Source organism: Rhizobium sp. Leaf321 (assembly GCF_001423215.1).
Taxonomy (GTDB): domain Bacteria; phylum Pseudomonadota; class Alphaproteobacteria; order Rhizobiales; family Rhizobiaceae; genus Neorhizobium; species Neorhizobium soli.
The window spans coordinates 169066-223199 of the sequence record NZ_LMOF01000006.1 but is presented as its reverse complement, the minus strand read 5'-3'; the positions used below and the strand labels follow the sequence as shown (position 1 = coordinate 223199).

Sequence of the window (54134 nt, the reverse complement as noted above, 5' to 3'; positions counted from 1 at the left end):
ATGAATTACGGGCCGGACGAGGATCCGCGCGGCATTCTGGAGAAGCCCGGCAAGGCCGCGATTTCCGTCTATGCCCGCAACCGCGATTATCACGACGTGATCAAGGGTCGGCTGAAGGAGATCGCCACGCGGTTTGCCTCCCGTGCCGGCGAGGATGTCAAAGTATTCGTCGATACGGCACCGGTGATGGAAAAGCCGCTTGGCGAAGCCGCCGGTATCGGGTGGCAGGGCAAGCATACCAACCTCGTCAGCCGTACGCACGGTTCCTGGCTTTTTCTCGGCAGTCTGTTCACCACAGCGGATCTGGCCTTCGACGAGGCTGAGCGCGACTATTGCGGCTCCTGCCGCGCCTGTCTCGACGCCTGCCCGACGGCTGCCTTTCCGGCGCCCTACCGGCTGGATGCGCGGCGCTGCATCTCCTACCTGACGATTGAGCACAAGGGACCGATCGCGCCCGAATTCCGTTCGCTGATCGGCAACCGTATCTATGGCTGCGACGATTGCCTTGCGGCATGCCCATGGAACAAGTTCGCGGCCAGCGCGTCTGAAATGAAGCTGAAGGCGCGCGAGGACCTCAAGGAACCGTCGATTGCGTTTCTTCTCACCTTGGACGATCCGGCGTTTCGCACCTTCTTCAGCGGATCGCCGGTGAAAAGGATCGGCCGAGACCGTTTCGTGCGCAACGTGCTGATCGCTGCCGGCAATTCCGGCGACCGCAGTTTCGTCGATCAGTGTCGCAGGTTATCAGTGGATGCGTCCCCTACCGTGCGCGGAATGGCGATCTGGGCGCTGAAGCGGCTGATGTCGGAGGCGGAGTTCGCTATGTTTGCGGCGGCACGGGCTCCGGACGATGATGCCGAGGTCGAAAACGAATGGACGATGGCAGGAGTGGTTTGATGCGGGTGATGATCTTCGGATGCGGCTATTCCGGCCAGGCGATTGCGGAGGCCTTCATCGCCGACGGCGCTACGGTTTCCGGCACGGTTCGCAGCGAGGAGAAGGCCGTGGCTCTTCGCGCAAAGGGCATTCGGCCCTTCATCTTCGACGGCAGCGAGTTCGATGGAGCGCTGCCGGGCGAGATGGCCGAGGTGACGCATCTGGTTCAGTCCATCCCACCCGGTCATGAAGGCGATCCGCTCCTGAAGCTGATCGACGGCAAGCTCTCGGCCTTGTTTCCGAAGCTCGAATGGATCGGCTATCTCTCGACCGTCGGTGTCTATGGTGACCATGGCGGTGACTGGGTGACCGAGGAGACGCCGGGAAGCCCCATTCTTGGGCGCTCAATCGAGCGCGTCGATACGGAGGATGCCTGGAGCGAGCAGGCGACCAGTGTCGGCGTGCCATGCGCAGTGCTGCGTCTTTCGGGCATCTACGGGCCCGGCCGCAATGCGTTCGTCAATCTCTCCCGCGGCAGCGCGCGACGCATCATCAAGAAGGGTCAGGTGTTCAACCGGATACGGGTGGAGGATATCGGGGGCGCCTCGCTGTTTCTCGGGAGCCAGCGGATGGGTGGCCTCTATAATGTCACCGACGACGAGCCATGCCCGCCCCAGGACGTGATCGTCGAGGCTGCCCGGATGATGGGCGTCGAACCGCCGCCCGAACAGGATTTCGACACCGCCGACATGTCGCCGATGGCGCGGTCCTTCTATGGCGCCAACAAGCGCGTCTCGAATGAGAAGATCAGGGCCGCCGGCTTCCAATTCCGCTTTCCGAACTACCATGTTTCACTCTCGGAATTGTGGTCTTCCGACCGCTGGAGAGCGTGAAATCTCCTCTACTCATCGGTGGGAATTTTCATCCTGAGCCATTATCCCGGTCATAAATTCTTAACGCCTGGGGCGCGGCGCCCCAAAACCGGTCCAAATAAGACAACAGACCGACTTTAAGAGAAAAAAATTTTGCCTGTTTTCGTGAACACGAGTCGTCCGTGGGGAACAGTGGAATGACGTTTCGCTTGGAGACTGATTCTAAAGCTTTTCTTCCGAAAAAGCTTAGCCGGGTGTATTAACAACATCGATCGCAATGTAATCACGAATGTTACAATGCGTAACACTCCGTGATAACGAATCCCACTTTTTCGCCATTTTTGGCCCCGCTTAAGCCGGCTGCACGCAACGTGCAGGGACAAACGGACGGGGACGACCGACTTGACAACAATTCGACGCTCGACACTCGCGGTTGCCATTGCTGCTTTTGCACTACTCGGCACCGCGCAGGCCAATGCTGCGCCCGGATGCGGCCATGCATCCTGGTATGCTCTTTCTTCGAAGACCGCTTCTGGCGAGCGGATGAACGCCGCCAAGCTGACCGCCGCACATCGCTCGCTGCCCTTCGGCACCAGGGTTCTCGTGACCAACAAGCGCAACGGCAAAAGCGTCGTCGTGCGCATCAACGATCGCGGTCCGTTCATTCGCGGCCGGGTGATCGACGTTTCGAAAGCCGCAGCCAAGGATATCGGCATGGTCTCTTCGGGCACTGCGCAGGTCTGCTACCAGATCGTTGCCGACACCCGCGCTTCCAGCCAGAAGATCTCCGGCAAGGGCATCAAGGACGTCGACGGCTGAGGCACCAGAGCTTTGAACGCCTGACGTGCTGCACTTGCCCTTTCGACCGTTCGCGGTTACGACCCACCCCACACGGGTTCAACCGAGACGGAGAATGACATGCGACTGGGCGGACGAGTAGCCGGAGCAATCGACGTACTGGCGGATATCGAGGCACGCAGACGCCCCGTCGCCGACGCGCTGAAGGACTGGGGCCTCGCGCACCGCTTTGCCGGATCCGGCGACCGCGCCGCAATCGGTAACATCGTTTACGACGCATTGCGCATGCGGCTCAGCCACGCATTCATCATGGATGACGACAGTGCTGTCGCACTGGCCTATGCGGTTCTCCTTCGCCAGTGGGGATATTCTCCGGAAACCCTGGCTGCCGACTTTGCCGACGACCGTTTCGCGCCGCCGGTTTTGACCGAAGCGCATATCGCCGCCTTTTCCTCCCGCAAGCTGGAAGACGCGCCGCTTCACATCCAGGGCGACATTCCGGACTGGGTTCAGCCTTCCTTCGAAGCAAATTTTGGCGACGACTGGCTGGCCGAGGCAAAGGCACTTGCCACCCGACCGACGCTTGATCTGCGCGCCAACACGCTGAAGGCGTCGCGCGACAAGGTGGTCAAGGCGCTGGACCGCGCCGGTGCCAAGCCTGCGCGCATTGCCCGCAACGGCATCCGGATCGCTGCCGGCGAAGGTGCTTCCCGGCTTCCCAATATCACCGCCGAGCTTTCCTTCCAGAAGGGCTGGTTCGAGGTGCAGGACGAGGGCTCGCAGATCGTGGCCGAGCTCGTACAGCCTGCCGAGAACCATCAGGTGCTGGACTATTGCGCCGGTGGCGGCGGCAAGACGCTGGCGATGTCGGCTGCGATGAACAACAAGGGCCAGGTTCACGCCTACGATACCGACCGCAAGCGGCTGGCGCCGATCATCGAGCGCCTGCGTCGGGCCGGCACCCGCAATGTTCAGGTTCACGACGATGCACGCCAGCTTGAAGGTCTCCGGAACAAGCTTGACGCAGTTCTGGTCGATGCGCCCTGCACCGGCACGGGAACGTGGCGCCGTCGCCCCGACACGAAATGGCGGCTGACGCAGAAGAACCTCGACGAGCGCATTGCGCAGCAGCAGGACGCACTTTCCGAAGCATCCGCTTTCGTGAAGCCGGGCGGCGCGCTTCTCTATGTGACCTGTTCGATCCTGCCGGAAGAAAACGACCAGCAGGCTGTCCGTTTCTGTGAGGAGAACCCCGAGTTCTCGATCGTGCCGGCGGCCGACCAGTGGGCAAAAATCTTCGGCAACGACGCGGCCACGCCTCGCGCCAAGGATGCAGCGACGGTGACACTGTCTCCCGCAAGTACCGATACGGACGGATTCTTTTTCTGCCGCATGCAACGCAAGGTTTGAGCGGGACTTGTCTTGCGGATTTACCCTGAAAGCATTCTAAACTAGATCATTTGACACAAGTTTAGATTTGCGCGATGAGCCTTTGAGGCAGCCTCGTTTTCAAACGACGCCGCAATGGAGAGGGACATGATCCGCAAATTCGCTTTCAGCGCCGCACTGGCGCTTCTCGCCGCATCGACTACATTAACGGCAGCGCGCGCCGACACGAAGCCGGCCGCCGTGCTCAAGCATTATTCCGAGCTGGCGCATGCCAAGTTCGAGGATTCGCTGATATCAGCGCAAAGCCTCGAAAAGGCCATCGACGGGCTGATTGCAAGCCCAAGCGAGGAAACGCTGAAGGCGGCGAAAGCAGCCTGGATCGCGGCGCGTGTTCCCTACCAGCAGACCGAAGTCTATCGCTTCGGCAATTCTGCCGTTGACGACTGGGAAGGCAAGGTCAACGCCTGGCCGCTGGATGAAGGCCTGATCGATTACGTCGACCCCTCCTATGGCACCGAAAGCGACGAGAACGCGCTCTATACGGCCAACATCATTGCCAACCCCAAGATCAAGGTGAACGGCAAGACGCTCGACACGACCAAGATCACCACGAAGACCCTTCGCAGCCTGCATGAGGCCGGCGAGATCGAGGCGAATGTGGCGACCGGGTACCATGCGATCGAGTTTCTGCTGTGGGGCCAAGATACCAATGGCACCGGGCCTGGCGCCGGTACGCGCCCCTATACGGATTACAGCAAGACCGAATGCACCAACGGCAATTGCGACCGTCGCGCCGCCTACCTGAAAGCGGCAACCGCATTGCTGGTTGCCGATCTGAAGGACATGGTTGTGGCGTGGGGCCCCAAGGGCAAGGCTACCAGGACTGTCGAGGCCAATGGCAAGAAGGGTCTGAGCGCTATCCTGACCGGCATGGGCTCGCTTTCCTATGGCGAGCTTGCCGGCGAACGGATGAAGCTCGGCCTGCTGCTGCATGATCCGGAAGAAGAGCATGACTGCTTCTCCGACAACACCTATGCCTCGCACCTGAACGACGCGATCGGCATCAAGTCGGCCTATACGGGAGAATATACCCGCATCGACGGCACCAAGATGACCGGTGCTTCGCTTTCGGACCTCGTCTTGGCCAAGGACAAGGCGCTGGACAACGAGATGAAGGGCAAGCTGGACGCGACGCTTGCGGCCATGAACGCGATGGCCGACCGTGCCCAGAAGGTCGAGGCCTATGACCAGATGATCGGCGAGAACAATGCCGACGGGAACGCCGTCGTCCAGAAAGCGATCGATGGCCTGATCGACCAGACCAAGACGATCGAGCGCGTCGTAGCGTCGCTCGATCTCGGCAAGGTTGAGCTCGAGGGCTCCGACAGCCTCGACAATCCCGATGCGGTGTTCCAGTAAGCCGCTGAAGCGGTTGCCAAGCGATTGCGATGAAGAACGTCACCTCCCCCACCCCTCCCCAAACGCGGGAGGGGCATAACCACTCCCCGGCTTGTCCCCAGCACCCGCTGGACGACGAGCTCGCGCGTGGCTGCCTTCCCCATCGCGGGAACGGAGCCGGGAAAAGCGGCTACTGGTATCGTCTGGTTTTGCCGCTGCTTTCAGGCGCTCTGTTTCTGATCCCCATCGTCGCCACCGGTGGCGACAGCATTTTTCCGACGTCGCGCACCGATCTCAACCCGAAAGACCAGAAGCGGGTGGAGAGCGTGACGCGTGCCACGACGGACTTCTCCAAGCCTGAGCAGTTCGAGCTGATGGCCGGCGGCGGGGCAACGACCAAGGCCAGCGTCAACGGCAATATCTTCTCGCATTTTTCCGCCAATATCACGTTCGAGGAAGAGCAGGAGTTCAAGCTCGGCAATGCGCTGTTCACCAAGCTCTGGGTGTCTTCCCCCTCGTCGACCCAGGCCTCTGACGGGTTGGGGCCGCTGTTCAATGCGCGGGCCTGCCAGAGCTGCCACCTGAAGGACGGCCGCGGGCATCCGCCAGAAGGTGCCGCAGACGCGACATCGATGTTCCTGCGGCTGGCCCGCCCGGCCCGGACCGACGAAGAACGCGCGGTGATCGCCGATTATCGCAAGCTCAACTTTCCGGACGCGGTCTATGGCGAGCAGTTGCAGGATCTGGCGGTCCCCGGCCTTCAGGCCGAAGGCAGACTGCAGATCGCCTATCAGGACCTGCCGGTGACACTTGCCGATGGCGAGGTGGTCACTTTGCGCAAGCCCAGCTATTCGGTTGCTGATCTGGGGTTTGGCCCGATGGAGGGCGACGTCACGCTTTCGCCGCGCGTGGCCCCGCCGATGATCGGCATGGGTCTCATCCAGGCGATCCACGAGGCCGACCTGCTTGCCAACGCCGATCCTGACGACACCGATGGCGATGGTATCTCGGGCAAGGCCGCGCTGGTGCGCGACCACAAGAGCGGCGAGCTGAAGATCGGGCGTTTCGGCTTTAAGGCGCAGAATGCGTCCATCCGCGACCAGAGCTCATCGGCTTTCGTCGGCGATATCGGCATTTCGACACCGGACGATCCGTTCGATCACGGCGACTGCCGGAAGGCGCAAGGCGACTGTCTGGCCCTGCCGACCGGTGTGCAGCCGAGGCTGGGTCCGGTGGAAGCGCCCGATCCGGTGCTGCCACTCGTCACCTTCTACTCGGAAAATCTGGCCGTGCCTGCCCGACGCGATATCGGCAATGCGGGCGTGCTGAAAGGCAAGCACCTATTCTATCAGGCGGGCTGTGCTTCCTGCCACATGCCGAAATTCGTGACCCGCCGCGATGCGGGAAACAAGGCGCATGCGTTCCAGCTGATCTGGCCCTATTCCGACTTCCTGCTGCACGATATGGGCGAAGGCCTTGCCGATGGGCAGCAGGTGGGTGTGGCGAACGGGCAGGAATGGCGAACCCAACCGCTCTGGGGCATCGGCTTGACGCAGACCGTCAATGGGCACACCTTCTTCCTGCATGACGGGCGGGCGCGAAACCTGACCGAGGCAATCCTCTGGCATGGCGGCGAGGCGCAGAAGGCACGCGAGGCCTTTGCATCGCTTCCCAAGGACGATCGCGCTTCTCTTCTCACCTTCCTGGAGTCACTCTGATGCGCATGATCTTCGCGGCCGGCCTGGCTCTTCTGCTGTCCGCAACGGCGCAGGCACAGGATGCCGACAGCGTGCCGGCAGTCGAGCTTCCGGCTGCTACCGTCACAAAAGTGATGACCGCGGCCGTCAACGGCTTTATCCGGCCGGGCTATGACGCCTTCGAGACCTCAGCGCAGGATATGGCCGACAAGAGCAGTGCCCTCTGCAAGGCGCCTTCGGTCGCCAATCTCAACGTCGTCAAAACTGCATTCCGCGCGCTCGTCGTCAGCTGGGGTTCGATCGAGATCGTCCGAACCGGACCGATCATCGAGCAGAACCGGTTCGAGCGGGTTCTGTTTTATCCCGACCGCAAGAGCACTGGTCTGAAGCAGGTGCAGGCTGTGCTTGCCAAGAAGGACGAGACAGCGACGGACCCTGCGACGCTTGCCACGAAAAGCGTCGCGACGCAGGGGCTCGGCGCACTCGAATATCTGCTTTACGGCACCAATGCCGATCGCGATCTTCTGGAGGCCGAGAATGCGTTTCGCTGCCGCTATGCCGCCGCGGCCGCGCAGAACGTCGCCAATGTCGCAAAGGACGTCGCCGGCATCTGGGATGCGCCAGATGGCATCGCCAAGACCTGGGAGCAGCCGGGACCCGACAACCCGGCCTTTCGCACAGGCGGCGAGGCGATAACCGCGTTGCTGGGCATTCTGGTCCATGGCGCGGAGGCCGTGCGCGATCAGCGGATCGAGACATTCTACAAGGGGGCAGGCAAGGCGACGTTTCCGAAACAGGCGCTGTTCTGGCGTTCGCAGAACACTTGGGACAGCCTGCACGGCAATCTCGACGGATTGTCGAAGCTGCTTGCCACGTCGGGCATGGTCGAGCTGTTGCAGGAAAAGGATCAGCCGGTCGTCGCGGCCACGCAGGCGAGATTGCAGTCCATGATCGCCACGGCCCGCACCGTCATGCCCAATATCGAATTGGCGGTTGAAAACCCCGGTGAACAGGCAAAGCTGCAATCGCTTCTCGACGGCGGCAAGGACGTGATTGCCAAGCTGAACGACGGCTATGGCGGCGCGATCGGGCTTTCCTCCGGCTTCTCGTTTGCAGACGGCGACTAGGCCATGAGCTGGCGCGGCGAAACGATAGATCGACGCGGCTTCCTGAAGGCTGCCGGCGTCGCCTTTACCGCGGCGCTTCAACCGGGCGCGCTGATGGCGCTGGAACGGGCGGACGCAGTCTACGCCTCGGGTTTTCGTGCGCCCGATGGTTCGTTCGGCATTGCGACCGTGTCGGAGCGCGGCGAAATCATCGACCGTGTGGCCCTGCCCGCGCGGGCACATGGCATGGCGTTCAGTGAGGCGACCGGTCGAACGGTCGCTTTTGCCCGACGGCCCGGCACGTTCGCAATGGTGTTCGATGCGGCACGCAAGGCAGAGCCCGTCATGATCACCGCGCCGGAGGGGCGACACTTCTACGGGCACGGGCATTTCTCGCCTGATGGTACCAGGCTTTACGCGAGCGAGAATGATTTCGACGGCAATCGCGGCATGATCGGGGTCTATGACGGAACCGACGGCTTCCGCCGCATCGGCGAATTCGATGCCCATGGTGTCGGCACCCACGATATGACCGTCTCCGATGACGGGTCGATGCTGGTCATTGCCAATGGCGGTATCGAGACGCATCCGGATTTCGGCCGCACCAAGCTCAATCTCGATCGCATGGAGCCTTCGCTGGTGCTGTTGGACGCAAGATCCGGCGCGCTGATCCAGAAACACCGGATGCCGCCGGCGCTATCCCAGCTGTCCACCCGACATCTCGACATTGCCGAAAGTGGCCGGATCTGGTTCGCCTGCCAGTGGGAAGGTGCGCGCAATGCATTGCCGCCGCTTGCCGGCTGGTTTTCGAAAGGCGAGGACATCGCATTTCTCGACCTGCCCGAGCCGACAACGGTCCGGCTCGGCAACTATGTGGGCGCGATTGCCGTCAATCGTCGCGAGGGGCTGGTCGGCCTGACATCGCCGGTTGGCGGTGCCGCGGTGACGCTCGATGCAAGGACCGGCAAGGTGCTGAGGGAAGAGACGGTGCGGGAGGCTGCAGGCGTGGCACCGGCCGCGCACGGCATCGCGGTCTCGACCTATGACGGACGTTTCAACGAGACCAAAAGCCGGATAGCCTGGGACCAGCACATCGTTCGCATCGGATGATCTTTTCGACCGCTCCAACCGCTCTATCTGAGGGCTCATGCGCAAACCTATCGTCTACGGTCTCTTCATCATCGCCTCCGTCGCCGTCGGCGTGATCAGCGGCGTCAGCAACATTCCCGGCGAGTGGTACCAACAGCTGAACAAGCCGTTCTTCAATCCGCCGAACTGGATCTTCGGACCGGTCTGGACGGTTCTCTATGGCATGATCGGGGCAGCGCTCGCATCCACGTGGTACGACCAGAACAACACTCGAAGGCTGGTCATGTTTGCGGTGCAGGCCGTCCTGAACCTGCTCTGGTCTCCGGCCTTTTTCGGAATGCAGAACCCGGTTCTCGGCCTTACCATCATCGTGGCGATGCTGGCTTTCATCCTGCTCTTCATCGCCATGAGCTGGCAGCCCAACCGAACCGCCGCGCTCCTATTCGTGCCCTACGCGCTGTGGGTCGCGTTTGCGACGATGCTCAACCTCTCGATCGTGATGCTCAACTGACGAGCCGAGACCAAACCGGCTTGCCGATACCGGCCCGGCATGGCACCTTGCCTCGATCAAAGGGGCAGGCATGAGCATTCTCGAAACAGGCGATTTTCGCGAGCGTATTCGCCAGAGTTTTGACCGGCAGGGCGCGATGGCAATGCTTGATGCGGAGCTCACCCGGGTCGAGCAGGCGATGATCGAGATCGAGCTGCCCTACAGCGAGAAGCTGACCCAACAGCATGGGTTTTTGCATGCCGGCGTGATTTCCGCGGCCCTCGACACGGCCTGCACCTATGCCGCCTACACGACGATTGCGCCTGATGCCTCGATCCTGACGATCGAGTTCAAGGTGAACCTGTTGTCGCCGGGACGTGGAGATCGCTTTCTGTTTCGCGGCGAAATCACCAAGCCCGGCTCGACGATCATCGTTGCGGACGGGCGCGGTTATGCGATCGGTGACGGCCCGGCAAAACTCATTGCGTCCATGACCGCATCGATGATGGTCATCCGCGGCAGGCATGATATCGTCGGATGAATTTCGAGCTTAAGGCAGTTTCTGGCAGGCAGATCATGTTCGTCATGGCCGTCGATGCCGAATATGGTCCGCATCTCAAAACCCGTATCAAGCCGCTGATGACCGGTGTAGGCCCGGTGGAGGCAGCGGTCATGCTGTCGCGTGCACTGACACGGCTGGAGGTGGAAAGCCGGTTGCCGGATCTGGTCGTCTCACTCGGGTCCGCCGGCTCGCGCAGTCTCGAGCAGACGGAGGTCTACCAGGTATCCTCCGTTGCCTATCGCGACATGGACGCCTCCCCGCTCGGTTTCGAAAAGGGACGCACACCGTTTCTCGATCACCCGGCGATCGTTCCGATGCCGCTTCGCATCCCCGGCATTGCGGAAGCGTCGCTTTCGACGGGCGGCAATATCGTTTCGGGATCAGCTTATGATCTCGTGGCCGCCGACATGGTGGACATGGAGACCTTTGCCGTGCTGCGATGCTGCCAGGTTTTCGGTCTTCCACTGATCGGTCTGCGGGGCATTTCCGACGGCAAGGCGGAGCTGAAGCATGTCGACAACTGGACGGAATATCTTCATGTGATCGACGAGAAGCTTGCAGCAGTGATCGACCGGCTCGAAAACGCCCTCGAAAGCGGCGATTTGGCGCTCTGACGCAGTTGCACAAAAGCCAGTTTTTCTCTAAAGGCTCGCCATGACCCAGACAACACCCTTGGTAGCTCATCCCGACAGCATTCTCATCATCGATTTCGGCAGCCAGGTGACGCAGCTGATTGCGCGCCGCGTGCGCGAAGCGGGTGTGTATTGCGAGATCCACCCGTTTCAAAGTGCAGCGGACGCCTTCGACAGGATGGCGCCGAAGGGCGTGATCTTTTCCGGCGGCCCGGCATCGGTCACGACAGAGGGTAGCCCGCGCGCACCGCAGGCTGTGTTCGACAGCGGCGTTCCGATCCTTGGCATCTGCTACGGCCAGCAGACGCTGGCAACCCAGCTCGGCGGCGTCGTCGAGGGTGGCCATGCCGCGGAATTCGGCCGCGCCGACGTCGAGATCAAGAAATCCAGCCCGCTGTTTGATGGTTTCTGGGAACAGGGCGGCCGCTATCCCGTGTGGATGAGCCACGGCGACCGCGTCACGCAGTTACCTGATGGCTTCGAAGTGATCGCCACATCCGAAAACGCGCCGTTCGCGATCGCTGCCGACGAGAGCCGTCGCTATTACACGACGATGTTCCATCCGGAAGTGGTGCACACGCCTGATGGCGCTAAGTTGCTGTCCAATTTCGTGCACAAGATTGTCGGCCTGAAGTCCGACTGGACCATGGCGGCCTACAAGGCCGAAATGATCCGCAAGATCCAGGAACAGGTGGGCTCCGAGCGCGTCATCTGCGGCCTGTCCGGCGGCGTCGACTCATCCGTTGCAGCCATTCTCATCCATGAAGCGATCGGCGACCAGCTGACCTGCATCTATGTCGACCACGGCCTGATGCGTCAGGGCGAGACCGAACAGGTTGTCGGCATGTTCCGGGATGCCTATAACATCCCGCTCGTTGCCGTGGATGCATCCGACCTGTTCCTGACGCAGCTGGCCGGCGTTTCCGACCCTGAGGTCAAGCGCAAGACGATCGGCCGCCTGTTCATCGAGGTTTTCGAAGCGGAAGCCGCCAAGATCGCCTCCGACGGCAAGGGCGCTCCGCGCTTCCTCGCGCAGGGCACGCTCTATCCTGACGTCATCGAAAGCGTTTCGTTCTCCGGTGGCCCGTCGGTCACCATCAAGAGCCACCACAATGTGGGCGGCCTTCCCGAGCGCATGAACATGCAGCTGGTGGAGCCGCTGCGCGAACTGTTCAAGGACGAAGTGCGCGCTCTGGGCCGTGAGCTCGGCCTGCCGGAAAGCTTTATCGGCCGCCACCCGTTCCCGGGTCCAGGCCTTGCCATCCGCTGCCCCGGTGCCATTACCCGAGAAAAGCTCGATATTCTGCGCAAGGCGGATGCGATCTATCTCGACGAAATCCGCAAGGCCGGTCTCTACGACACGATCTGGCAGGCATTTGCCGTGCTTCTGCCGGTGCAGACCGTGGGCGTGATGGGCGACTACCGCACCTACGACTTCGTCTGTGCGCTGCGCGCCGTGACCTCGGTCGACGGCATGACGGCGGACTTCTACCCCTACGACATGAACTTCCTTGGCCGTGCGGCAACCCGAATCATCAACGAAGTGCGCGGCATCAACCGCGTCGTCTACGATGTGACGAGCAAGCCGCCCGGCACGATCGAGTGGGAATAGGCGTTTCGTGACCGGCGGCAGCACTCGGCTGCCTGTCACACCCCAATCCCTTCCTGGATATCGCGATGCTCCGCAGCCTCTATGACTGGACGATGGCGCTCAGCGCCCGCAAGTCCGCAAGCGTGTGGCTTGCGGTCATCGCTTTCGTCGAAAGCTCGGTCTTTCTGGTGCCGGCGGATGTGCTGTTTCTGCCCATGGCGCTCGCAAGGCCTGAGCGCGCCTGGCGCTACGCCCTGATCGCCACGACGTTTTCGGTGCTGGGTGGCATTGCGGGCTGGTGGATCGGGTTTTTCGCTTTCGATGCGATCGCCGTGCCGATCCTCGAATTCTGGGGCAAACTCGATACGTTCAACGAGCTGAAATCCGGCATCACCTACGAGACGATCCTGCTGATGCTGGTCACCTCAGGCTTTGCGCATCTGCCGCCGATCAAAGTGGTCACGATCCTGTCCGGTGCCGTGCATGTCAATATCTGGCTGTTCATCGCGGCGGCCGTGGTGACCCGCGGTGCCCGCTTCTTTCTCCTCGCATGGCTCCTGCGTCGCCATGGCGAGAGCATCCGGCACTTCATCGAGAAGCGGCTCGGGAAGATCGCACTGATCGGCGCCGTCGTGCTGATCGCCGTCTATTGCGCCTACAAGATGCTGATGAGCTGAGTTGGCGCGACGCCAGCTGCGGCTACGCTATCAGGCTGCTTGCGCACGCCTGGCCTAGTACCAATATTTCTGCGGGGAAGTTTGTGTCCTGAACGCCTATCGACTTGCGAAACAAGCCATGCGTTAAGCGGGATGGTGACCTGCTCTCGCTGAAGGTCTCAGCCGGGTCATATCATCAGCGCTCGTGGTGTGGCGAAGTGTTACGCCACACGTGTCCGGCAGGAGCTTTCCCGCCGGGCGGTCTTTGGAAGTATGATTAGCGAACCTTGCGGAAAGCCTGAGGATCGATGCCGAGGATCTCGAGGTCACGGGCGTGCGGACGACGGTTGTTCTCGACAGCAGCGGATGCGGAGACGGCAGCGCCGAACAGTGCAAATGCACGACCGAATGCGCCAACGCGGTTCTTGATAGATGCAGACATTTGATCTCTCCTTGTGATGTTCCTAAAATAGGCTGCACATTGTGCCCATACAATCGACAAGCTCACAGAGGAGGCATGCGCCAATCACATGGCACGGACCTCACGGCATCCATGTCTTGCCTAAACCGAGGTGCGGTTGCTATCGATCGTCATCAACGGAAGAGGTTTTCATGGCGATCATCATCTATGGCATCAAGAACTGCGACACCATGAAGAAGGCCCGCGCCTGGCTGGATGAGAAGGGCGTTGCCTACACCTTCCACGACTACAAGGCGCTCGGCATCGACCACGATCATCTTGACGACTGGACGGCGCGCGCCGGGTGGGAACAGGTGCTGAACCGCGCAGGCACCACATTCAAGAAACTTCCCGAGACGGACAAGCTGGATCTCGACCGGGAAAAGGCGATTGCGCTGATGGCGGCTCAGCCATCGATGATCAAGCGGCCCATACTGGAAGCGGATGGAAAACTGGTCGTCGGCTTCAAACCGGAAAGCTACGCCGCGACATTCACAGAGACCTGAATTCATGTCCAAGGTGACCCGCGCAACCGAAGTGCTCGAGAAGGCCGGCGTGAGCTTCACGACGGTTACCTATGACTATGATCCGAACGCCGAACGCATCGGGCTTCAGGCAGCCGAGGCGATCGGCGAAGAGCCATGCCGTGTCCTGAAGACGTTGATGGCGGAGGTGGACGGCAAGGCGGTCTGCGTTGTCATCCCGTCCGACCGGGAGGTCTCGATGAAGAAGCTTGCGGCGGCCTTCGGCGGCAAGTCTGCGGCCATGATGAAGCCGGCCGATGCGGAACGGATAACCGGTTATCGTGTCGGCGGCATCAGCCCGTTCGGACAGAGGAAGCTCGTCCCGACGGCGATCGAGGCGACGTCTCTAGAGGAGGACCACGTCTTCATCAATGGTGGCCAACGAGGGCTTCAGGTGCGCCTGGCTCCGAAAGATGCGCAGTCCGTGCTGAAAGCAATGGCGGCGGGCCTTGTTGCGTGAAGCGACGGGACTATGATCGTTGTCGATCGACTTCACATTCACCTCCGCCACCCTAAGTCGTGGCAACAGATATTCCAAGAACAGAGGCCACCATGACAATCGTGCCGAATTTCCAGACTGCCATCGATCCCCAGAAACTCGAAAAGCTTGCCGAAGTGGCGGTCAAGGTTGGGCTTGGGCTGGAGAAGGGCCAGGATCTCGTCATCACGGCGCCGATTGCGGCCTTGCCGCTGGTGCGGTTCCTGACCCGCCACGCCTACAAGGCCGGTGCGGGTCTCGTCACCACCTTCTATTCCGACGAGGAGGCGACGCTTGCACGCTACGAGTTCGCACCCGATGCGAGCTTCGACAAGGCCTCGGACTGGCTCTACGAAGGCATGGCGAAGGCTTATGCCAATGGCGCGGCGCGGCTGGCGATCTCCGGCGACAACCCGATGATGCTCTCCGAACAAGATCCCACCAAAGTGGCACGGGCGAACAAGGCCAATTCGATGGCCTACAAGCCGGCGCTCGAGAAGATCGCCAATTTCGACATCAACTGGAACATCATTTCCTACCCAAACCCGGCATGGGCGCGGCAGGTGTTTCCGGACGTGCCGGAAGACGTGGCGGTGCGCAAGCTGGCCGACGCGATCTTTGCCGCCTCCCGCGTTGATCTGGCCGACCCGGTCGCCTCCTGGGCATCGCACAACGCAAACCTCAAGAAACGCTCCACATGGCTGAACGGCGAACGTTTTTCGGCGCTTCACTTCACCGGCCCCGGCACGGATCTCACGGTTGGCCTGGCTGATGGCCATGAATGGCATGGCGGGGCGTCTGTGGCGAAGAACGGCATCACCTGCAATCCGAATATCCCGACCGAAGAAGTGTTCACCACGCCCCATGCTCTGAAGGTGGAAGGTTATGTTTCCAGCACCAAGCCGCTGTCGCATCAGGGCACGTTGATCGACGACATCAGGGTGAAGTTCGAGAGCGGCCGCATCGTCGAGGCAAGTGCCGCCAAGGGCGCGGAAGTGCTGAGCCGGGTTCTGGATACGGATGCAGGAGCCCGCCGGCTGGGCGAAGTGGCACTGGTGCCGCATTCCTCGCCGATTTCGGCAAGCGGCATCCTGTTCTACAACACGCTGTTTGACGAAAACGCGTCCTGCCACATCGCGCTTGGCCAGTGCTATTCGAAATGCTTCCTCGACGGAGCGTCGCTGACGCCGGAGCAGATCAGGACGCAGGGCGGCAATTCGAGCCTCATCCACATCGACTGGATGATCGGATCCGACAAGGTGGATATCGACGGCATCAGGGCCGACGGTTCCAAAGTGCCTGTGATGCGCGCCGGCGAGTGGGCCTGACGCACGAGACGCGAGGCCCGGATTTGCCGGGCCTTTGCCACTATCAACGGTAATAGACGACCTTGCCGCCATTGGCAGCGGTTTCCACCGACAGGACGTTGTGGATGGCAATGCCGCGGGCTTCGAGCGAGCGCATCAGGCTGCCGTCGGCACTGACTTCCGCCTGGGCACGGCGCATGATCAGTTCGTTGCCGGAACCCGACCACTCGGAATACCCGTCCTTGCGGCTGGTGAGCGAGCCGGACTGGATCGCGATGACGTTATCGTCATAAGCCTTGCCGAAGATGATCTCCGATGCCCTCGTCTGTCCGGCCAGTGCCGGAGTGCCGAAAGCTGCCGCCGAGAGGATCAGCAACGAGGTCGCGAATGCTTTTTTCATGGCCATGGTCTCCGTTTGCAACTGCCGAGGAAACGCGGCTTGCAACGCCGTGTTCCAGAGAGGTCTCTTCGTGGAGAAGATAGGAAGTCTTGGCGGGGATTTGAATGGGCTGCCGCCCAAGGGTTAGAACAGCGTGCCCTGCTTGGCAGGCTGGTCGGCACCTTCCGGTTTCGGCAGCTTCTTTTTCGGCTGAGATGGCCGTGCGGAGGGCGACGGATCGTCAACGGGTGCCTCGCCGCCCGTGACGGCCGAGATACGACCGTCAGCGAATTCCACGGAAATCACCCGGCCCTCGCCGATGCCAGCGGCCCGTGTCAGGGGGTGGTTGTTCTCATCTCGAATGACCGCAAAACCGCGTTGCAGGACGTTCTTGTAGGAGAGCGACTGCAGGACGCGATCCTGCGCCGAGATGGCCGAACGGCTGCGCGCGAGCGTGTGCGACATAGCGGTATCGGCATGGCGCCCGAACGATACGAGATGTTGACGCTCGCGCTGGATCTGGCCGAGCAGCCGCGCGGGCAGAGATTTCAGCGACGCTTCGAAACGCGACAGACGCCCGCGTTCGCTCAACGCTCTTCTCTCCAGGCAACGATCGGCCCGTAGCAGCCGGTCGTTCAAAGCCTGGCGTTGTTGCTGGAGCCTGCCCGTCAGGAGATCGAGGCGCAGACCGGACGAGACACGCTCGAACGCGCGGCGCTTGACGACCGTCGTGCGCTCCAGCCCGCGGCCGAGGCCAGCCGCGGCTTCATCGAACCGTCGGCGCGGAAGTGCCAGCAGCTGGTCGAGCGACGGAAGCGCGCGGACGAGCGCCCGCAGCGACTGTTTGCGGTGGTCCATCTGGCGCGCTGCGCAGCCCCGCAGCCGGGCGGCCAGGCTGGCGAGCTGAGCTTCGAGATCCGCCTTCACGGGAACAGCCATTTCGGCGGCGCCTGTCGGCGTCGGTGCGCGAACATCGGCGGCGTGATCGAGGAGCGTCCAGTCGGTCTCGTGGCCCACGGCCGAGATCAGCGGTATCCGGCTTTCGGCTGCAGCGCGCACGACGATCTCGTCGTTGAAGCTCCAGAGATCTTCCAGACTGCCGCCACCGCGGCCGACGATCAGCACATCTGGTCTTCGGATGGCGTCACCTGGCCCGAGCGCGTTGAACCCGCGGATGGCAGCGGCGACTTCCTCGCCGGACCCCTCGCCCTGAACCTTGACGGGCCATAGGACCACATGGACGGGAAAGCGATCGGAAATGCGGTGCAGGATATCGCGGATGACGGCGCCGGTTGGCGAGGTCACCACGCCGATGACACGCGGCAGATAAGGCAGGGGCTGCTTGCGGTCCTGATCGAACAGGCCTTCGGCACCGAGCTTGCGGCGGCGCTCCTCAAGCAGCGCCATGAGCGCGCCGGCGCCTGCCGGCTCGAGGTTTTCGATGACGATCTGATATTTCGACGAGCCTGGAAATGTGGTGATCTTGCCGGTCGCGATCACTTCCATGCCTTCTTCCGGCCGGAACCGCAGGCGCGAGAAGGTGCCCTTCCAGATGACCGCATCAATGCGCGAGCGGTCGTCCTTCAGCGAGAAATAGGCATGACCGGAAGAGTGCGGACCGCGATAACCGGAAATTTCTCCCCTCACCCGCACATGATCGAACGCATTTTCCATCGTGCGCTTGATTGAGCCGGAAAGCTCCGACACGGAAAATTCGGTGAGGTTCGTCGGCGATTCTTGGGCGATAGGGCTCGTCATGCCCTTTGTTCTAACCGAAGGCTGCGCCGATTTCATCCGTCTTTCCGGATCATCCGACGCTTAATCTCGCGCTAGTCTCTCACAACCCGGTAGATCATGAACCCATCCAGCGGCCCTGTGGCAACGGGCTGCAGGTATGGCGGGATGTCACCCCGGGCGAGTGCGGCATAGAGGCCGTCAGGTTTCGTCGCGATCAGCCGCTCGGTCTGCGGATCGCTCTTGCAGAAGGTGAGAGCAGTCACTCCGGCACCATCGATAAAGGCCTTGGCTTCATCAGGTTGCGCCAAGCCGATATGCAGTTCGGTCAGCATGCCGCCCTGATTGCGGTGATAGGGCGCGGACAATGCGCGATGTCGCGTGAAGCGAATGATCTCCGCGCCGCTGTTGGAGGGAGAAGCGATAACGCCGACCGGAAGGGCATTCAGCGCGGACCATGTCTGCGGCCCGCCGCATTCTCCTTCTTCACCTGCGTTATCGGTGGAGAGGATATTGAGGTCGACGGAGCCGACGCCCTCTTTCACGAGAATGCCCACGACGCCCCAGACGACCGGGACGGAAGCAAGGACCGTGACGATATAGGCCGCGGCAAGACCTGGATTGTTGCGGTCCGCATTGGCACGGACGCGGATATCGGCAATCAGCAGAGACAGCGGCAGGATGCTGAGGAGGTTGGAGAAGATCGTTCCGCGCACCTGAATGGCCGCGACAGCGAAGGAAACGAGGAGCAGAACGAGAAGCACGACGTGGGTTTCGAGCTTGCTGCGGCACGCGATGCGGGCAAGGCAGACGAGGATGGCGAAAAGGCCCACGGCATAGAAGCCGCCGACGAGTTCGGGCGTGTCGCGCATTTCAGCCACGATCGAGCGTGCCTCGGATACGCCGTTCAGCCAGAGTTCGACAAGCAGCGGATCAAGGTTTGCCAGCGGATTGCCGAGGCATTCCGGCGCAATTGCGCGGGCTGCGGCAAGAAGGGCGACGCCGGCGACCGCCAGCATGCCGAAACGCAGCAACCGTTTATCGGGCAAGGGCAGGCTTGCCAGAATGAACAGGCCGGCGCCACCGATTGCCGTCAGCGAATAAAAGCCGAAGGAAAGATTATCGCAGGTGACGACCGCATAGCGATAGGGTGGCACGGTCGCGAAAAAGGCGGCGGAGATCGCAAGCGTGAGGCAGAGGCCGAAGGCCCTGGCGGCCCCGGCGAACGACCTGCCGTGCCAGGCCCATTGCAGCACGACGCAGATGCAGGCGGCCGCGACGAAAGGGACCGTTTCGGCACCGACGGCGATCGCCAGCGCCGCCGCAATGCCGGCGACGGCATAGCTTGACCGGCGATACTGCGGATCGACCAGCATGGCAGTGACCCACATGGCAAGCGCCAGCTGGACGTTATGATGATCGAGCGCGCCCGGCTGGAACTTGATGTTGGTGAAAACGAAGATCGCGCCGATGCCGAGCGCCAGATGCAGGGTGACCACGCCGCCGATCCGGCGGCCGGCAAGGCCGAGCGGGACGAACAGGAGGAAGGAGACGAAAATCGGCCAGACTGTTGCCGCGACACCTTCGGCCAGCGGCATTGCCATGAACAGCGAGAAGAACTTGATCAGTGCCGCGATCGGCAGGTCGACCAGCCGCGACCAGTGCATGAGCGTGCCGTCGGCAAGGCCGAGCCGGTACTGCGTCATGTCGAACCAGCCCTGGCCGCCGAGGAGATCGCGGACTTCAACCAGCCGCATGATGTCGTCGTTGTCGGCACCGATCAGATCGGTCGCGGTGGGCAGCTTGATGACAAGGGCCATGATCGAGACTGCGAGCCAGTAGATCATCACCACGGGCGCAAGCCTCAACGATATCGCACCGCGCCCGCTAACGACCTGCATGTCTTCCCCACCTCCGACCATGATTTCCGGGGCTTTCGCATTTTCGCCCCGAAATATTCCAGCCCGAAACCTAGCCTTAACCTTCCCAAGAAATAGTAAAGCGGTGAAGCGGCGTGTGCCGTCTGCGGTCTTCTTTGTATCGAGTGAAAACCATGACCGATGCCCTGACGGGTGATCTGAAGATCGCCGTTCTTCTGCCCTGCTACAACGAAGCATCGACGATCGAAGCGGTGGTAAATGGCTTCCGGCAGGCCCTGCCGGATGCCCACATCTACGTCTACGACAACAATTCGACCGACGGCACCGCGCTGAAAGCAATGCTGGCCGGCGCCGAGGTGATGCGCGAACGGCGCCAGGGCAAAGGCCATGTGGTGCGCCGCATGTTTGCCGATATCGACGCCGACATCTATCTGATGGCGGATGGTGACGGCACCTATTCTCCAAAAGACGCGGAAGAGCTGATCCGCACGCTCCTGACCGAGCGCGCCGACATGGTTGTCGGCACCCGCCGCGGCGTTCATGCGGATGCCGGACGCCAGGGCCATGCGACCGGCAATCGGCTGTTCAACATTCTCTACCGGACGATCTTCGGACGCGACTTCACCGATATCTTTTCCGGTTACCGCGCCTTCTCGCGTCGCTTCGTCAAAAGCTTTCCGGCCGTATCAGGCGGGTTCGAGATCGAGACGGAAATGTCGGTGCATGCATCGCGTCTGAAACTGCCGATCTGCGAGATTGAGCTGGATTACGGACGGCGTCCGGAAGGATCGCATTCCAAGCTTTCGACCTTCCGCGATGGCGCGAAGATACTCTGGATGTTTGCAATGCTGATGAAAGAAACACGGCCCTTCGCCTTCTTCGGCACGATCAGCGCTGCCTTCATGGCGGCAAGCCTCGCCTTCATGGCGCCGGTGCTGGTCGAGTATTTCGAGACGGGCCTGGTCGAGCGGATGCCGACCTGGGTCTTCTCGCTGGTGCTGATGCTGATCTCGTTCCTGGTCTTTACGGCCGGGCTCATCCTCGATTCCGTATCACGGGCGCGGTCAGAGCAGTTGCGCATCCACTATATGAGCATGCCGCAACGCGTCCATGCTCCGGTCTCCCTGCAGAAGCCTGCGGGCGGCCGCCGCAAGACTGCCAAGGACGCCAAGAGCGCCGCATGAAGCGACTTTTCTGGTTCCTGGCGGCCGGAGGCTGCGGCTTCGTTATCGATGCTGGACTGACGTATTTTCTCATCGCGGTTGCCGGGTTCGGTCCGTTTGCGGCCCGTATTCCTGCGATCATGGCCGCGATGAGCTTTACCTGGCTCATCAACCGCAACCGGACGTTCGAGCCATCGCCGCACTCGCTTGCGCAAGAGGGCTTTCGATACTGGGCCGTGGGCATCACCTCGGCCTGTATCAATTACGCCGTCTATTCGCTGCTGATGTGGCGGGCGCCGTTCCTGCAGCCGATTGCGGCGATCGTATTCGCCTCGGCTGCAGCAACGGCCTACAGCTATTTCGGGTATTCCCGCTTCGTCTTCCGCCACAAGAACTAGGTCAGACCGTCTCCCAGCCGTCGGTTTCACCGGCGCGGTAGATCGCGTCGATAAAGCGCTGGTTGAGAAGCGAGTTCTCGAGCGTCACAATCTCTGCCGCCTCACCCTTTGCTGCCTTCGCGAAGGCTTCTGCCTGGCGGCGATACTGGCGGCTGTCGGGGAAGCGAAAGATCTGCGAGACATTGTGCTTCTGGTTGGTGAGTTCGATCTCTTCGGCGCCCCAGCGGTCGGCATTGAAGGGAGACTTGACCTCGATCGTGCCCTCTGTGCCGTGGAACACCATGAGCTGGCGACCCGCCATCTGGGTCGAGATGTAGAAGCTCATTTCGAATGTCTCAAACGCTGCCTTGACGCTTGCATAAATATCCGTGCCGAAGTCCGGATCGCGCGCTACAGTGGCATGGACGCGCACCGGTTCTTTACCGGTGACAAAGCGGGTCGCGATCGTTGGGTAGACGCCGATATCCGGCAGCGCGCCGCCGCCGAGTTCCGGAATGTTGCGCATGTTATCAGGATCGCGGTTGAAATAGCTGAAGGCGCCCTGGACATGCTTGAGGTCGCCGATCGCGCCCTCCTTCAGAAGGTCGCGCACTTTGTGCCAGACGGGCGCGTAGGTGACCATGAAGGCTTCGGAAATCAGGACGCCGTTGTCATCCCTCGCCGCAATCAGTCGCTCGATCTCGCTTGCCTTCAGCGCGATCGGCTTTTCGCAGAGAACATGCTTGCCGGCCTCGGCCGCCTTGATCGACCATTCCACATGCTGGCTGGTCGGCAGCGGGATATAGACGGCATCGATCATGTCGGAGGCCAGCATCTCGTCATAGGAGCCGAACGCATGTGGCACGCCGAACCGGTCCGCAAATGCGCGCGCCTTGGCAATGTCACGGCTGGCAACGGCGCTGACCACGCAGTTTTCGGCGTCTAGCAGTGCGGGAACGACAGCGTCCCGTCCGATTTTCGCCGTCGACAGGATTCCAAAACGCAACATAGCAGTGCCTCCACACATTCACAGACAGTCATTGGGAGGCTAACCTAGGGCCGCTTGGGCGGGCGGGCAACTGTCGTTGTCGGCAGTGCTGAAACCTTGTGCCCGCTTGTCGGTTTGACAGTCGATCCAATCAGCCTAGTTTCATCCTTCAGCACTCATCGCTTCCCCACGTCATCTATCTGGAGACCATCATGGACATGCGCTTGCTCGGCCGTACCGGACTTTCCATCTCGCCCGTCGTTTTCGGCGGCAACGTGTTCGGCTGGACCGCGGACGAAAAGACTTCTTTCGAGATGCTGGACGCGTTCTTCGAGGCCGGGTTCAACACGATCGACACCGCCGATGTCTATTCCGCATGGGCGCCCGGCCATCAGGGTGGTGAAAGCGAGACCGTGATCGGCAACTGGCTGAAGCGCGGCACGGTGGCCCGCGACAAGGCGGTCATCGTCACGAAGTTCGGTTACCCCACCATGGGCGACGACAAGAAGCTGAAGGCGAAGTGGGTGGTGGAAGCCGTCGAGAAATCCCTGCAGCGGTTGCGGACCGACTATATCGACCTCTACCTTTCGCATTTTCCCGATGACGACACGCCGCACGAGGAGACGCTTGGCGCGCTTGCGAAGCTGAAGGATGCGGGCAAAGTGCGTTCGATCGGCTGCTCTAACTTCAGTGCCGAACAGTTGCAGGCTTCGCTCGACGCTGCGGACAAAAACGGCCTACCCCGTTACGACGTGCTGCAGCCGGAATACAATCTCTACACCCGCAACAAATTCGAAGGCCCGCTTGCGGACCTCTGCATCGCCGAAGACATCGGCGTCATCAGCTACTACGCGCTGGCGGCTGGCTTCCTGACGGGCAAGTATCGCAAGGCTGAAGATGCCGAAGGCAAGACGCGCGGCAACCGCATGCCCGACTATATCAACGACCGGGGCCTGAAGGTGCTTGCAGCACTCGACCAGGTGGCTGCGGAAACCGGCGAAAGCCTAGCCGCGATTTCGATCGCCTGGGTTGCCGCACGGCCGGGCATTACTGCGCCGATCGCCAGCGCCACCAGCCTGAAGCAGCTTGAGGCGATCCTTGCGGCCGGCAGGCTCACGCTTACCGACGCTCAGATGACGCTGCTCAACGAGGCCGGCGCCTGATCGATCCTTCCGTAAAGCCCAACCTGGAGAATTCCCGTGCAGACACGCAAACTTGGAACTGAACTGACGGTCTCGGCGATTGGCCTTGGCTGCATGGGCATGAGCCATGCCTATGGCGGGCAGGATGAGGCGACGTCGATCAGGACATTGCACCGCGCCGTCGAGATCGGCGTCAATTTCTTCGACACGGCCGAAGTCTATGGTCCCTACGTGAATGAGGAGCTGGTCGGCAAGGCGTTGAAACCGTTCCGCGATAAAGTGGTGATCGCCACCAAGTTCGGGTTCAGGATCGATCCCGCTAAAAAGGACTCGAGCGCGATGTCCGGTCTCGACAGCCGGCCGGAGCAGGTGCGCGCAGTTGCCGAAGCCTCGCTGAAACGCCTCGGCATCGACGTGATCGACCTCTTCTACCAGCACCGCGTCGATCCTGACGTGCCGATCGAGGAGACGGTCGGAGCGATGGCCGAGCTGGTGAAACAAGGCAAGGTGCGCGCGCTTGGCCTGTCGGAGGCAAGCCCTGATATCATCCGGCGCGCCCATGCCGTGCACCCGATTGCGGCGCTGCAGAGCGAATACTCTCTGTGGACCCGCGACCCTGAGGGCGACGTGCTCGATACCTGCCGCGAACTTGGGATCGGCTTCGTGCCGTTCAGCCCGCTCGGCCGCGGCTTCCTGACCGGCAAGATCCAGAACACGTCGGAATTCGGCGAGGGTGACCTTCGCCGCACCATGCCGCGCTTCGAGGCGGAGAACATGGAAGCGAACCTCGCACTGGTCCGGCTTGTCGAACAGATGGCGGCGGAAAAGGGCATCACGGCGGCGCAGCTTGCTCTTGCCTGGGTGCTCGCCAAGGGCGATTTCATCGTGCCTATTCCCGGCGCGCGCAAAATCCCCAATCTGGAGCAGAATGCCGCGGCTGCCGATGTCGTGCTGACCGCCGACGATGTGAAGCGCCTCGACGACATGCTGTCTCCCGACAAGATCGCCGGCGCCCGTTACGGCGGACAGGCGGCATGGACGCCACGCCGTTGATGGAACTTCGTTTCACCGAGAACGTTTAAAGAACATCCAAACGGTGAGGAAACTATGAGCGACATACATAACCCGAAGACTGACCCGGATCCCGCATCGAACACCGAGAAGGACCCGGATGACTGGGTCACCGGTGATGAGCCGATGACCGGCGCCCAGGGCTCCTATCTCAAGACCCTCAGTGAGCAGGCGAAGGATCCCGACGCTTTCGCCGAAGATCTGTCCAAGGCCGAAGCCTCCAAGCGCATCGATGCGCTGCGCGAGAAGATGAAAATGTGAGTGTTGAGCCTTCCCCGGGTTCTGCTATCGTAGAGCCTGGGGAGGGCCTCGTCATGTCTGAAGAGCAGGCAGTGCAGTCGGTCGTGCATCTTTACGTGGACGGGATGACGTTTGCGCACGAAGGCGCGCTCCGCAAAGCGTTTCACCCAAAAGCTTCGATCATCGGAAACTACGACAATGCGGTCGAGTGGCTGTCCGTGGCCGAATTTGTCGCAGCGGTCGCCTCAGAAGGCCCAGCGCCGGCGGGAACGCAGCCTCTGATCGAGATCCTTGCCCTGGATATCACCGGCGACGCAGCGAGCGTCAAACTTATCGATGAATTTGCCGGCCTCCGATTTACCGACTACCTCTCTCTTTTGAAGGTGAATGGTCGCTGGGTCATTGTTAGCAAGCTTTACCACCTGCATTCCTGACACCGCTGGCTATCGCCTCACATTCGGAAAGCCCTGGTACCATTCCGAATGGTCGCCGCCATGGTTGGCCATTCCGGCCTTGGTCAGGAGCCCTCGGGGCTGGGCATAGCTCGTGATCCGGCGCACCGGCCGCTCGTGCCACTGGATGTTGAAAGCCCAGAGTTTCGGGAAGAAGCAGAGCGAGGCATAGGGAAGGTGATCGTGGATCCACCAGGCCAGCTTTCGCCAGTCGCCCTCCTCGCTGACATTGTCGATCAGCCATGGGACCACGATACAGGCCGTTGCCCCCATGCAGCCATCGGCATCGCGAAGATCCCAGATATGGTCTGCAGACGAGGCGGCATTGGTGGCGCAGTTTAATCCCCGGGCATTGCCGAAGGCGTTGACTTCAGCTGCGCGGTAACCTGAGCGCACATGCAGCCGGCCGAATGTCGCCTGCAGCGGTTCCAGCAGCTCCTGACAGAGACACCGTCCTGCCTCGATCGCGAGATCAGGATCATCAGGGACATTGGCCATGCCATAGACTGCGGCAATCTCGGAAAACAGGAAATCGCGGAAGAAGAAGTTTTCCGACAGCCTGACCCGGCCTAGCTCCTCCAGCCCCTTCATGGAATTTGGCTTGCGCACCGGCCCTTCCTTCACGATTCTTGTGAAGTTACCACGCCCGTTTGAAACCCACAAAACCAATACCAAAAGCGAAAAGGCCGCCTCTATCCAGGCGGCCTTTGAGGGATTTGCGGCTCTCCTCGGCGATCTGCATGAGGAGAGTTACATCTATGTTCAGGACGTCCGCGCCGCATCCTATGGATATGGCGGCAGGACACAGGAATGGCGGTACCAGCGCGCCGGTTAGGCGCGCAGCACGCCGCCGGTGACCTTGACGACATTGGCGACGATCTTGGCAGTAAGTGCCTCGAAATCCTCGTCCGTCAGTGTCTTGTCGACCGGCTGGATCAGGATCTCGATCGCGACCGACTTCTTGCCCTCGCCCACTGACGCGCCTTCGAAGACGTCGAACACATTGACGCCCGAGATCAGCTTGCGGTCGGCACTGGTTGCGGCCTTGACGATGGCACCGGCTTCGACAGTCGATTCCACCACGAAGGCGAAGTCGCGCTTGACGGCCTGGAAGGGCGATAGCTCCAGCGGCGGCTTGGTACGGGTCGCCTTCTTCTTCGGCTCGGCCATGGCATCGAGATAGACCTCGAAGCCGCAGAGAGCGCCTGAGACATCGAGTGCCGACAGCGTCTTCGGATGGAATTCGCCGAACGTGCCGAGCACGATCTTCGGACCCATCTTGATCGTGCCGCAGCGGCCCGGGTGATACCAGGCGGGACCACCCTGTTCGATCTGCACGTTCGACATCGGCAAGCCGCAGGCTTCGATCACCGCCAGCGCATCGGCCTTGGCATCATAGACATCCACCGGCTTGCCACCGCCCTTGGCACCGTTCGACCAGAGGCGGCCTGCGCCATTGATCGAGGCCGTGCCGCGGCGGATACCGCCGGCAACGCGACGCTGGCCTTCCGGCGTGTCGTTCTCGTAGGTGCCGGAGACTTCGAAGATCGCCACGTCGCCCAAGCCCTTGTCGGCATTTCGCTGGGCAGCGGTCAACAGACCCGGCAGCAGCGACGGACGCATGTCGGACATATCGGCGGCGATCGGGTTGGCGAGCTTCAGCGACGGTGCGCCGCCGCCGAACAGCTTCGCCTGTCCTTCCGGAATGAACGACCAGGTGACCGCTTCCAGCATGCCGCGGGCAGCGAGTGCACGCTTGGCCGTGCGGGTGCGGATCTGCAACGTCGTCAGGATCTTGCCATTGACGCTGCCGATGCTTTCGAGCGGCTCCGGCTTGATGTGATCGACACCGTGGATGCGCATGACCTCTTCGACGAGATCGGCCTTGCCATCGACATCCGGACGCCAGGATGGGACCTTCACCGATACGCGCTCGCCTGAACCTTCGACCGTGAAGCCGAGGCGATCGAGGATCTGGCGGCTTTCTTCTGAGGAGATCTCTAGGCCGGTCAGGCGCTTGACCTCGGCGAAGGGGAAATCGACGACCTTCGGCTCATATGCCTTGTAACCGACGACCTTTGCTTCGGCAGCGGTGCCGCCGCAGAGTTCCAGCACCAGTTGCGTGGTGCGGTCGAGACCGGGCAGCATGTAGTCTGGATCGACGCCGCGTTCGAACCGGTAGCGGGCATCGGTGATGATGCCGAGCGCGCGGCCGGACTTGGCGATGTTGATCGGGTCCCACAGAGCGGATTCGATGAGGACATCGACGGTGTTCTCGTCGCAACCGGAATGTTCGCCGCCCATGATGCCGCCGATCGATTCGACGCCGTTGTCATCGGCGATGACGACGTTGCTAGGCGAAAGCTTGTACTCGCGGGTATCGAGCGCCAGGATCGTTTCGCCTTCGCTGGCGCGGCGAACGACCAGATTGCCCTTCACCTTGGCGGCATCGAAGACGTGCATCGGCCGGCCCTGGTCGAAGGTCATGTAGTTGGTGATGTCGACGAGGGCGTTGATCGGACGCAGGCCGATCGCCTTCAGGCGCGTCTGCATCCAGGCCGGGCTTGCGCCGTTCTTCACGCCGCGCACGAGGCGCAGGCCGAAGCCGGGGCACAGGTTTTCATCATCGAGATCGATCGACAGGCCGACCGAGGTCTCGCCTTCGAGCTTGAGCTGAGGCTCCGCGCGCGGCTTCAGCGTGCCAAGGCCGGAGGCGGCCAGATCACGGGCGATGCCATAGATCGAAGTGCAATCGGGACGGTTCGGCGTCAGGTTGATCTCGATCATCGGATCGTCGAGGCCGGCATAGGCGGCGAACGAGGTGCCGACCGGGGCATCCTTGGGAAGATCGATGATGCCGTTATGGTCTTCCGACATGTTCAGCTCCTTTTCGGAGCACATCATGCCGTGGCTTTCGACGCCGCGGATCTTGCCGATGGCAAGCGTCACATCGATGCCCGGCACATAATCGCCCGGACGCGCGAGCGCACCGACCAGACCGGCGCGGGCATTCGGCGCGCCGCAGACGATCTGCAGCGGCTTGCCGCCGTTGACATCCGGACCGGCATCGACGGAGAGAACCTTCAGGCGGTCCGCCTCCGGATGTTTTTCCGCCGACAGGACCTTTGCGATGACGAAAGGCTTGTAGGCTGCCTTGTCATCGACATCCTCGACTTCCAGCCCGATCGCCGTCAGGCGCTCGCAGATCTGCTCGAGATTGGCATCGGTTTCAAGGTGATCCTTGAGCCAGGAAAGCGTGAATTTCATTACTGCACCCTTATAAAATCGAGCGGGCTTTCCGGCAGACCCCGGGCCACATCAAATAGTTTCGAAAGAAGTGACGCATAACCGCGTGCGTCATCGATAGCGCTGTGGGTATGTTGGCAGGTCGCTCACACTCTACGCTGCCTTTTCCGGAGCCGTCGCACCGGGGGCCGTCCAGCCCGCCAGCATTCCGCGGATAGACAGATCCTTATCGTTATCCGGCCAGTGGATACCAGCCAGCATCAGCTCAATGTTGTTTCGCTCTGCCGGCGTTGCCGCATACAGGCTCGGATACCACCAGAGTGGGGTGATGACCTCACGCCCATCCGCCAGCCGGACATGAACGCTATGGAGATCGCACCAAGCCTCGATAGGCTGTTCGTCCTCAGGATACAGACTTGGCGAATTCATCCCATGCCTCCACAAACTGCCCGTGATGGTCTTTGACGACCTCCATGATACGCCTTAGATCGACCGCCTTGAACCCCTTGGCCTCGGGATGGCCTTAGGCGCTCAACCCACCAAACAATGTCGGCATGTCGAGCGGGCGGAAACCGTAGTGGTTCATCCAGCGCACGTCGGCATTGAAGAAATCGCGAAGGTCCGGCATGCCGTATTTCAGCATGGCGATGCGATCGAGGCCCATGCCCCAGGCAAAGCCCTGATATTCATCCGGATCGAGCCCACCGGCGCGCAGCACGTTGGGATGCACCATGCCGCAGCCGAGGATTTCCATCCAGTCGGTGCCTTCGCCGAACTTCACGATCGGTCCTGAACGGTCGCACTGGATATCGACTTCGAAGGACGGTTCGGTGAACGGGAAGAAGGACGGACGAAACCGCATCGTCACAGACGGCACTTCGAAGAAGGTCTTGCAGAACTCTTCCAGCACATAGCGCAGATTGCCCACATGCGCCTTCTTGTCGACCACGAGGCCTTCGACCTGGTGGAACATCGGCGAATGCGTCGCGTCGGAATCCTGGCGATAGGTCTTGCCGGGAATGATGATGCGGATCGGCGGGTCCTGCGCTTCCATCGTGCGAACCTGGACCGGCGAAGTGTGGGTGCGCAGCACCTTGCGCTCACCCTTTTCATCCGGCTGGAAGAAGAACGTGTCGTGCATTTCGCGGGCCGGGTGGCCTTCCGGGAAATTCAGCGCGGTGAAGTTATAGTAATCGGTCTCGACATCAGAGCCCTCGGCGATCGAGAAGCCCATGTCTGCAAAGATCGCGGTGATTTCGTCGGTGATCTGGCTGATGGGATGGATACGGCCGCGCTCGGCAGGAGAAGAGCGCACCGGCAGCGACACATCGAGCGTCTCGGCCTTCAGACGCGCGTCGATCGCTGCGTCCTTCAGCATCGTCTTGCGGCTGGTGATCGCCTCGGTGACCTCGGTTTTCAGCGCGTTGATCGCCGCGCCGCGGGTCTGGCGTTCTTCCGCAGACATGCCGCCGAGCGTCTTCAGGAGCTCGGAGACGGAGCCTTTCTTGCCTAGCGCGTTGACGCGCACGGCTTCGATCGACGCCTCATCGCTGGCACCTTCGATTTCAGCCAGAAGCGAGGTTTTCAGATTTTCCAGATCGGACATGATGTGTTCCGTTGATGCTCGGACAATGAAGCGAATGCGGGCGGACAAAATATGGAAGCCGACAAAAGAAAAACCCGCGCCAGCTCACTGCCAGCGCGGGTTCCCCAAAATCTATCAGCTACAAGCTTGGGAAGCGCTGGTTACTTGACCGCGCTTTCAAACTCGTTCTTCGTGCCGGCGTCCTTGAGGTAGGCCAGAGCCGTCTTGGAAGCTTCGACGAGAGCGCCGAATGCTGCAGGTTCATGGATTGCCAGGTCAGACAGGACCTTGCGGTCGACTTCGATGCCAGCCTTGTTGAGGCCGTCGATGAAGCGGCCGTAGGTCAGGCCGGATTCGCGCACAGCGGCGTTGATACGCTGGATCCAGAGAGCGCGGAAGTTGCGCTTCTTGACGCGACGGTCGCGCGTTGCGAACTGACGCGAACGATCGACTGCTGCCTTTGCGGCGCGGATGGTATTCTTGCGGCGGCCGTAGAAGCCCTTGGCTGCCTTGAGTGTCTTGGTGTGCTTGGCGCGGGAAGTTACGCCACGTTTTACGCGTGCCATGTCATGATCTCCTTAAAACTGTTCCAAATCGTCGAATGAGTCTTAGAGACCGTTCGGCAGGTAGTTCTTGATAACCTTCTTGCCGTCAGGCTCAGCGAGGATCATCGTGCCGCGTGCATCGCGGATGAACTTGTTGGAACGCTTGATCATGCCGTGGCGCTTGCCAGCAGCGGCGGCAACGACCTTACCGGTCGCGGTTACCTTGAATCGCTTCTTGGCAGCCGATTTCGTCTTCATCTTGGGCATTTTGCTACTCCATAATTGTATCGGAACCACAGACGATGCGAATTCCAAGCATTTTGAACTGCCACGGCATGCCCTGCCGGACCGTTCGGACGCGCGCTTATAACCGCAGAGGATTAAAAGCGCAATGGGATAAGAAGAATGGCGTGACAACGCCGATACCCTGACCTTCTAAAGGCACGGGGCGATTGGCGTGGCGCTTACTTCGGCGCCAGCACCATCATCATCTGGCGGCCTTCGAGCTTGGGCTCGGCTTCCACCTTGGCAATCTCGACAGTGTCTTCCTTGACCTGCAGCAGAAGCTTCATGCCGAGTTCCTGGTGGGCCATTTCGCGGCCACGGAACTTCAGCGTCACCTTTACCTTGTCGCCTTCTTCAAAGAACCGGTTCATCGCCTTCATCTTCACCTCATAGTCATGGGTGTCGATGTTCGGGCGCATCTTGATTTCTTTGATTTCGACGATCTTCTGCTTCTTGCGCGCTTCGGACGCCTTCTTCTGGTTCGCGTATTTCAGCTTACCGAGATCGAGGATCTTGCATACCGGCGGGTCGTTGTTCGGCGAGATCTCGACGAGATCGAGTCCGGCGTCCTCGGCCATCTTGAGGGCCTGGTCGGTCGGTATCGCACCGAGATTCAGGCCTTCGGCATCGATAAGCTGGACCTTGGGAACGCGGATTTCCCGGTTTGAGCGCGGGCCTTCCTTGACGGGGGCATCGGCTTTGAATGGTCTGCGAATGGTCGTGTTCTCCTAGATAATTTCAGCACGCAGCAACGACAATTCCTCGCTTGGCTGCAGCCGAAAGCGGAATGTCGTCATCACTGGATAGATGTCAATACCATATACGCGGGGAAAAATCACCTGCTGCAATCGTCTGACAATGTGATTTATAGATGCCCACCTTTCAGGATGCCTCTGTTTGACGCAATCGGAGGCTGCGACGTCAAGGAGACCCACATGTCAGCGACCGCCCCATCAGACCTTATCCGCATTCCGGTTGGCACCGCAGAGACAATGCGCGAGATCGCAATTCTCGTCAGGCCGGCATCCGCTTCCAACGACAACGCGGCTTTCGTCTGGCTCGGCGGCTACCGATCGGACATGACGGGCACCAAAGCCGTCGAACTCGACGCGCTGGCCGAGACGCTCGGCACCGAGTGCATCCGCTTCGACTATTCCGGCCACGGCGTCTCCGGCGGCGCGTTTCGCGACGGCACGATTTCCCGCTGGCTGGAGGAGGCTCTTGCCGTGCTCGACCACACGAAACCCAAGAGCGTAGTGCTGGTCGGCTCGTCGATGGGCGGCTGGATCGCGCTTCGTGTGGCACAGGAACTGAAGAAGCGCGTCGGTTCGCCCAAAGTCGAGGGAATGGTGCTGATTGCACCTGCCCCCGATTTCACGGGGGAGCTGATCGAGCCGCACCTGACGGATGAGCAGCGGAAGTCGCTTGCAGTCAACGGCTATGCCGAGGAACCCTCCGAATATAGCAGCGAACCTGATATCTACACCCGCGACCTGCTTGAGGATGGAGCACGCAACCGAGTACTGACCGGCATTATCGAAACCGGTTGCCCCGTGCATATCCTTCAGGGAATGAACGACCGCGACGTGCCTTATGAACACGCGCTGAAACTCATGGAATTCCTGCCTGCCGACGACGTGACGCTGACGCTTGTACGTGACGGTGATCACCGCCTATCCAGACCTCAGGATATCGAAAAAATGAGGGGCGCAATCATGGGCCTAATAAATAAATGAGTAAATTTTGGGCTGATGCGAGAATGCAGCATTGTTAACCATAAAGCAGTTTTAATGAAGATTAACAAAACCTGAACGATTGACTTGACCCCCATTCGGCCCTTAACTTTTCGTTAGGACTTTAAGGGACGGGTCATGATGAAAGCCTTGCTGGTACGGCGCTTTGCGGTGATCCTTTTGTGCGCGCTGGTGCCTGCGGGCGCCGCAATGCCGGCTCCGCGGTCGATTGCATCGATGGTGACCGGTGACGTGACGTCGCAACCGATCGGCCATTTTGAGTTCTGCCAGCGCCTCCCCGCGGAATGTTCTCTGAAGAGCCGGTCGGCGCCCGCTCCCAAACTCAACGAAGACAGCTGGCAAACGGTTCGCCGGATCAACCTGGAAGTCAACGAGCGCTATATCGCCAAGACCGACATGGATGCTTACGGTCGGGAAGAGTTCTGGACCTATCCGACCATCTTCGCCGACTGCGAGGATTTCGCGTTGCAGAAGCGCAAGGAACTGGCCGAAGCAGGCTTCAGTTATTCCGACCTTCTGATGACGGTCGTGCGCAAGCCGGATGGAGAAGGTCACGCCGTTCTGACGCTTCGCACTGCGGATGGAGATTTCATTCTCGACAATCTTGATAACGATGTCCTGCCCTGGACAGCCACGCATTACACGTTCCTGAAGCGCCAGGCTTCGTTCAACGCAGGGCGTTGGGTCACCATCGAAAATGGCCGCGACCTTCTCGTCGGCGCTCTCCGGTAGAGCCGGCTTGCAGACGACGGGCCGTATCAACCGGTCGAAATGACAAGACCCGCCCTGCTTTTGCAGCGGCGGGTCTTCTTTTTTGCTGTCGATGCGCCGGCTGCGGCGAACCGATAACCTGCGCCTTATCCATTGCCGATCAGGATACCGGCGGCCAGGACCAGCGAGCCGCCGAACACGACCTGGAAGACAGCCTTGAAGAACGGTGTCTCCATGTAACGGTTCTGGATGAAGGCAATCGCCCAGAGTTCGAAGAAGACGATGATCGCCGCAACGATGGTGGCCGTCCAGAAATGCGGAATGAGATAGGGTAGTGTATGGCCGAGGCCGCCGATCGCGGTCATGATGCCTGAGGCAAATCCGCGCTTGATGGGGGAGCCGCGACCGGAAATCTTGCCATCGTCGTGTGCCGCTTCGGTAAAGCCCATCGAGATACCCGCACCGACCGATGCGGACAGACCGATCAGGAAGGTCGACCAGGTATCGCCCGTGGCGAATGCTGCCGCAAAGATCGGCGCCAGTGTCGAAACCGAACCGTCCATAAGGCCGGCAAGCCCTGGCTGGACATAGGTCAGGATAAACTGACGCCGGGCAGACAGGTCTTCTTCCGAACGCGTTTCCTCGGTTACGTGCTTTTCGCCGAGCATCCGGGCGATGTCTTCATGCCCGTCCTCTGCCAAGGCCAGATCGCCCAGGAGCTGCCGCGTCGAGGCATCCGATACCCTTTTGGCGGCCTCGCGATAGAACCGTGCCGCCTGGCGCTCCATCGCTTCCGTCTGTTCGCGGATCTTGTCGAGCGGCAGATTGCGCATGAGCCAGTCTGGCTTGCGGGCGTAAAATCCCTGCACATGCTCTCTGCGGATCAGCGGAATGTTCTCGCCGAAGCGGGAGCGAAACATCTGGATCAGCATGTTCTTGTGGGTCTGCTCGACCTCGGCCATGTCCTCGAACACCTTTGCGGAGCTCGGATATGCCTCTTTCAGGTTCTTCGCGTAGGAGAGATAGATGCGCGCGTCCTCCTCTTCCGACGAGATGGCAAGAGCGAGGATTTCCTCTTCGCTCAGCGACAAAAACGCCCGGCGGGACCCGGGCACCAAACGAGTGAACATCGAAGCTCCTTATTAGAATAATTCTAACCTAACTTTTTTGTGTGAAAGTTCAAGTCACTCCAAACCGTGCCCTTTGATCCGTTTGAGAAAAAAAATCGCGCGCAATATTCGCAAACCAATGCTGCAGCGCAACGCAACTTCCTGCACTTTTTACTTGCCGGTGACGAAATGATCGGATTAAGAGCAGACGCCGGTGAGGACCGGTGAAATGAAGTTACCGGCCGTCAAGGGCCAGTCAGAAAGGCATGACCCGTATGAACCGCAGACATTTCTTTCGGCAGGCAGGGACCGCCGGAATCGGCGCAGTTGCAGCCGGGGCTTTGGCCGCTCCCGCGATCGCGCAGGAAAGCCCCAAGCTCACCTGGAGGATGACATCCTCCTTTACCAAGAACACCGACATCCTCTGGGCCGCATCCACCGATATCGCGCAAAGCGTCAAGGAAGCGACGGACGGCAACTTCACCATCCACACATTCGCGGCCGGCGAAATTGTGCCCGGCCTTCAGGCGGCAGACGCTGTTTCCAACGGCACCGTCGAAATGGCGCATACCTGCTCCTACTATTACATTGGCAAGGATCCGACATTCGCGCTCGGGACGTCGGTGCCCTTCGGTCTTAATGCCCGCCAGACGAACTCCTGGTTCTCGATCGGCGGCGGCAACGACCTGCTCAACGAATTCCTCGGCAACTACAATCTCTATGCGCTGCCGGCCGGCAATACGGGTGCCCAGATGGGTGGCTGGTTCCGCAAGGAGATCAACACGATCGACGACCTGAAGGGTCTGAAGATGCGCATCGCCGGTCTTGCCGGCCAGGTGATGACCAAGCTCGGCGTCACGCCGCAGCAGATCGCCGGCGGCGACGTCTATGCGGCGCTGGAAAAGGGCACGATCGACGCGACCGAATTCGTCGGTCCCTATGACGATCAGAAGCTCGGCTTCGTGAAGGTCGCGAAATACTACTACTATCCGGCATGGTGGGAAGGCGGCCCGGCCGTCCACGCGTTCTTCAACCGCGACAAGTTCAACAGCCTGCCGAAGAGCTACCAGCGCATTTTGAAAGATGCCTGCGCCAACGCCAACATGAACATGCTGGCGCGCTACGATGCGAGCAACGCCAAGGCGCTGCGTCAGCTGGTGTCGGAAGGCGCCGTGCTGAAGGCATTCAACCAGCAGATCCTCGATGCCAGCTATGCGGCGGCACAGGAAACCTATGCAGAGCTCACGGCCAAGAACGCTGCCTTCAAGAAGATCTACGACAGCCAGCAGGCCTTCAAGAAGGATGCCTATCTCTGGGCGCAGATCGCCGATTACACCTACGACACATTCATGATGATCCAGCAGCGCAACGGCAAGCTTTGATCATCAAGCGCACCTGCTCAATCGAGAACCCCGGCCCAGCCCGGGGTTTTCCTTTTGCGGCAAGGCAAACACTGTCGATTCCTCTTGTCGGAGCCGGGAGAAGAGCTTTAAGACCAAGACGGCTTGAACGAGATTTTTCAGACATCTCAGGAGGATATTTCATGGATCGCAGACGTTTCCTGCACAATGCTACCACTGCCGGCATCGGCGCCGCGGCTGCCGCTTTGGCCACGCCGGCGATCGCCCAGGAGCGTCCGAAGATCACCTGGCGGTTGACATCGTCCTTTCCAAAGAGCCTGAACATCATCTTCGATGCGGCGACCCAGATCGCCAACAGCGTCAAGAATTCGACGGACGGCAATTTCACCATTCAGACCTATGGCGCCGGTGAACTGGTGCCGCCGCTGCAGGCCGCCGACGCGGTTGCCAATGGCACCGTCGAGATGGCGCATACCTGTTCCTACTATTATATCGGCCAGGATCCCGCCTTTGCGCTCGGCACCGCCATTCCGTTCGGCCTCAACGCCCGCATGACGAATGCCTGGTTCCTCAACGGCGGCAATGATCTGATCAACGAATTCCTTGCGCCGCGTGGCCTTTACGCACTGCCCGCCGGCAATAGCGGCACCCAGATGGGCGGCTGGTTCCGCAAGGAGATCAACACGATCGACGACCTGAAGGGCCTGAAGATGCGTATTGCTGGCCTTGCCGGCCAGGTGATGCAGAAGGTCGGCGTGACGCCCCAGCAGATTGCCGGCGGCGATGTCTATGCAGCGCTCGAAAAGGGCACGATCGATGCGACCGAATTCGTCGGTCCGTATGACGATCAGAAGCTCGGCTTCGTCAAGGTCGCCAAATACTACTACTACCCGGCATGGTGGGAAGGCGGCCCGGCCATGCATGCCTTCTTCAACCTGGAAAAATTCAACAGCCTGCCGAAGAGCTACCAGCAGATCCTGACCGATGCCTGCGCGGCAGCCAACATGAGCATGCTTGCCAATTACGACGCCCATAACGCTGTCGCTTTGAAGAAATTGGTTGGCGAAGGCGCGATCCTGAAAGCGTTCAACCGCGACATTCTGGATGTGTGTTTCAAGGCCGCGATGGAAACCTATGCCGAGCTTTCCCAGAAGAGCCCGGCCTTCAAGAAGATCTACGATCACCAGCAGGCGTTCAAGAAGGATTCCTATCTCTGGGCGCAGGTTGCTGAATACAGCTACGACACGTTCATGATGATGCAGCAGCGGGCAGGCACGCTCTGAGCATCGAGTAAAACGACGAAAGCCCCGCACGCGACGGGGCTTTCAAAACTGCTGAGAGCTTCGGCCTATCTCTTCAGACGGGCCTCAATGACCTTAGCTACCGGTATTCGGTCGATTGCTGCCGACATTGGTATTTGTCGACGCGGTCTTCCCGTCGGCGGTCTGGCCGTAATAGGTACCACCGAGGTGGCCGCCGGAACTGGTGTTTTCCACCTGGCGTTCTGCGCGCTTTACGGTCTGTTCTACGTCACTCTTGCTCATAATGTCCTCCAGCTTTGGGGTTGGTGACAATCTTCCAACTCGCCTTTCGGCGATGTGTTCCTCAGAAAACCGACATCCCTCTTGACGCAAACATGATGCGCGCCTATTTGGGAACGATCGTTTCCTAATTAGGCATTTCACTATGACGATCGAAACCCTCACCGATACTGCTCGAACGGCAGGCCGGCCGCGCGAGTTCGAAATCGAAGCGGCGCTGGACAAGGCGATCGTCGTGTTTTCCGAGCAGGGTTATCACGCGACGTCGATTGCGGACCTCAAGGACGCGATGGGGCTGACGGCCGGAAGCCTCTACAAGGCGTTCAAGGACAAGAAGGCGATCTTTCTCGCCTCCTTCGATCGCTACAAGCAGGTGCGCAACGCAGCCCTTGCAGACGCGATAGCCGTTGGCGGCAACGGCCGCGACCGCATGCGTCTTGCGCTGCATCACTATGCAAACTCGGCGTATGGCGAACTTGGCCGACGCGGATGCCTCGTCGTCGGCGCTGCCGTCGAACTTGCGCTTTTCGATCTCGAAACGGATCAGCGCGTGAAACTATCGCAAGCCCGGATTGAAGGTCTGTTCGAAAACCTGGTTCGGGAGGGCCAGGCGGACGGATCGATTTCGGATCGGAGCGATCCCGAAGTGACGGCGCAGTTCTTCTATGCCGTGATTCAGGGTCTGCGGATCGCGGGTAAGGCCGGACAGGGCCAGGAACGTGCCATCGCCACCGTGGAAACCGCGCTCAGAATTCTCGACTGACAACACGTCTGTTTTCTCCCTCCCCTTTTCTTCTCCCAAGAGCCAGCCATGACATCTCCAGTTCCTTCTCCCGCTCGTCGGGCTTCGCCGGACGCCGAAACGGCGGCCACATCGCCAAGCGCAGCGCCCACCCTCTCCCCGGTAATGGCCTTCACCATGGCCGCCGCGGCCGGTCTGATCGCCGCCAACCTTTATTATGCGCAGCCGCTTGCGGGCCCGATTGCGGCATCGATCGGCCTTTCCGAAAGCGCCACCGGCCTGATCGTGACGCTGACGCAGATCGGCTATGGTCTCGGCCTGCTGTTCATGGTGCCACTCGGCGATCTCGTCGAGAACCGCCGGCTGATCATCCTGATGATTGCCGCCACGAGCGTTGCCCTGATCGCGGCCGGGCTTTCGACGACACCGCTTCCGTTTCTCGCGGCATCGCTGGCGATCGGCATCACCTCCACTGCGGTGCAGATGATCGTGCCGTTTGCGGCAAACCTTGCACCGGAGGAGAGCCGCGGCCGGGTCGTTGGAAATGTCATGAGCGGGCTGATGATCGGCATCATGATGGCGCGACCCGTCGCGAGCTTCATTGCAGGATTATCGTCGTGGCATACCGTGTTCTTCCTGTCGGCTGCGGTGATGGTTGCCGTCGGTCTGGTGCTGTCCTTCCGCCTGCCCAGGCGCATGCCGAAGACGACGCTTAGCTATCCCGGCCTGATCGCGTCCATGGGAAGGATCTACACGACGCAACCGCTCCTGCGCCGGCGGTCCTTCTACCAGTTCGCCCAGTTCTTCGCGTTCAGCCTGTTCTGGACTGTGACGCCGCTTCTCTTGGCAGGGCCGGCCTTCCAGCTGGGCCAGGGCGCCATCGCAATCTTCGCGCTTGTCGGTGTCGCCGGTGCGGTTGCTTCTCCGATCGCCGGGCGGTTGGCCGACCGCGGCCTCGGCAAGGCGGCAACCGCATTCGGCATCCTCGCTGTCGTTGCCGCCTTCCTGATCACCCATGTCGCGCCTGAAGGTTCGACCTTTGCGCTGGTGATGCTGGGTTTGGCCGCCATCGCGCTCGATTTCGGCGTGTCGATGACGCTGGTGATCGGCCAGCGGTCGATCTACGGCCTTGATGCTGAGCTGCGCAGCCGCCTGAACGGCCTCTTCATGGCCACCTTCTTTGTCGGCGGAGCACTGGGTTCGGCAATCGGCGCCTGGGCCTTTGCCCAAGGCGGCTGGCTCGCCGCATCGGCGATCGGTCTCGCCCTGCCGGCCGCAGCCTTTGTTTATTTCCTCACGGAAAAACGATGACGAGATATGGCCCGCTTGTTTTGCGGGCCACTTACGGCGCTTACCCGATGCGCTTGTAAAACAGCGTTGTGCCGCAAAGGCCGCCTTGCGGCCACAGGGCGTAGTCGGGAATGACGCCGACGCGTTCCCAGCCGAACCGGGGATAGATGCGTTCCGCGTCGCTGCCGGTTGCGGTGTCCAGCACCAGAAGCGTGCGTCCCTGCCGTGCTGCTTCCGCTTCGACGGCCTCCATCAGCTTGCGCGAAAGGCCAAGGCCGCGGGCATCGTGATGGACGAGGAGTTTCATCAGGTCGCCCCGATGCGGCTGGTTCGGCTTCGACGCAAGACCGATCTGGACGGTGCCGACCGCCCGCCCCTCGACCTCTGCGACAGCCAGAATGATGGCACCCTTTTCCACCTCGTCTGCGATACCATTCCAGTATCCGGTGGCATCCTCAGGCGCGAATGGCAGCATGAAGCCCAGCGATGCGCCGCCATTGATGCAGTCGGACAGGATGTCACTGAGATCGGGGATCGCCTCGCGGGTGGCGTCGGCATCGAGAATACGGATGGTCGGGGTCATTGTTTGCTCCTGTGGCGGTCAGCGGCCGCGGTTGAGGATCACCGCGTAGCGGGCGGGGCGATCACTCGGATTGTGGAATTCGAAGGCGTCGCCGATATCCATGAACAGGCAGTCGCCGGGCATGAGACGGTGGGTCACGTCCGGAAGCACCATGTTCAGTTCCCCCTCGAACAGCCAGACATGCTGGGTCATGATCCGGCTTTCCTCCCGCGGCGGAAAACTCACACGTGCGCCGGCCGGAAATTCCACCTCGACGATATCGACCGGTGTCGGCATGCCTGGCGGCGAGACGGAGCGACGCAGATATCCGGTCGTCGGGTCGCGCCACAGCCTTTGCTCGGTCTTCTTCGACAGAGGTGATGATGACGGCTCGTCTGGCGCAAAGAAGGTGGAGAGGCTTTGACCCAAGCCTTCGCAGAGCCGTGCCAGAAGCGCCGCCGTCGGGCTCGCCTCCGCCCGTTCTATGCGCGAGATCATCGCTCGGCTGACACCGGAACGCAGCGACAGTTCGTCCAACGTCAGTCCTGCGGAAGCCCGCAGCGCCTTCAGCCTTTCGCCAATTGCCAGTTCGATTTCGCCGTCTAAATTTTCCATCATCAAAGATATAAATTCTCTTTTAATGGAATCAAGCGAATTGCGAAGGCCGGATGAATTTTACAGGTGATGGCGTTTCCGCGATAGCGAATGTCCTATTCGATACGCTATGGATCGTCGACCAAGGCAGCCGCGACGGAAGCGCCGAGGGTCCACTAAAATCAGGGATTTCGCAATGAACGGACAAGCGGCTGTCTCGCCCTTTTCAATCGCCAGCATCGTCGTCTCGATGACGATCGCCGCGATCGGAAGCGGCATCATGTTCGCCTATGTGCCGTTCATGCTGACAAGGTCGGAAACGCCCTGGGCGGCAGGTGCTGCGGTGACGGCCGTCGCATTCGGCGGGCTCGTCGGTTGCGTGCTCGGCGGACCGCTGATCAAGCGCGTTGGACATGCGCGGCTGTTTGCCTGCTCGATGGCAATGGTCATCATTGCAGCCGTGCTGATTGCCGCCGACCTTCCGGCCTATATCTGGATTTTTGCACGCGGCATTTATGGCGCCGCTGCCAACGTCAACTTCATCATCGCCCAGAGCTGGCTCAATCACGCTGCCTCCAACGAGTGGCGCGGTAAGGCGATGTCGTTCTTCTACATGGCCTATGTTCTGGGCCTCGGCTGCGGCAACTGGATCTTCGGCCAGATCCCGACCGACGGCAATCTTGCGCCGTTGGCGGTGGTTTTCTTTACCGCGCTTGCGATCCTGCCAATCGGGCTGACCCGCCTGCCGAACCCGCCGGCCCCGGCGCGCGTCAATGTCGATATCAAGATGGCCTGGAAGATCTCGCCGGTCGGGCTGGTCGGCGTGCTTGCCTCGGGCGGTCTTTCGATGGTGGTGCAGGGCTTCCTGCCGATCTATGCCTCGACCAACAACGTGTCGCAGACCGATGTCGCGATGCTGATGTTCGTGATGCAGACCGGGCTTTTGTTCGTGCAGTATCCGCTCGGCATCCTGTCGGACCGGATGGACCGACGCTATGTGCTTCTAATCACCTGCGTGCTCATCGTGTTTGCCGGTTTCGGAGCGTTTTTCTCCTCCTTCTCGCATCTCTATCTCCTGATGATCATGTTCCTGATCTTCGGGGGTTCTGTCGAGACGGTGTATTCGGTGGCAAACGCCCACGCCAACGACCGCGCCGACCCCGGCGATTTCGTGCCGCTCTCCTCGACCCTTCTCGTTGCATGGTCGACGGCCGCGACGATCGTGCCGCTCGCGGTCACGATGCTGACACCTATTCTCGGCGGAAAAACCTTCATCGTCGCGGCGATGGCGGTGGCTGTCGTCTATGGCCTGTTCGTGCTGCAGCGCCTGAAAGAACGCGGTCCGGCACCCGAGGCGGAGCGTGAGAGCCATGAAGTGCGCAGCGCCCAGCTTCCCAATGCAGCGGCGCTGACCGAACCCGGGGCTGTAAATCCCGGAAATTAACGCCTTTCATCCTCAACGAAAGGTTATCTTCCCTCTTTGCGGCAGACACGGGCGCTGCTATATGCGCGAGCCATGAGCACCAATTCCCGCACGCCGCTTGACCATATCCGCAATTTCTCGATCGTGGCGCATATCGACCACGGCAAATCGACGCTCGCCGATCGTCTAATCCAGACGACCGGCGGCCTTGCCGAACGCGACATGTCCGAGCAGGTTCTCGATTCGATGGATATCGAGCGCGAGCGCGGCATCACCATCAAGGCACAGACCGTGCGCCTGCACTACAAGGCGAATAACGGCGAGACCTACGTTCTCAACCTGATCGACACGCCCGGCCACGTCGACTTCGCCTACGAAGTGTCGCGTTCGCTGTCGGCCTGCGAAGGTTCGCTGCTGGTCGTCGATGCGTCACAGGGCGTCGAAGCGCAGACGCTTGCCAACGTCTATCAGGCGATCGACAACAATCACGAGATCGTCACGGTCCTCAACAAGATCGACCTGCCGGCCGCCGAGCCCGACCGCATCCGCGACCAGATCGAGGAAGTGATCGGCATCGACGCCAGCCAGGCCGTGCTGATCTCGGCAAAGACCGGCCTCGGCATTCCCGACGTTCTGGAAGCCATCGTCCACCAGCTGCCCCCGCCGAAGAGCGAGATGGGCGACAAGGGTCCGCTGAAGGCGCTGCTGGTCGACAGCTGGTACGACACCTATCTCGGCGTCATGGTTCTCGTTCGCATCCTTGATGGCGTGCTGACCAAGGGCCAGACCATCCGCATGATGGGCACCGATGCCAAGTATCAGGTGGAACGCGTCGGCGTTCTGACGCCGAAGATGCTGGCCGTCGATAGTCTCGGCCCGGGCGAGATCGGTTTCTTCACCGGCTCGATCAAGGAAGTGGCCGATACGCGCGTCGGCGATACCATTACCGAAGACAAGAAGCCGACCGCCAAGGCACTTCCGGGCTTCAAGCCTGCGCAGCCGGTCGTGTTCTGCGGCCTGTTCCCGGTCGATGCGGCCGATTTCGAAGACCTGCGTGCCGCGATGGGCAAGCTGCGCCTCAACGACGCTTCGTTCTCGTTCGAGATGGAATCGTCTGCGGCTCTGGGCTTCGGTTTCCGTTGCGGCTTCCTCGGACTGCTGCATCTCGAAATCATCCAGGAGCGTCTGGAACGCGAGTTCAACCTCGATCTGATCGCAACCGCGCCTTCGGTGGTCTATCAGCTGACCATGACCGACGGTTCCGAGCGCGAGCTGCACAACCCGGCCGACATGCCTGATGTCGTCAAGATCTCGGAAATCCGCGAACCTTGGATCAAGGCGACGATCCTGACCCCGGACGACTATCTCGGCGGCATCCTGAAGCTTTGTCAGGACCGCCGCGGCATCCAGACCGAGCTTACCTATGTGGGCAAGCGCGCGATGCTGACCTATGAACTGCCGCTCAACGAAGTGGTGTTCGATTTCTACGACCGTTTGAAGTCGATCTCCAAGGGCTATGCCTCGTTCGACTACCACCTGCACGGCTATCAGGAGGGCAACCTCGTGAAGATGTCGATCATGGTGAATGGCGAGCCTGTCGACGCGCTGTCGATGCTGGTGCACCGGACTGCTGCCGAAAAGCGAGGCCGCGACATGTGCGAGAAGCTGAAGGATCTGATCCCCAGGCACATGTTCAAGATCCCGATCCAGGCAGCCATCGGCGGCAACGTGATTGCCCGCGAGACGATTTCTGCGATGCGCAAGGACGTGACGGCGAAGTGCTACGGCGGCGACGCCACCCGCAAGCGCAAGCTGCTCGACAAGCAGAAGGAAGGCAAGAAGCGCATGCGGCAGTTCGGCAAAGTCGACATTCCGCAGGAAGCATTCATTGCAGCGCTGAAGATGAAAGACGATTGATTTGCACAGGGGCTGGTTCGAAAGAACCGGCCCTTTTTCCTCGCCGAATGCTCGGTCAGCCGGATCATTTCGGGACAGGAATCAAAAGATCTGGGCCGGACCGCGATAAACGAACATATCGCGCCGTCCAAAGTTTGATAATCTGCAAAAATTGCTTTGAAAACCGCCGATTGACGGCATATTACCGGCGCCTATTCCATCACACGCATTTGGTGACGTCATGAACTATCAGGTCGTATCCGCGCATTGGCCTATTGGCGGAGGCGAGACCGGCGAGCTCATACGCCAGTTCGACTGGACGAAGACGTCTCTCGGGATGATCAAAGACTGGCCTTCGCATCTGCGGATCAAGGTCAACTCGATGGTCAATTCGCCGATCCCGCAGGTTTTGATGTGGGGCGACGATCATGTGATGATCTACAATGACGGCTACAAGGAGATTGCCGGGGATTATCATCCACGCGCGCTCGGCGACAAAGTTTCCGCTGTCTGGCCGGAAATCTGGGAGTGGAACAAGACAATCCTTGAAGCCGGCTTTCGGGGAGAGGTCCAGTCCTTCCGCGACCAGGTCATGGTGCTGAACCGTCATGGATCGCCTGAGGATGTCGTCTTCGACCTGTTCTACACGCCGATCTACGACGAAACCGGCAAGGTAGACGGTGTCCTGTGCACGGTGCTCGAAAACACCGAGAAGGTGCACGCGCTGAACGCCTTGGCTCAGAGCCAGGAAGAGCTCAGCCGCCTTACCAACGCGCTCCCCATCCTCGTCGGGTTCCTCGACCGCGACCATGTCTATCGCTTCGCCAATGACGGTTATCAGGAGTGGTTCGGACTTGCCGCCAGCGACGTGATTGGCAAGCATGCCGCGGAGGTGATCGGCAACGCCTATTACGCCGCCCGCATACCATTGCTTCAAAAAGCGCTCTCCGGCGAACGGGTGATCACGGACACGGTGATCAAACGTCCTGACGGAGAAGAACGGACAGCCGAAATCCGCTACGTTCCGCGCTTCACCTCCAAGGGTGAGATCGACGGCATCTATGTGCTGATCATCGATATCGAGGACCGCAAACAATCCGAGAACGCACTTCGTCGCAGCAATGAACGGTTCCGGGCCGCGGTCGCGGCCATCCATGGCGTGCTGTGGACCAACACCGCCGACGGCCGGATGCTGGGCGAACAGACGGCCTGGGCCACGCTGACCGGCCAGCGTTTCGAGGAATACCAGGACTACGGCTGGGCAGATGCCGTGCATCCCGACGATCGGGAAGGTTCGGTCGCCAGCTGGCAGGCTGCCGTCGCGTCCAAATCCACCTATGTCTGGGAACATCGCGTCCGCCGCCATGACGGCCTCTACCGTACCTTTGCCATCCGCGGCGTGCCGATCATCGGCTCCTCGGGCGACATCGAGGAATGGGTCGGTGTCCATACCGATATCACCGAGCAGCGGGAAGCCGAATCGAACCTGCAGGACCATGCCAGCAACCTGGAACGGCAGGTCCGCCACCGCCTGCGGGCAGAGGAACAGCTGAGACAGCTGAACGAAAGCCTGGAAGCCCGCGTCGAATCGGAGATCGCCGAGAGGCGCCAGGCCGAACGGGCATTGCAGCAGGCGCAGAAGATGGAATCGATCGGTCAGCTGACCGGGGGCGTTGCGCATGACTTCAACAACCTGTTGCAGGTCGTTGCCGGCAATCTTCAGCTCCTGGCCAAGGACATTGTCGGCAATGCACAGGCGGAACGGCGTGTCGGCAATGCGCTTGCCGGCGTCAGCCGCGGTGCAAAGCTTGCCAGCCAGTTGCTGGCTTTCGGCCGCCGGCAGGCGCTGGAGCCACGCGTCATCAACATCAGCCGCTTTATTGCCGGAATGGACGATCTGCTGCGCCGGTCGCTCGGTGAGGCGGTTGAGGTCGAGGTAATTGCCAGCGGCGGGCTGTGGAACACCTATGCCGACCCGACGCAGGTCGAAAACGCGCTTCTGAACCTCGCAATCAACGCACGTGATGCGATGGAGGGGTCCGGCAAGTTGACGATTGAGGTGGGTAACGCCTTTCTCGACCAGGATTACGCCCGCACCCACGTGGAAGTCACGCCCGGTCAATACGTGATGCTGGCCGTGACGGACACGGGCGCCGGCATGGCGCCAGATATTCTCGATAAAGTGTTCGAGCCGTTCTTTTCCACCAAGCCAGAGGGCAAGGGAACCGGATTGGGACTGTCCATGGTCTACGGCTTCGTCAAGCAGTCCGGCGGGCATGTGAAGATCTACAGCGAGGTGAACGAGGGCACGACGGTGAAGGTCTACCTGCCGCGGTCCGTCGCCGATGAGGACCGCGAAGTGGTCGTCCAGGCCGGCCCGGTCGTCGGCGGCTCGGAAACCGTGCTGGTCGTGGAAGACGACGAGGCGGTACGCAACACCGTTTTCGAGACGCTGACCGATCTCGGCTACCGCGTCCTGACGGCAAAGGATGCACAGGCCGGCCTCAACGTGGTCGAGAGCGGCATTCCAATCGACGTCATCTTTACCGACGTCGTGATGCCGGGCCCTCTGAAGAGCCGCGAAATGGCGCGTCGCGCAAAGGAGCGCCTGCCGCATCTCGCGGTGCTATTCACCTCCGGCTACACTGAAAATTCCATCGTCCACGGCGGCATTCTGGATGCCGGTGTCGAGCTCTTGTCCAAACCCTATACCCGCGAGGCTTTGGCGCGCCGTATTCGCCATGTCATCGCCAACCAGAAGCAGGTGGACCAGGCGACCGCGCCCAGGGCGGAAACAGTCAAGCCCGTTGCCGAAGTTGCCGCCGCGACGCCGAAAACGCTGACGATCCTGCTGGTCGAAGACGACTTTCTGATCCGGGGAAACACGGCCGAGATGCTTGCCGAACTCGGCCATCAGGTAATCGAGGCTGGGACAGGAAAAGAAGCGCTGGTCGAGCTCGAAAGCAATTCGATCGATGTCCTGATCACCGATATCGGCCTGCCGGATACATTCGGCGGTGATCTGGCGGTGCGTGCCGTGGCGGAAAAGCCCGACCTGACCGTCGTGTTCGCAACGGGAGAGAGCCACAAGCCGGACAACGCGCCACCCGGCTCCCGCCTTCTGCAGAAGCCTTACAACGAGATGGACCTCGCGGCGGTTCTGGCAGGCGTCAACGCGGGTTCGTAGTCCGGATCCCCGCATGGCCGGGGCCTGTTGCCTGCATCACGCCCCGGCGGCTTCAATGTTTCGCCGGGAGAAAGGGATGCGGAAGGTCCGCCGGTGTGATCCAGACGCAGCCGTCAAATGCCACTTCCCCATGGTCCAGTTTGCGGCTGGCGATCGTCTCCATCAGGGAGAGCTTTGATCGCACGCTGCCGATTCCGTCATCGTTGAGGACCCGGACCGCCTGGCAGGTGGGGCCATCCCGCATCACGATCAACGTATGATGGCTGTTCTCGACGATTTTGTTTTCGATGGTAACGAGCTTCATGCTCTCTCCTTCGACAGACGGATAGGGTTGAGGCGTCATCGAAGGGTCGGCAAATTTGGTTAACAAAAGGTTAACGACACGGCGGCATTCCCCGCAAACGAAAAACCGCCCGTCCTTGCGGACGAGCGGTTCGATCGATGGTCTTTCCCTGCCTGTTACGGCTGGGTCGTACCGCCTGTTGCCGGTGCAGCAGGAGCCGGTGCGGCCGGAGCAGGTGCTGCTGGCGTTGCCGGAGCAGGTGCAGCCGGTTCCGTGACAGCAGGCGGCGTTGCGGTCGAGGATGTCGTGGCAGGATCGGTGGTTGAGCCACCCATCTGCGACCAGACAAACGCGCCGACGACGATAACTGCCAGAATGGCTACCCAGCCCATCCAGGAAGAGCTTTTGCGCGTCTCCGGGGTGGTGCGAAGGTCAGGGCGGGTGTTATTCGAGTTTGGATCGTAAGCCATGTTTGTTTCCTCCGTTTCAGCAGAGACAATGCGACCACAGGGAATTTGTTCCAAAGATCTGCGGATCGGACATTGTGTCTGCGCTAAAACCTTACGTTGGAATGCGGCAGACGAACGTTCAAACCGTCAAACGGTGGCGGTTGTACCGTCTTCGGTTGTGGCACCAGGCGCATTCTTCTTGATCGATTCGATCGCGTTGATTGCCGACGCCTTCTGCTTGTATCCTTCAGAGATAAACATCGTTTCGCCGTTCGACGCTTTGAAGCGAAAACGGAACTCGCCAGTCTTGTCCTTGTAGACCTGAAACTTGTACAATTTAGCCTCCCTCAGCTGACCCTAAACAAGAAGATGCCACTGGATAAGGGATGGAACAAGAGGGATATGCGCCTGCCATGAAGGAAACGGATTTGAACAAAGAGCGTGTCGGTATCGTCGGTCTTGGACGGATGGGAAGCGCCATGGCGACGCGCCTTGCACAACAGGGCTTCACTGTCACCGGATGGAGCCGAAGCGACGCTTTTGGTGCGCGGCAGAGGGCTCTCGGCATTGATGCCGTTGAAGACCTTTCCTCCCTAGCAGAGCGTTCCGACGTCATCATTCTTGCCCTGATCGACGATCAGGCGGTGCATGATGTGCTTAACACACTCGCGGCTACGGACCTTACGGGCAAGCTGATCGTCGATACCAGCACGGTCAACCCTATGACTCTGCGGAGCCACCAGGAGGCCATCGGTCGATCGGGTGCCGGCCTCCTCGACGCGCCGATCGCCGGCGGCCCGGAGATGCTGCTTCAGGGAAAGGTCGGGCTTTATATCGGCGGCTCGCCTGAAGACCACGAGCGCTTTCGGCCCGTTGCGGAAACGCTTTCCGACCGTGCGCTGCATGTGGGAAAACTCGGAGATGGCGCATCGGCCAAGCTCGTCAACAACATGATGCTGATGGGACTGTGGCAGAATCTCAAGGAGGCACTGCTGCTAGGCAAGAGCGCCGGCCTCTCTTCAGCGAAGATCCTCGAAATCCTTGCGGGAAGCCCGGCTGCGAGCCCGGCGATGAAGAGCAGGCTTCCTGTCATTTCAGGTGAGACGGACACGGTCGGGTTTCCTGTGTCGGGTGCGGTGAAGGATGCGCGGCTGGTGCGAGATTTCGCAGAGGAGCTCGGGATCTCCATCCCTGCGATCTCGGCGTCGCTTGCAAGCTTCGAGGCGGCATTGGACGCCGGCTATGGCGACGCAGACTTGGCGACCATGGTCAAACTGGTTGCCGACGCGGACTGAAACAGGAGTTCAGTTGCATGACCGACAAACCGCATATCACCATTTTATACTGCACCCAGTGCAACTGGCTGCTACGGGCGGGCTGGATGGCGCAGGAACTGCTGCAGACATTCGGTGATTCGCTGGGCGAGGTCGGGCTTATCCCAGGCACCGGCGGTGCATTCGAAATCCGCATCGACGGCGCGTTGATCTGGGAGCGCAAACGCGATGGCGGTTTTCCTGGTCCCAAGGAATTGAAGCAGCGGGTTCGCGATATCCTCGACCCCGACCGGGACCTTGGCCATATCGACCGACACCAAGCCAAAACCGAAGTCGACACCGCGGGTTAGGACGGTTTTTGAAAGTTTTTCGGGGCCTGACATGAAAACTTCAAAAACCCTGTTGACTTGACCCGGTGTCCCTCGTACATCGCTCTCCGTCGCCCAGATGGCGGAATTGGTAGACGCGCCAGCTTCAGGTGCTGGTACCCGAAAGGGTGTGGAGGTTCGAGTCCTCTTCTGGGCACCATTCCAATTTAGAAATATGCAGTTAGCTCGTGTGTGAGATCCTCACACGCGGATTTTCTGCTGTTGAAATTTTCGGATCTCAAGTAGTTCCTGCGGGTGGAATGAACGCGTAAACACCTCCGCTCTACTTCGGAAGATGCCGCGGGTTGATGCCTGGGACCCAGTGCGTATTCGGCATCTGCGTGCCCGTATAGCGAATGCCGTTGTTCGTTTCGCAGTGATACAGCCGCCGCGGCACGTCGTCCCAGAAGCGGGCGCCCGGCCCTGACCTCAATTCCGAGACGTAGCCGATATCACTGGTGCACGAATAGGAATCAGGATCCGACTTGACGAGGCTTTCCGTCGGTTTCACGCCGGGCAGGTTCTTGAAGAAGGTCTGGGGCGACTGGGTGAACACGTCGCCTTCCGCAGCCATCGTGTCATCAGGAACAAGGGCCGTTACGACTACCCCCATCAGCATCGCGGCTGGTAAAATCCATGCACCCTTCAGCATTTTTCTGTCCCTGTCGGTACTCTATCGCTTTCACGAAATAAGAGGTGCATCGCCAAGGTGCCAGCGGATGCGATCCCACATTTGCGTGATCGTTGCGCCCGGATCATGGAAAGCGGCGGTAATCTGTCGGCTGTCCATAGAGCCAGCCTATCCGCTCCACAGCGGCTTTGAAATTTTCGCGCGCCACAGTCATCGTGTGGCCGTTGGCGTGGAGCAGGGTTTCCGGGTCTTCCATGATACCGACATGGCCCTTCCAGAAGACGAGATCGCCGCGGCGGAGATCCTCGGCGTCGATTCTCTCACCGAAGGCTGCCTGCATGTCGCTGTCACGCGGTACCGGTTTGCCGATCATCGCCATCGACAGCTGGACGAGGCCGGAGCAGTCGATGCCGAAGCCTGTGCGGCCGCCCCAGAGATAGGGCGTTTCGAGGAACCTCAGAGCAACGGCGACATAGTCGTCGCCGGCGACTTCCGAGATCGGCAGGCAGTGGCTGGCGATCACGGCGCCGCCGCCGGCGAGCGTGAAATAGAGCGTGCCGCGGGTTTCGCTTTTCCCGACGACCGTCACGCGGCTGCCCATCGACAGTGCGCGAAGCGGCGGCTTGCGCAATTCCGGGCCCGGATAGACGAAGGTGCGCTGCGTGGCGATACGGTGCGTCGCCTGTTCGACGACATCGAGCATCACGTCCGGGAGGTAACCGACATAGCCATCCTGATCGGCCTGGACCCAGACGAAGCCGTCCTTGCGGTCGAAGACGCGCACGGTTTCCCCAAACAGCAGTTGCGTGTCGATCCCGCTTTCCACATCCGGTTTCGGGCGGAGCGGGGCAACGGGGACGGCGATTTGCGCTGCGACGCCCTGCACGAAACGAGCGGCATCGACGCGACCTTCGAGCGCCACATCGGCAAGATCGGCACGGAAGGCATGGAGGCGTCTGTCGAGATCGGTCATCTTTTTGTGTTCCAGGGTCAGATCGGAGTTATCAGCAGGTTCGTCGCACTATGCGGCAGCCGTGCGGCGGCTTTCACGGATGATGAGGTCGCCGAGATTTTCGAGGTAGAGGGCGCCGGCCACGGTCCGCTTTATCACGACATTGCGGCGATCGCGCTCGTCCCTCACCCGATCGACCAGACCGAGCGCACCCATCGTATCGAGTGCGCGGGTGATCACCGGCTTGGTGACGTCGAGGGTGGCGGCCAAGCCACGTACCGTGTGGGGCGGCGGCACGAGATAGATATGCAAGAGGATCGACAACTGGCGCAGGGTAAGATCCCGCTCGTCGCGCTTCACCTGTTCCAGCGAAACGCGATGCCAGAGGCCGAGTGCCTGCGTTGCGGTTAAGTCTGCGGCCATCCCGCCTCCAAGATTGCGTGTCGCGTCCATCTTAGGTGCGAGATCTTACCGCTTCGTTTGATGCCCCGCGATCTTACCTCGCCGCCATATCCTTGATGACCTTGTAGAGCGCCCGGATCGCGAATGCTTCGCCGCCGACGGAAGCATGCGGCTTGTCCGCTGCAACCCAGGCATAGATATCAAAATGCACCCAGCTCTTTGCGGCCGTGACGAAGCGTTTGAGAAACAGCGCCGCGGTAATCGCACCGGCCATGCCGCCGGAGGGCGCGTTCGTGATGTCGGCGGCGCGGGACCGGATGTCCTTGTCGTAGCCCATCCACAAAGGCAGTCGCCACATCGGATCCGCCTGCGATCCTGCTGCTGCCGTAAGTCTGGTGGAAAGATCCTCGTCGTCGGTGAAATAGGGGGCGAGTTCGGTGCCGAGCGCGACGCGTGCGGCACCCGTCAGCGTCGCCATGTCGATCAGCAGGTCCGGCGGGGTCTCATCCGCATAGGCAAGCGCATCGGCCAGCACGAGCCGGCCTTCCGCATCGGTATTGTCGATCTGGACCGTGATGCCCTTGCGGCTCTTGTAGATATCACCGGGACGGAAGGCATTGGCCGAGATCGAGTTTTCGACGGCGGGCACAAGAACCTGAAGATCGATCGCGAGGCCTGCGTCCATGATCATCAGCGCAAGACCCATGACATTGGCAGCACCGCCCATGTCCTTCTTCATCAGCGCCATGTTGGCAGCGCCCTTGATGTCGAGACCGCCGGTATCGAAGCACACGCCTTTGCCGACCAGCGTGACCCGCGGGTCGCCCTTTTTGCCCCAGCGCATCTCGAGGAGACGCGGCTGCGAGGCGCTGGCGCGACCGACCGTGTGGATGAGCGGGAAGTTCTGTGTCAGCAGGTCATCACCGACGATCGTCGTGACGGTTGCGCCGTAATGCGCGCCGAGCGCCCGGAAGGCTGCGTCGAGTTCGCCCGGTCCCATCTCGTTGGTGGGTATGTTGACGAGATCGCGGGCCAGGAACACACCGGCGAGTTGGCGTTCTATATCGGACGGATCGGCGGAGGACTCGACGCCGAGGCGGACATCCTTCGGTTTTTCACTCTTGTAGCGGCTGAAACAATAGCTGCCGAGACCAAATCCGAGCGCGAACTGCTCGGGCGAGACGCCCTCGCCTTCCAGATGCCAATCACCTGGCGGAAGCAGCTTTGACAGCTTTCCCGCGACGAACGGTTGCTCCGACGCGTTCTTGCCCAGTCCGAACAGCGCGCCGGCGACGCCGCCGTTCTTGCCCGGCAGCAAGGTGAATGCGCCGGCTTCGGCCTTGAAGCCTGCAGCCTTCGCCCAGTCGGTGACCGCCGCGTCGAGACGACCGTTCTCCAGATCCGCGGGCGTGACGGCGTGGACGGGCCGGGTCGTAGCGCCCTTCTGGCTGAACAATGCTGGACGGACCGTATGCTGGTATGGGGTCATGGCAACCTTCGCAAGGATCTGGAAACGTTCATTTTAACGGATCGTTAGGGTTAACAGTTTATTCCTGACTTTGAAATGTGTTCGCAAAGCGCCGACCACAATCGGCCGCTGGACCGGACGAGGACTGAACGCCGCCCCCAACGAGATCGCCATCGATGACCGCATCTGTCGCCACTCCGTTTCGCACGTCCCGGCTGGTCGCCCTTGCGCCGCTTGCGCAGGCGACCGCGATCGTTCTTCTGGCACTGTCGGTGACCGGGTGTACCACGAGCAAGCGCGACACGCTGACAACGGGCTCCATTCCCCAGACGATTTCAACGGCCCCGCTCGACGGCATGAATGCCAGCCAGCTTGCCGAGGCGGAACGCTCCATCGGCGCGGCCTATGTGAAGAACCCGAACAACAAGGATATCGGCCTGCGCTACGCCAACGTTCTCGGCATGACCGGCAAGAACACCCAGGCGCTGGCCGTGATGCAGCAGGTGGCGATTTCGCACCCCGCTGACCGCGATGTGCTTTCCGCCTACGGCAAGGCACAGGCAGGCGCCGGCCAGCTCGAGCAGGCACTCACCACGATCAACCGCGCGCAGACGCCGGACCATCCCGACTGGCGCCTCTATTCGGCGGAAGGTGCTGTTCTCGATCAGCTCGGCCGCTCGCAGGAAGCCCGCGCCAAATATCGCCAGGCCCTGAACACACGGCCGAACGAGCCGACGGTCATGTCCAACCTCGGCATGTCCTACGTTCTCTCCGGCGATCTGAAGACTGCCGAAAGCTACATGAAGAACGCCTCGCAGCAGCCGGGTGCCGACAGCCGCGTTCGCCAGAACCTGGCGCTCGTCGTCGGTCTGCAGGGTCGCTTCGCAGAGGCTGAAGGCATTGCCCGCCGCGAACTCTCCCAGCAGCAGGCCGATGCCAACGTGACCTACCTGCGCTCCATGCTCTCCCAGCAGAACTCCTGGCGCAAACTCGCCGACAGCGACAAGGGCACGACGGCGGTCAATTGAGCCGCGAAACCCAAAATAACGCTACAAATCCAATCTGGTATTGCGTGTTCAGAAACGTTTGCAGCCCGAGATGGAAGTCCAATTTAAGATTGTGTCC

At 60.8% G+C, this 54134-nt stretch carries 58 protein-coding genes and 1 tRNA gene (1 of these 59 running past the window's edge); 36 read left to right on the top strand and 23 right to left on the bottom strand.

Translation table 11 applies throughout. The features are described 5' to 3' along the window. The 13 genes from queG to ASF70_RS07440 all read left to right on the top strand — a co-directional run. Positions 1 to 897 carry the 3' portion of a tRNA epoxyqueuosine(34) reductase QueG gene (queG, locus tag ASF70_RS07500; protein WP_062580116.1) on the top strand. It extends 282 nt beyond the left edge of the window, so only the last 897 of its 1179 coding nucleotides appear in the window; its start codon lies beyond the left edge, outside the window; the stop codon is at positions 895 to 897. After that, complete coding sequence (locus tag ASF70_RS07495) at positions 897 to 1769, top strand: SDR family oxidoreductase (RefSeq protein WP_062578773.1); 873 nt, start codon at positions 897 to 899, stop codon at positions 1767 to 1769. Before queG ends, ASF70_RS07495 begins: the two co-directional genes overlap by 1 nt. 381 nt (positions 1770 to 2150) lie before the next feature. Beyond that, positions 2151 to 2567: a septal ring lytic transglycosylase RlpA family protein gene (locus ASF70_RS07490; protein WP_062454067.1), complete on the top strand. Its 417-nt coding sequence runs from the start codon at positions 2151 to 2153 to the stop codon at positions 2565 to 2567. 99 nt (positions 2568 to 2666) lie between these two features. Continuing rightward, on the top strand, positions 2667 to 3956 hold the full coding sequence (locus ASF70_RS07485; RefSeq protein ID WP_062578772.1) for an RsmB/NOP family class I SAM-dependent RNA methyltransferase: 1290 nt from the start codon (positions 2667 to 2669) through the stop codon (positions 3954 to 3956). Between the two features lie 126 nt (positions 3957 to 4082). Next, the gene (locus ASF70_RS07480; RefSeq protein WP_062578769.1) at positions 4083 to 5354 is read left to right on the top strand and encodes an imelysin family protein; all 1272 of its coding nucleotides are present in this window, start codon (positions 4083 to 4085) and stop codon (positions 5352 to 5354) included. 29 nt (positions 5355 to 5383) lie between these two features. Beyond that, complete coding sequence (locus ASF70_RS07475) at positions 5384 to 7051, top strand: di-heme oxidoredictase family protein (RefSeq protein WP_082471814.1); 1668 nt, start codon at positions 5384 to 5386, stop codon at positions 7049 to 7051. Next, positions 7051 to 8157: an imelysin family protein gene (locus ASF70_RS07470; RefSeq protein ID WP_062578767.1), complete on the top strand. Its 1107-nt coding sequence runs from the start codon at positions 7051 to 7053 to the stop codon at positions 8155 to 8157. Before ASF70_RS07475 ends, ASF70_RS07470 begins: the two co-directional genes overlap by 1 nt. 3 nt (positions 8158 to 8160) lie before the next feature. After that, on the top strand, positions 8161 to 9246 hold the full coding sequence (locus ASF70_RS07465) for a DUF1513 domain-containing protein (RefSeq protein WP_062578765.1): 1086 nt from the start codon (positions 8161 to 8163) through the stop codon (positions 9244 to 9246). Between the two features lie 37 nt (positions 9247 to 9283). Further along, positions 9284 to 9736, top strand: a complete 453-nt coding sequence (locus tag ASF70_RS07460) for a TspO/MBR family protein (RefSeq protein ID WP_062578763.1) — start codon at positions 9284 to 9286, stop codon at positions 9734 to 9736. 70 nt (positions 9737 to 9806) lie between these two features. Next, positions 9807 to 10256, top strand: a complete 450-nt coding sequence (locus ASF70_RS07455; protein ID WP_062578761.1) for a PaaI family thioesterase — start codon at positions 9807 to 9809, stop codon at positions 10254 to 10256. Then, positions 10253 to 10891, top strand: a complete 639-nt coding sequence (locus ASF70_RS07450; protein WP_062578759.1) for a 5'-methylthioadenosine/S-adenosylhomocysteine nucleosidase — start codon at positions 10253 to 10255, stop codon at positions 10889 to 10891. Before ASF70_RS07455 ends, ASF70_RS07450 begins: the two co-directional genes overlap by 4 nt. A 40-nt stretch (positions 10892 to 10931) precedes the next feature. Next, entirely contained in the window at positions 10932 to 12521 is a 1590-nt protein-coding gene (guaA, locus tag ASF70_RS07445; protein ID WP_062578757.1) for a glutamine-hydrolyzing GMP synthase, read from the top strand. Between the two features lie 65 nt (positions 12522 to 12586). Then, entirely contained in the window at positions 12587 to 13177 is a 591-nt protein-coding gene (locus tag ASF70_RS07440; RefSeq protein WP_062578755.1) for a YqaA family protein, read from the top strand. 256 nt (positions 13178 to 13433) lie between these two features. Here ASF70_RS07440 and ASF70_RS24315 read toward each other — a convergent pair whose 3' ends face one another. Then, the gene (locus ASF70_RS24315) at positions 13434 to 13598 is read right to left on the bottom strand and encodes a hypothetical protein (RefSeq protein ID WP_092663836.1); all 165 of its coding nucleotides are present in this window, start codon (positions 13596 to 13598) and stop codon (positions 13434 to 13436) included. 170 nt (positions 13599 to 13768) lie between these two features. Between ASF70_RS24315 and ASF70_RS07435 the strand changes: the two genes are divergently transcribed. The 3 genes from ASF70_RS07435 to ASF70_RS07425 all read left to right on the top strand — a co-directional run bounded on the left by ASF70_RS07435 (position 13769) and on the right by ASF70_RS07425 (position 15946). Next, on the top strand, positions 13769 to 14122 hold the full coding sequence (locus tag ASF70_RS07435; protein WP_062578754.1) for an ArsC family reductase: 354 nt from the start codon (positions 13769 to 13771) through the stop codon (positions 14120 to 14122). Positions 14123 to 14126: 4 nt separating this feature from the next. Then, entirely contained in the window at positions 14127 to 14600 is a 474-nt protein-coding gene (gene ybaK / locus ASF70_RS07430; RefSeq protein ID WP_062578752.1) for a Cys-tRNA(Pro) deacylase, read from the top strand. A 92-nt stretch (positions 14601 to 14692) separates the two neighbouring features. After that, complete coding sequence (locus ASF70_RS07425; RefSeq protein ID WP_062578750.1) at positions 14693 to 15946, top strand: aminopeptidase; 1254 nt, start codon at positions 14693 to 14695, stop codon at positions 15944 to 15946. Between the two features lie 43 nt (positions 15947 to 15989). Here the strand turns inward: ASF70_RS07425 and ASF70_RS07420 are convergent, their stop codons facing one another. The 3 genes from ASF70_RS07420 to ASF70_RS07410 all read right to left on the bottom strand — a co-directional run bounded on the left by ASF70_RS07420 (position 15990) and on the right by ASF70_RS07410 (position 19939). Beyond that, positions 15990 to 16325 carry a hypothetical protein gene (locus ASF70_RS07420; protein WP_062578748.1) on the bottom strand — a complete coding sequence of 112 codons (336 nt, stop codon included), beginning with the start codon at positions 16323 to 16325 and terminating at the stop codon, positions 15990 to 15992. A 123-nt stretch (positions 16326 to 16448) separates the two neighbouring features. Further along, complete coding sequence (gene xseA, locus ASF70_RS07415; RefSeq protein WP_062580112.1) at positions 16449 to 18062, bottom strand: exodeoxyribonuclease VII large subunit; 1614 nt, start codon at positions 18060 to 18062, stop codon at positions 16449 to 16451. A gap of 71 nt (positions 18063 to 18133) precedes the next feature. Beyond that, the gene (locus ASF70_RS07410; protein WP_244473989.1) at positions 18134 to 19939 is read right to left on the bottom strand and encodes a hypothetical protein; all 1806 of its coding nucleotides are present in this window, start codon (positions 19937 to 19939) and stop codon (positions 18134 to 18136) included. Positions 19940 to 20091: 152 nt separating this feature from the next. Here ASF70_RS07410 and ASF70_RS07405 point away from each other — a divergent pair, with 152 nt between their 5' ends. Continuing rightward, positions 20092 to 21102 (top strand): glycosyltransferase, encoded by a 1011-nt coding sequence (locus tag ASF70_RS07405; RefSeq protein ID WP_062578743.1) that lies wholly within the window; start codon positions 20092 to 20094, stop codon positions 21100 to 21102. After that, positions 21099 to 21479 carry a GtrA family protein gene (locus tag ASF70_RS07400; protein ID WP_062454083.1) on the top strand — a complete coding sequence of 127 codons (381 nt, stop codon included), beginning with the start codon at positions 21099 to 21101 and terminating at the stop codon, positions 21477 to 21479. Before ASF70_RS07405 ends, ASF70_RS07400 begins: the two co-directional genes overlap by 4 nt. Position 21480: 1 nt before the next feature. On the opposite strand, the gene ASF70_RS07395 is transcribed toward ASF70_RS07400, so the two are convergent. Beyond that, positions 21481 to 22467: a Gfo/Idh/MocA family oxidoreductase gene (locus ASF70_RS07395; RefSeq protein ID WP_062578741.1), complete on the bottom strand. Its 987-nt coding sequence runs from the start codon at positions 22465 to 22467 to the stop codon at positions 21481 to 21483. 191 nt (positions 22468 to 22658) lie between these two features. Here ASF70_RS07395 and ASF70_RS07390 point away from each other — a divergent pair, with 191 nt between their 5' ends. The 4 genes from ASF70_RS07390 to ASF70_RS07375 are packed head-to-tail and all read left to right on the top strand — an operon-like array spanning position 22659 to position 25333. Further along, positions 22659 to 23609: an aldo/keto reductase gene (locus ASF70_RS07390; protein WP_062578739.1), complete on the top strand. Its 951-nt coding sequence runs from the start codon at positions 22659 to 22661 to the stop codon at positions 23607 to 23609. Positions 23610 to 23645: 36 nt separating this feature from the next. After that, positions 23646 to 24641 (top strand): aldo/keto reductase, encoded by a 996-nt coding sequence (locus ASF70_RS07385; RefSeq protein WP_062578737.1) that lies wholly within the window; start codon positions 23646 to 23648, stop codon positions 24639 to 24641. A gap of 54 nt (positions 24642 to 24695) precedes the next feature. After that, positions 24696 to 24920: a DUF3072 domain-containing protein gene (locus ASF70_RS07380; protein ID WP_062578736.1), complete on the top strand. Its 225-nt coding sequence runs from the start codon at positions 24696 to 24698 to the stop codon at positions 24918 to 24920. A gap of 53 nt (positions 24921 to 24973) precedes the next feature. Beyond that, positions 24974 to 25333 carry a nuclear transport factor 2 family protein gene (locus tag ASF70_RS07375; RefSeq protein ID WP_062578734.1) on the top strand — a complete coding sequence of 120 codons (360 nt, stop codon included), beginning with the start codon at positions 24974 to 24976 and terminating at the stop codon, positions 25331 to 25333. A gap of 9 nt (positions 25334 to 25342) precedes the next feature. Here ASF70_RS07375 and ASF70_RS07370 read toward each other — a convergent pair whose 3' ends face one another. Further along, positions 25343 to 25960, bottom strand: coding sequence for a hypothetical protein (locus ASF70_RS07370; RefSeq protein ID WP_062578732.1), 618 nt, complete (start codon positions 25958 to 25960; stop codon positions 25343 to 25345). On the opposite strand from ASF70_RS07370, the gene ASF70_RS07365 reads away from it, so the two are divergent. Further along, positions 25953 to 26186, top strand: a complete 234-nt coding sequence (locus ASF70_RS07365; protein ID WP_200943532.1) for a hypothetical protein — start codon at positions 25953 to 25955, stop codon at positions 26184 to 26186. The genes ASF70_RS07370 and ASF70_RS07365 overlap by 8 nt on opposite strands. Here the strand turns inward: ASF70_RS07365 and pheT are convergent. From pheT to infC, 6 genes are all read right to left on the bottom strand, one after another. After that, positions 26183 to 28618, bottom strand: a complete 2436-nt coding sequence (pheT, locus tag ASF70_RS07360; protein WP_062578730.1) for a phenylalanine--tRNA ligase subunit beta — start codon at positions 28616 to 28618, stop codon at positions 26183 to 26185. The two genes, ASF70_RS07365 and pheT, sit on opposite strands and share 4 nt — an antisense overlap. A gap of 132 nt (positions 28619 to 28750) precedes the next feature. After that, a complete protein-coding gene (locus ASF70_RS07355) occupies positions 28751 to 29026 on the bottom strand; it encodes a DUF2442 domain-containing protein (RefSeq protein ID WP_062578728.1) in 276 nt (91 codons plus the stop codon). Between the two features lie 94 nt (positions 29027 to 29120). After that, the gene (gene pheS / locus ASF70_RS07350) at positions 29121 to 30203 is read right to left on the bottom strand and encodes a phenylalanine--tRNA ligase subunit alpha (protein WP_062578726.1); all 1083 of its coding nucleotides are present in this window, start codon (positions 30201 to 30203) and stop codon (positions 29121 to 29123) included. 140 nt (positions 30204 to 30343) lie between these two features. Continuing rightward, complete coding sequence (rplT, locus tag ASF70_RS07345; protein ID WP_062454093.1) at positions 30344 to 30748, bottom strand: 50S ribosomal protein L20; 405 nt, start codon at positions 30746 to 30748, stop codon at positions 30344 to 30346. Between the two features lie 42 nt (positions 30749 to 30790). Next, positions 30791 to 30994: a 50S ribosomal protein L35 gene (gene rpmI / locus ASF70_RS07340; protein ID WP_046793986.1), complete on the bottom strand. Its 204-nt coding sequence runs from the start codon at positions 30992 to 30994 to the stop codon at positions 30791 to 30793. A 197-nt stretch (positions 30995 to 31191) separates the two neighbouring features. After that, positions 31192 to 31728 (bottom strand): translation initiation factor IF-3, encoded by a 537-nt coding sequence (infC, locus tag ASF70_RS07335; protein ID WP_062454094.1) that lies wholly within the window; start codon positions 31726 to 31728, stop codon positions 31192 to 31194. 219 nt (positions 31729 to 31947) lie between these two features. Here infC and ASF70_RS07330 point away from each other — a divergent pair, with 219 nt between their 5' ends. Together ASF70_RS07330 and ASF70_RS07325 are read left to right on the top strand one after the other, a co-directional pair. After that, positions 31948 to 32748: an alpha/beta hydrolase gene (locus tag ASF70_RS07330; RefSeq protein WP_062580110.1), complete on the top strand. Its 801-nt coding sequence runs from the start codon at positions 31948 to 31950 to the stop codon at positions 32746 to 32748. Between the two features lie 207 nt (positions 32749 to 32955). Further along, on the top strand, positions 32956 to 33498 hold the full coding sequence (locus ASF70_RS07325) for a transglutaminase-like cysteine peptidase (protein ID WP_244474020.1): 543 nt from the start codon (positions 32956 to 32958) through the stop codon (positions 33496 to 33498). A gap of 125 nt (positions 33499 to 33623) precedes the next feature. Here ASF70_RS07325 and mbfA read toward each other — a convergent pair whose 3' ends face one another. Beyond that, positions 33624 to 34607 (bottom strand): iron exporter MbfA, encoded by a 984-nt coding sequence (mbfA, locus tag ASF70_RS07320; protein WP_062578723.1) that lies wholly within the window; start codon positions 34605 to 34607, stop codon positions 33624 to 33626. Between the two features lie 254 nt (positions 34608 to 34861). On the opposite strand from mbfA, the gene ASF70_RS07315 reads away from it, so the two are divergent. After that, the gene (locus ASF70_RS07315) at positions 34862 to 35968 is read left to right on the top strand and encodes a TRAP transporter substrate-binding protein (protein WP_062580107.1); all 1107 of its coding nucleotides are present in this window, start codon (positions 34862 to 34864) and stop codon (positions 35966 to 35968) included. Between the two features lie 161 nt (positions 35969 to 36129). Further along, entirely contained in the window at positions 36130 to 37230 is a 1101-nt protein-coding gene (locus ASF70_RS07310; protein WP_062578721.1) for a TRAP transporter substrate-binding protein, read from the top strand. Between the two features lie 93 nt (positions 37231 to 37323). Here ASF70_RS07310 and ASF70_RS24310 read toward each other — a convergent pair whose 3' ends face one another. Then, positions 37324 to 37491 (bottom strand): hypothetical protein, encoded by a 168-nt coding sequence (locus tag ASF70_RS24310; protein WP_165699867.1) that lies wholly within the window; start codon positions 37489 to 37491, stop codon positions 37324 to 37326. Between the two features lie 142 nt (positions 37492 to 37633). Between ASF70_RS24310 and ASF70_RS07305 the strand changes: the two genes are divergently transcribed. Both ASF70_RS07305 and ASF70_RS07300 read left to right on the top strand, forming a co-directional pair. Continuing rightward, positions 37634 to 38251 (top strand): TetR/AcrR family transcriptional regulator, encoded by a 618-nt coding sequence (locus ASF70_RS07305; RefSeq protein WP_062578719.1) that lies wholly within the window; start codon positions 37634 to 37636, stop codon positions 38249 to 38251. Between the two features lie 144 nt (positions 38252 to 38395). Further along, positions 38396 to 39541 (top strand): MFS transporter, encoded by a 1146-nt coding sequence (locus tag ASF70_RS07300; RefSeq protein WP_062578717.1) that lies wholly within the window; start codon positions 38396 to 38398, stop codon positions 39539 to 39541. Positions 39542 to 39581: 40 nt separating this feature from the next. Here the strand turns inward: ASF70_RS07300 and ASF70_RS07295 are convergent, their stop codons facing one another. Then, on the bottom strand, positions 39582 to 40103 hold the full coding sequence (locus ASF70_RS07295) for a GNAT family N-acetyltransferase (protein ID WP_062578715.1): 522 nt from the start codon (positions 40101 to 40103) through the stop codon (positions 39582 to 39584). Positions 40104 to 40121: 18 nt separating this feature from the next. Next, a complete protein-coding gene (locus ASF70_RS07290) occupies positions 40122 to 40700 on the bottom strand; it encodes a helix-turn-helix transcriptional regulator (RefSeq protein WP_062578713.1) in 579 nt (192 codons plus the stop codon). Between the two features lie 172 nt (positions 40701 to 40872). On the opposite strand from ASF70_RS07290, the gene ASF70_RS07285 reads away from it, so the two are divergent. From ASF70_RS07285 to ASF70_RS07275, 3 genes are all read left to right on the top strand, one after another. Further along, positions 40873 to 42120, top strand: a complete 1248-nt coding sequence (locus ASF70_RS07285) for an MFS transporter (protein ID WP_062578711.1) — start codon at positions 40873 to 40875, stop codon at positions 42118 to 42120. A 72-nt stretch (positions 42121 to 42192) separates the two neighbouring features. Next, entirely contained in the window at positions 42193 to 44016 is a 1824-nt protein-coding gene (gene lepA / locus ASF70_RS07280) for a translation elongation factor 4 (RefSeq protein WP_062454104.1), read from the top strand. A gap of 220 nt (positions 44017 to 44236) precedes the next feature. Beyond that, complete coding sequence (locus tag ASF70_RS07275; protein ID WP_062578710.1) at positions 44237 to 47182, top strand: PAS domain-containing protein; 2946 nt, start codon at positions 44237 to 44239, stop codon at positions 47180 to 47182. 52 nt (positions 47183 to 47234) lie between these two features. Here ASF70_RS07275 and ASF70_RS07270 read toward each other — a convergent pair whose 3' ends face one another. The 3 genes from ASF70_RS07270 to ASF70_RS07260 all read right to left on the bottom strand — a co-directional run bounded on the left by ASF70_RS07270 (position 47235) and on the right by ASF70_RS07260 (position 48250). Continuing rightward, positions 47235 to 47486, bottom strand: coding sequence for a hypothetical protein (locus ASF70_RS07270; RefSeq protein ID WP_062454106.1), 252 nt, complete (start codon positions 47484 to 47486; stop codon positions 47235 to 47237). 155 nt (positions 47487 to 47641) lie between these two features. Next, positions 47642 to 47935, bottom strand: coding sequence for a hypothetical protein (locus ASF70_RS07265; protein WP_062454107.1), 294 nt, complete (start codon positions 47933 to 47935; stop codon positions 47642 to 47644). 126 nt (positions 47936 to 48061) lie between these two features. Continuing rightward, positions 48062 to 48250, bottom strand: a complete 189-nt coding sequence (locus ASF70_RS07260; RefSeq protein WP_062454108.1) for a YegP family protein — start codon at positions 48248 to 48250, stop codon at positions 48062 to 48064. A gap of 50 nt (positions 48251 to 48300) precedes the next feature. Here ASF70_RS07260 and ASF70_RS07255 point away from each other — a divergent pair, with 50 nt between their 5' ends. From ASF70_RS07255 to ASF70_RS07245, 3 genes are all read left to right on the top strand, one after another. Beyond that, positions 48301 to 49209, top strand: a complete 909-nt coding sequence (locus ASF70_RS07255; protein ID WP_062578708.1) for an NAD(P)-dependent oxidoreductase — start codon at positions 48301 to 48303, stop codon at positions 49207 to 49209. A gap of 17 nt (positions 49210 to 49226) precedes the next feature. Then, positions 49227 to 49538 carry a SelT/SelW/SelH family protein gene (locus tag ASF70_RS07250; protein WP_062578706.1) on the top strand — a complete coding sequence of 104 codons (312 nt, stop codon included), beginning with the start codon at positions 49227 to 49229 and terminating at the stop codon, positions 49536 to 49538. A 91-nt stretch (positions 49539 to 49629) separates the two neighbouring features. Further along, a tRNA-Leu gene (locus tag ASF70_RS07245) sits at positions 49630 to 49716 on the top strand. A 123-nt stretch (positions 49717 to 49839) separates the two neighbouring features. Here the strand turns inward: ASF70_RS07245 and ASF70_RS07240 are convergent. The 4 genes from ASF70_RS07240 to ASF70_RS07225 form a co-directional block, all read right to left on the bottom strand. Further along, positions 49840 to 50208, bottom strand: a complete 369-nt coding sequence (locus tag ASF70_RS07240; protein WP_062454111.1) for a hypothetical protein — start codon at positions 50206 to 50208, stop codon at positions 49840 to 49842. A gap of 103 nt (positions 50209 to 50311) precedes the next feature. After that, the gene (locus ASF70_RS07235) at positions 50312 to 51160 is read right to left on the bottom strand and encodes an NlpC/P60 family protein (RefSeq protein WP_062578703.1); all 849 of its coding nucleotides are present in this window, start codon (positions 51158 to 51160) and stop codon (positions 50312 to 50314) included. 48 nt (positions 51161 to 51208) lie between these two features. Continuing rightward, positions 51209 to 51562 carry a MarR family winged helix-turn-helix transcriptional regulator gene (locus ASF70_RS07230; RefSeq protein ID WP_062578701.1) on the bottom strand — a complete coding sequence of 118 codons (354 nt, stop codon included), beginning with the start codon at positions 51560 to 51562 and terminating at the stop codon, positions 51209 to 51211. A gap of 73 nt (positions 51563 to 51635) precedes the next feature. Beyond that, the gene (locus ASF70_RS07225) at positions 51636 to 53030 is read right to left on the bottom strand and encodes a leucyl aminopeptidase family protein (RefSeq protein WP_062578699.1); all 1395 of its coding nucleotides are present in this window, start codon (positions 53028 to 53030) and stop codon (positions 51636 to 51638) included. Between the two features lie 155 nt (positions 53031 to 53185). Between ASF70_RS07225 and ASF70_RS07220 the strand changes: the two genes are divergently transcribed. Further along, positions 53186 to 54037, top strand: coding sequence for a tetratricopeptide repeat protein (locus ASF70_RS07220; protein WP_062578697.1), 852 nt, complete (start codon positions 53186 to 53188; stop codon positions 54035 to 54037). The last annotated feature ends 97 nt before the right edge of the window (positions 54038 to 54134 follow it).

What these genes read in the sequence shown, in the direction of transcription:
- ASF70_RS07480 (WP_062578769.1), top strand. Translation starts at nt 4,083, where the DNA reads ATGATCCGCAAATTCGCTTTCAGCGCCGCACTGGCGCTTCTCGCCGCA.
- pheS (WP_062578726.1), bottom strand. Translation starts at nt 30,203, where the DNA reads ATGTCCGATCTGGAAAATCTGAAAACCTCGCTTCTGGCTGAAATCGAA.
- ASF70_RS07410 (WP_244473989.1), bottom strand. Translation starts at nt 19,939, where the DNA reads ATGCAGGTCGTTAGCGGGCGCGGTGCGATATCGTTGAGGCTTGCGCCC.
- ASF70_RS07380 (WP_062578736.1), top strand. Translation starts at nt 24,696, where the DNA reads ATGAGCGACATACATAACCCGAAGACTGACCCGGATCCCGCATCGAAC.
- ASF70_RS07395 (WP_062578741.1), bottom strand. Translation starts at nt 22,467, where the DNA reads ATGTTGCGTTTTGGAATCCTGTCGACGGCGAAAATCGGACGGGACGCT.
- ASF70_RS07220 (WP_062578697.1), top strand. Translation starts at nt 53,186, where the DNA reads ATGACCGCATCTGTCGCCACTCCGTTTCGCACGTCCCGGCTGGTCGCC.
- mbfA (WP_062578723.1), bottom strand. Translation starts at nt 34,607, where the DNA reads ATGTTCACTCGTTTGGTGCCCGGGTCCCGCCGGGCGTTTTTGTCGCTG.
- guaA (WP_062578757.1), top strand. Translation starts at nt 10,932, where the DNA reads ATGACCCAGACAACACCCTTGGTAGCTCATCCCGACAGCATTCTCATC.
- ASF70_RS07425 (WP_062578750.1), top strand. Translation starts at nt 14,693, where the DNA reads ATGACAATCGTGCCGAATTTCCAGACTGCCATCGATCCCCAGAAACTC.
- xseA (WP_062580112.1), bottom strand. Translation starts at nt 18,062, where the DNA reads ATGACGAGCCCTATCGCCCAAGAATCGCCGACGAACCTCACCGAATTT.
- ASF70_RS24310 (WP_165699867.1), bottom strand. Translation starts at nt 37,491, where the DNA reads ATGAGCAAGAGTGACGTAGAACAGACCGTAAAGCGCGCAGAACGCCAG.
- lepA (WP_062454104.1), top strand. Translation starts at nt 42,193, where the DNA reads ATGAGCACCAATTCCCGCACGCCGCTTGACCATATCCGCAATTTCTCG.
- pheT (WP_062578730.1), bottom strand. Translation starts at nt 28,618, where the DNA reads ATGAAATTCACGCTTTCCTGGCTCAAGGATCACCTTGAAACCGATGCC.
- ASF70_RS07465 (WP_062578765.1), top strand. Translation starts at nt 8,161, where the DNA reads ATGAGCTGGCGCGGCGAAACGATAGATCGACGCGGCTTCCTGAAGGCT.
- ASF70_RS07330 (WP_062580110.1), top strand. Translation starts at nt 31,948, where the DNA reads ATGTCAGCGACCGCCCCATCAGACCTTATCCGCATTCCGGTTGGCACC.
- ASF70_RS07250 (WP_062578706.1), top strand. Translation starts at nt 49,227, where the DNA reads ATGACCGACAAACCGCATATCACCATTTTATACTGCACCCAGTGCAAC.
- ASF70_RS07450 (WP_062578759.1), top strand. Translation starts at nt 10,253, where the DNA reads ATGAATTTCGAGCTTAAGGCAGTTTCTGGCAGGCAGATCATGTTCGTC.
- ASF70_RS07420 (WP_062578748.1), bottom strand. Translation starts at nt 16,325, where the DNA reads ATGAAAAAAGCATTCGCGACCTCGTTGCTGATCCTCTCGGCGGCAGCT.
- ASF70_RS07230 (WP_062578701.1), bottom strand. Translation starts at nt 51,562, where the DNA reads ATGGCCGCAGACTTAACCGCAACGCAGGCACTCGGCCTCTGGCATCGC.
- ybaK (WP_062578752.1), top strand. Translation starts at nt 14,127, where the DNA reads ATGTCCAAGGTGACCCGCGCAACCGAAGTGCTCGAGAAGGCCGGCGTG.
- rplT (WP_062454093.1), bottom strand. Translation starts at nt 30,748, where the DNA reads ATGGCACGCGTAAAACGTGGCGTAACTTCCCGCGCCAAGCACACCAAG.
- ASF70_RS07265 (WP_062454107.1), bottom strand. Translation starts at nt 47,935, where the DNA reads ATGGCTTACGATCCAAACTCGAATAACACCCGCCCTGACCTTCGCACC.
- ASF70_RS07235 (WP_062578703.1), bottom strand. Translation starts at nt 51,160, where the DNA reads ATGACCGATCTCGACAGACGCCTCCATGCCTTCCGTGCCGATCTTGCC.
- ASF70_RS07275 (WP_062578710.1), top strand. Translation starts at nt 44,237, where the DNA reads ATGAACTATCAGGTCGTATCCGCGCATTGGCCTATTGGCGGAGGCGAG.
- ASF70_RS07435 (WP_062578754.1), top strand. Translation starts at nt 13,769, where the DNA reads ATGGCGATCATCATCTATGGCATCAAGAACTGCGACACCATGAAGAAG.
- ASF70_RS07240 (WP_062454111.1), bottom strand. Translation starts at nt 50,208, where the DNA reads ATGCTGAAGGGTGCATGGATTTTACCAGCCGCGATGCTGATGGGGGTA.
- ASF70_RS07405 (WP_062578743.1), top strand. Translation starts at nt 20,092, where the DNA reads ATGACCGATGCCCTGACGGGTGATCTGAAGATCGCCGTTCTTCTGCCC.
- ASF70_RS07295 (WP_062578715.1), bottom strand. Translation starts at nt 40,103, where the DNA reads ATGACCCCGACCATCCGTATTCTCGATGCCGACGCCACCCGCGAGGCG.
- ASF70_RS07325 (WP_244474020.1), top strand. Translation starts at nt 32,956, where the DNA reads ATGCCGGCTCCGCGGTCGATTGCATCGATGGTGACCGGTGACGTGACG.
- ASF70_RS07305 (WP_062578719.1), top strand. Translation starts at nt 37,634, where the DNA reads ATGACGATCGAAACCCTCACCGATACTGCTCGAACGGCAGGCCGGCCG.
- ASF70_RS07470 (WP_062578767.1), top strand. Translation starts at nt 7,051, where the DNA reads ATGCGCATGATCTTCGCGGCCGGCCTGGCTCTTCTGCTGTCCGCAACG.
- ASF70_RS07475 (WP_082471814.1), top strand. Translation starts at nt 5,384, where the DNA reads ATGAAGAACGTCACCTCCCCCACCCCTCCCCAAACGCGGGAGGGGCAT.
- ASF70_RS07375 (WP_062578734.1), top strand. Translation starts at nt 24,974, where the DNA reads ATGTCTGAAGAGCAGGCAGTGCAGTCGGTCGTGCATCTTTACGTGGAC.
- ASF70_RS07270 (WP_062454106.1), bottom strand. Translation starts at nt 47,486, where the DNA reads ATGAAGCTCGTTACCATCGAAAACAAAATCGTCGAGAACAGCCATCAT.
- ASF70_RS07390 (WP_062578739.1), top strand. Translation starts at nt 22,659, where the DNA reads ATGGACATGCGCTTGCTCGGCCGTACCGGACTTTCCATCTCGCCCGTC.
- ASF70_RS07290 (WP_062578713.1), bottom strand. Translation starts at nt 40,700, where the DNA reads ATGATGGAAAATTTAGACGGCGAAATCGAACTGGCAATTGGCGAAAGG.
- ASF70_RS07300 (WP_062578717.1), top strand. Translation starts at nt 38,396, where the DNA reads ATGGCCTTCACCATGGCCGCCGCGGCCGGTCTGATCGCCGCCAACCTT.
- ASF70_RS07315 (WP_062580107.1), top strand. Translation starts at nt 34,862, where the DNA reads ATGAACCGCAGACATTTCTTTCGGCAGGCAGGGACCGCCGGAATCGGC.
- ASF70_RS07440 (WP_062578755.1), top strand. Translation starts at nt 12,587, where the DNA reads ATGCTCCGCAGCCTCTATGACTGGACGATGGCGCTCAGCGCCCGCAAG.
- ASF70_RS07310 (WP_062578721.1), top strand. Translation starts at nt 36,130, where the DNA reads ATGGATCGCAGACGTTTCCTGCACAATGCTACCACTGCCGGCATCGGC.
- ASF70_RS24315 (WP_092663836.1), bottom strand. Translation starts at nt 13,598, where the DNA reads ATGTCTGCATCTATCAAGAACCGCGTTGGCGCATTCGGTCGTGCATTT.
- ASF70_RS07455 (WP_062578761.1), top strand. Translation starts at nt 9,807, where the DNA reads ATGAGCATTCTCGAAACAGGCGATTTTCGCGAGCGTATTCGCCAGAGT.
- ASF70_RS07460 (WP_062578763.1), top strand. Translation starts at nt 9,284, where the DNA reads ATGCGCAAACCTATCGTCTACGGTCTCTTCATCATCGCCTCCGTCGCC.
- ASF70_RS07495 (WP_062578773.1), top strand. Translation starts at nt 897, where the DNA reads ATGCGGGTGATGATCTTCGGATGCGGCTATTCCGGCCAGGCGATTGCG.
- ASF70_RS07285 (WP_062578711.1), top strand. Translation starts at nt 40,873, where the DNA reads ATGAACGGACAAGCGGCTGTCTCGCCCTTTTCAATCGCCAGCATCGTC.
- ASF70_RS07255 (WP_062578708.1), top strand. Translation starts at nt 48,301, where the DNA reads ATGGAACAAGAGGGATATGCGCCTGCCATGAAGGAAACGGATTTGAAC.
- ASF70_RS07485 (WP_062578772.1), top strand. Translation starts at nt 2,667, where the DNA reads ATGCGACTGGGCGGACGAGTAGCCGGAGCAATCGACGTACTGGCGGAT.
- ASF70_RS07225 (WP_062578699.1), bottom strand. Translation starts at nt 53,030, where the DNA reads ATGACCCCATACCAGCATACGGTCCGTCCAGCATTGTTCAGCCAGAAG.
- rpmI (WP_046793986.1), bottom strand. Translation starts at nt 30,994, where the DNA reads ATGCCCAAGATGAAGACGAAATCGGCTGCCAAGAAGCGATTCAAGGTA.
- ASF70_RS07355 (WP_062578728.1), bottom strand. Translation starts at nt 29,026, where the DNA reads ATGAATTCGCCAAGTCTGTATCCTGAGGACGAACAGCCTATCGAGGCT.
- ASF70_RS07400 (WP_062454083.1), top strand. Translation starts at nt 21,099, where the DNA reads ATGAAGCGACTTTTCTGGTTCCTGGCGGCCGGAGGCTGCGGCTTCGTT.